46 protein-coding genes, 1 tRNA gene and 5 pseudogenes (1 of these 52 running past the window's edge) are annotated in these 57,671 nt (G+C 57.6%); 29 read left to right on the top strand and 23 right to left on the bottom strand.

Features of this window, described 5'->3' with window-relative positions; translation table 11 throughout:
• The 5 genes in view from IQK56_RS03840 to IQK56_RS03820 are tightly spaced (at most 14 nt apart) and all read left to right on the top strand, a layout consistent with a single transcriptional unit that may run on beyond the window.
• On the top strand, nt 1-137 hold the 3' portion of the coding sequence (locus tag IQK56_RS03840; protein WP_193862134.1) for a hypothetical protein. The gene continues 70 nt to the left of window position 1, outside the view; 137 of the gene's 207 nt are visible here — the last part of the coding sequence; its start codon lies off the left edge, out of view; it ends in the stop codon at nt 135-137.
• A gap of 1 nt (nt 138) precedes the next feature.
• A complete protein-coding gene (locus IQK56_RS03835) occupies nt 139-531 on the top strand; it encodes a type III secretion protein (RefSeq protein ID WP_122309099.1) in 393 nt (130 codons plus the stop codon).
• Between the two features lie 14 nt (nt 532-545).
• Nucleotides 546-2,681: a type III secretion system outer membrane ring subunit SctC gene (sctC, locus tag IQK56_RS03830; protein ID WP_193862135.1), complete on the top strand. Its 2,136-nt coding sequence runs from the start codon at nt 546-548 to the stop codon at nt 2,679-2,681.
• Nucleotides 2,678-2,881 carry an HrpT family type III secretion system protein gene (gene hrpT, locus IQK56_RS03825; protein WP_122309095.1) on the top strand — a complete coding sequence of 68 codons (204 nt, stop codon included), beginning with the start codon at nt 2,678-2,680 and terminating at the stop codon, nt 2,879-2,881. Before sctC ends, hrpT begins: the two co-directional genes overlap by 4 nt.
• On the top strand, nt 2,878-3,246 hold the full coding sequence (locus IQK56_RS03820) for a transcriptional regulator (protein WP_150760835.1): 369 nt from the start codon (nt 2,878-2,880) through the stop codon (nt 3,244-3,246). Before hrpT ends, IQK56_RS03820 begins: the two co-directional genes overlap by 4 nt.
• Here the strand turns inward: IQK56_RS03820 and sctU are convergent.
• The 11 genes and pseudogenes from sctU to sctW form a co-directional block, all read right to left on the bottom strand.
• Nucleotides 3,247-4,343 (bottom strand): annotated as a pseudogene (sctU, locus tag IQK56_RS03815) (type III secretion system export apparatus subunit SctU).
• Nucleotides 4,340-5,128, bottom strand: coding sequence for a type III secretion system export apparatus subunit SctT (gene sctT / locus IQK56_RS03810; RefSeq protein ID WP_150676029.1), 789 nt, complete (start codon nt 5,126-5,128; stop codon nt 4,340-4,342). Before sctT ends, sctU begins: the two are co-directional and overlap by 4 nt.
• A 10-nt stretch (nt 5,129-5,138) precedes the next feature.
• The gene (gene sctS / locus IQK56_RS03805) at nt 5,139-5,402 is read right to left on the bottom strand and encodes a type III secretion system export apparatus subunit SctS (RefSeq protein ID WP_065938437.1); all 264 of its coding nucleotides are present in this window, start codon (nt 5,400-5,402) and stop codon (nt 5,139-5,141) included.
• 7 nt (nt 5,403-5,409) lie between these two features.
• Nucleotides 5,410-6,063 (bottom strand): type III secretion system export apparatus subunit SctR, encoded by a 654-nt coding sequence (gene sctR / locus IQK56_RS03800; RefSeq protein WP_150676030.1) that lies wholly within the window; start codon nt 6,061-6,063, stop codon nt 5,410-5,412.
• Entirely contained in the window at nt 6,060-7,073 is a 1,014-nt protein-coding gene (locus IQK56_RS03795; protein ID WP_122309085.1) for a FliM/FliN family flagellar motor switch protein, read from the bottom strand. Before IQK56_RS03795 ends, sctR begins: the two co-directional genes overlap by 4 nt.
• Complete coding sequence (locus IQK56_RS03790; RefSeq protein ID WP_122309083.1) at nt 7,070-7,528, bottom strand: type III secretion system HrpP C-terminal domain-containing protein; 459 nt, start codon at nt 7,526-7,528, stop codon at nt 7,070-7,072. The genes IQK56_RS03795 and IQK56_RS03790 overlap by 4 nt, the downstream gene beginning before the upstream one ends.
• Nucleotides 7,525-7,968 (bottom strand): type III secretion system stalk subunit SctO, encoded by a 444-nt coding sequence (sctO, locus tag IQK56_RS03785; RefSeq protein ID WP_193862136.1) that lies wholly within the window; start codon nt 7,966-7,968, stop codon nt 7,525-7,527. The genes IQK56_RS03790 and sctO overlap by 4 nt, the downstream gene beginning before the upstream one ends.
• Nucleotides 7,955-9,313: a FliI/YscN family ATPase gene (locus IQK56_RS03780; RefSeq protein ID WP_150676033.1), complete on the bottom strand. Its 1,359-nt coding sequence runs from the start codon at nt 9,311-9,313 to the stop codon at nt 7,955-7,957. The genes sctO and IQK56_RS03780 overlap by 14 nt, the downstream gene beginning before the upstream one ends.
• Nucleotides 9,310-10,215: an FHA domain-containing protein gene (locus IQK56_RS03775; RefSeq protein ID WP_150760862.1), complete on the bottom strand. Its 906-nt coding sequence runs from the start codon at nt 10,213-10,215 to the stop codon at nt 9,310-9,312. Before IQK56_RS03775 ends, IQK56_RS03780 begins: the two co-directional genes overlap by 4 nt.
• 37 nt (nt 10,216-10,252) lie before the next feature.
• Nucleotides 10,253-12,347: pseudogene (sctV, locus tag IQK56_RS03770) on the bottom strand (type III secretion system export apparatus subunit SctV).
• Nucleotides 12,344-13,417 (bottom strand): type III secretion system gatekeeper subunit SctW, encoded by a 1,074-nt coding sequence (gene sctW / locus IQK56_RS03765; protein WP_150760839.1) that lies wholly within the window; start codon nt 13,415-13,417, stop codon nt 12,344-12,346. Before sctW ends, sctV begins: the two are co-directional and overlap by 4 nt.
• A 261-nt stretch (nt 13,418-13,678) precedes the next feature.
• Here sctW and IQK56_RS03760 point away from each other — a divergent pair, with 261 nt between their 5' ends.
• From IQK56_RS03760 to IQK56_RS03695, 13 genes are all read left to right on the top strand, one after another.
• Nucleotides 13,679-14,230 carry an RNA polymerase sigma factor gene (locus tag IQK56_RS03760; protein ID WP_122309073.1) on the top strand — a complete coding sequence of 184 codons (552 nt, stop codon included), beginning with the start codon at nt 13,679-13,681 and terminating at the stop codon, nt 14,228-14,230.
• A 330-nt stretch (nt 14,231-14,560) separates the two neighbouring features.
• A tRNA-Met gene (locus IQK56_RS03755) sits at nt 14,561-14,637 on the top strand.
• A 166-nt stretch (nt 14,638-14,803) separates the two neighbouring features.
• The gene (locus IQK56_RS03750; RefSeq protein ID WP_193862138.1) at nt 14,804-16,045 is read left to right on the top strand and encodes a tyrosine-type recombinase/integrase; all 1,242 of its coding nucleotides are present in this window, start codon (nt 14,804-14,806) and stop codon (nt 16,043-16,045) included.
• A 555-nt stretch (nt 16,046-16,600) separates the two neighbouring features.
• Nucleotides 16,601-16,918, top strand: a complete 318-nt coding sequence (locus IQK56_RS03745) for a helix-turn-helix transcriptional regulator (RefSeq protein WP_081609191.1) — start codon at nt 16,601-16,603, stop codon at nt 16,916-16,918.
• The gene (locus IQK56_RS03740) at nt 16,915-17,220 is read left to right on the top strand and encodes a hypothetical protein (protein WP_193862139.1); all 306 of its coding nucleotides are present in this window, start codon (nt 16,915-16,917) and stop codon (nt 17,218-17,220) included. Before IQK56_RS03745 ends, IQK56_RS03740 begins: the two co-directional genes overlap by 4 nt.
• A 529-nt stretch (nt 17,221-17,749) precedes the next feature.
• On the top strand, nt 17,750-18,034 hold the full coding sequence (locus IQK56_RS03730) for a hypothetical protein (RefSeq protein ID WP_017846196.1): 285 nt from the start codon (nt 17,750-17,752) through the stop codon (nt 18,032-18,034).
• Entirely contained in the window at nt 18,031-18,303 is a 273-nt protein-coding gene (locus IQK56_RS03725) for a DUF3077 domain-containing protein (protein ID WP_193862141.1), read from the top strand. Before IQK56_RS03730 ends, IQK56_RS03725 begins: the two co-directional genes overlap by 4 nt.
• Nucleotides 18,300-21,188, top strand: a complete 2,889-nt coding sequence (locus IQK56_RS03720) for a DUF927 domain-containing protein (RefSeq protein WP_193862142.1) — start codon at nt 18,300-18,302, stop codon at nt 21,186-21,188. Before IQK56_RS03725 ends, IQK56_RS03720 begins: the two co-directional genes overlap by 4 nt.
• Before the next feature lie 91 nt (nt 21,189-21,279).
• On the top strand, nt 21,280-22,137 hold the full coding sequence (locus IQK56_RS03715) for a hypothetical protein (RefSeq protein WP_193862143.1): 858 nt from the start codon (nt 21,280-21,282) through the stop codon (nt 22,135-22,137).
• Between the two features lie 630 nt (nt 22,138-22,767).
• On the top strand, nt 22,768-26,088 hold the full coding sequence (locus IQK56_RS03710) for a hypothetical protein (protein WP_193862144.1): 3,321 nt from the start codon (nt 22,768-22,770) through the stop codon (nt 26,086-26,088).
• The gene (locus IQK56_RS03705; protein WP_193901544.1) at nt 26,063-26,512 is read left to right on the top strand and encodes a response regulator; all 450 of its coding nucleotides are present in this window, start codon (nt 26,063-26,065) and stop codon (nt 26,510-26,512) included. Before IQK56_RS03710 ends, IQK56_RS03705 begins: the two co-directional genes overlap by 26 nt.
• Nucleotides 26,505-27,686 (top strand): hypothetical protein, encoded by a 1,182-nt coding sequence (locus IQK56_RS03700; RefSeq protein ID WP_193901542.1) that lies wholly within the window; start codon nt 26,505-26,507, stop codon nt 27,684-27,686. The genes IQK56_RS03705 and IQK56_RS03700 overlap by 8 nt, the downstream gene beginning before the upstream one ends.
• A 1,423-nt stretch (nt 27,687-29,109) precedes the next feature.
• On the top strand, nt 29,110-29,331 hold the full coding sequence (locus IQK56_RS03695) for a hypothetical protein (protein ID WP_029295764.1): 222 nt from the start codon (nt 29,110-29,112) through the stop codon (nt 29,329-29,331).
• Nucleotides 29,332-29,712: 381 nt separating this feature from the next.
• Here IQK56_RS03695 and IQK56_RS03690 read toward each other — a convergent pair whose 3' ends face one another.
• The 5 genes from IQK56_RS03690 to IQK56_RS03670 are packed head-to-tail and all read right to left on the bottom strand — an operon-like array spanning nt 29,713 to nt 35,912.
• The gene (locus IQK56_RS03690) at nt 29,713-31,452 is read right to left on the bottom strand and encodes an acetyl/propionyl/methylcrotonyl-CoA carboxylase subunit alpha (RefSeq protein WP_193864170.1); all 1,740 of its coding nucleotides are present in this window, start codon (nt 31,450-31,452) and stop codon (nt 29,713-29,715) included.
• Nucleotides 31,449-33,068, bottom strand: a complete 1,620-nt coding sequence (locus IQK56_RS03685) for a 5-oxoprolinase/urea amidolyase family protein (RefSeq protein ID WP_193864169.1) — start codon at nt 33,066-33,068, stop codon at nt 31,449-31,451. Before IQK56_RS03685 ends, IQK56_RS03690 begins: the two co-directional genes overlap by 4 nt.
• A gap of 9 nt (nt 33,069-33,077) precedes the next feature.
• A complete protein-coding gene (locus IQK56_RS03680) occupies nt 33,078-33,884 on the bottom strand; it encodes a putative hydro-lyase (RefSeq protein WP_193864168.1) in 807 nt (268 codons plus the stop codon).
• Nucleotides 33,881-34,651 carry a LamB/YcsF family protein gene (locus tag IQK56_RS03675; protein ID WP_122309065.1) on the bottom strand — a complete coding sequence of 257 codons (771 nt, stop codon included), beginning with the start codon at nt 34,649-34,651 and terminating at the stop codon, nt 33,881-33,883. The genes IQK56_RS03680 and IQK56_RS03675 overlap by 4 nt, the downstream gene beginning before the upstream one ends.
• Nucleotides 34,652-34,679: 28 nt before the next feature.
• Nucleotides 34,680-35,912 (bottom strand): NRAMP family divalent metal transporter, encoded by a 1,233-nt coding sequence (locus IQK56_RS03670; RefSeq protein ID WP_122309063.1) that lies wholly within the window; start codon nt 35,910-35,912, stop codon nt 34,680-34,682.
• Nucleotides 35,913-36,165: 253 nt separating this feature from the next.
• Here IQK56_RS03670 and IQK56_RS03665 point away from each other — a divergent pair, with 253 nt between their 5' ends.
• The 6 genes from IQK56_RS03665 to IQK56_RS03640 all read left to right on the top strand — a co-directional run bounded on the left by IQK56_RS03665 (nt 36,166) and on the right by IQK56_RS03640 (nt 42,690).
• A complete protein-coding gene (locus IQK56_RS03665) occupies nt 36,166-36,831 on the top strand; it encodes a GntR family transcriptional regulator (protein ID WP_122309061.1) in 666 nt (221 codons plus the stop codon).
• Between the two features lie 28 nt (nt 36,832-36,859).
• Entirely contained in the window at nt 36,860-37,693 is an 834-nt protein-coding gene (locus IQK56_RS03660; protein WP_150760843.1) for an EamA family transporter, read from the top strand.
• 97 nt (nt 37,694-37,790) lie between these two features.
• The gene (locus tag IQK56_RS03655; RefSeq protein ID WP_122309057.1) at nt 37,791-38,318 is read left to right on the top strand and encodes an RNA polymerase sigma factor; all 528 of its coding nucleotides are present in this window, start codon (nt 37,791-37,793) and stop codon (nt 38,316-38,318) included.
• Complete coding sequence (locus IQK56_RS03650) at nt 38,311-39,267, top strand: FecR family protein (protein ID WP_193864167.1); 957 nt, start codon at nt 38,311-38,313, stop codon at nt 39,265-39,267. The genes IQK56_RS03655 and IQK56_RS03650 overlap by 8 nt, the downstream gene beginning before the upstream one ends.
• Before the next feature lie 103 nt (nt 39,268-39,370).
• A complete protein-coding gene (locus IQK56_RS03645; protein ID WP_122309053.1) occupies nt 39,371-41,812 on the top strand; it encodes a TonB-dependent siderophore receptor in 2,442 nt (813 codons plus the stop codon).
• Between the two features lie 98 nt (nt 41,813-41,910).
• Nucleotides 41,911-42,690: a PhzF family phenazine biosynthesis protein gene (locus tag IQK56_RS03640; RefSeq protein ID WP_122309051.1), complete on the top strand. Its 780-nt coding sequence runs from the start codon at nt 41,911-41,913 to the stop codon at nt 42,688-42,690.
• Between the two features lie 119 nt (nt 42,691-42,809).
• Here IQK56_RS03640 and IQK56_RS31015 read toward each other — a convergent pair whose 3' ends face one another.
• Together IQK56_RS31015 and IQK56_RS31010 are read right to left on the bottom strand one after the other, a co-directional pair.
• Nucleotides 42,810-44,417, bottom strand: a complete 1,608-nt coding sequence (locus IQK56_RS31015; RefSeq protein ID WP_341869481.1) for an AvrE-family type 3 secretion system effector — start codon at nt 44,415-44,417, stop codon at nt 42,810-42,812.
• Nucleotides 44,418-44,425: 8 nt separating this feature from the next.
• Complete coding sequence (locus IQK56_RS31010) at nt 44,426-46,990, bottom strand: AvrE-family type 3 secretion system effector (RefSeq protein ID WP_246500134.1); 2,565 nt, start codon at nt 46,988-46,990, stop codon at nt 44,426-44,428.
• A gap of 262 nt (nt 46,991-47,252) precedes the next feature.
• On the opposite strand from IQK56_RS31010, the pseudogene ggt reads away from it, so the two are divergent.
• Nucleotides 47,253-49,083, top strand: a pseudogene (gene ggt, locus IQK56_RS03630) (gamma-glutamyltransferase).
• Between the two features lie 37 nt (nt 49,084-49,120).
• On the opposite strand, the gene ddlA reads toward ggt, so the two are convergent.
• A complete protein-coding gene (ddlA, locus tag IQK56_RS03625; RefSeq protein WP_150760849.1) occupies nt 49,121-50,215 on the bottom strand; it encodes a D-alanine--D-alanine ligase in 1,095 nt (364 codons plus the stop codon).
• A gap of 44 nt (nt 50,216-50,259) precedes the next feature.
• Nucleotides 50,260-50,898 (bottom strand): LysE family transporter, encoded by a 639-nt coding sequence (locus IQK56_RS03620; protein ID WP_193864110.1) that lies wholly within the window; start codon nt 50,896-50,898, stop codon nt 50,260-50,262.
• A 136-nt stretch (nt 50,899-51,034) separates the two neighbouring features.
• Between IQK56_RS03620 and IQK56_RS03615 the strand changes: the two genes are divergently transcribed.
• A complete protein-coding gene (locus IQK56_RS03615) occupies nt 51,035-51,844 on the top strand; it encodes an AraC family transcriptional regulator (protein ID WP_122309044.1) in 810 nt (269 codons plus the stop codon).
• A gap of 105 nt (nt 51,845-51,949) precedes the next feature.
• On the opposite strand, the pseudogene IQK56_RS31655 reads toward IQK56_RS03615, so the two are convergent.
• The 3 genes and pseudogenes from IQK56_RS31655 to IQK56_RS03605 all read right to left on the bottom strand — a co-directional run.
• A pseudogene (locus IQK56_RS31655) lies at nt 51,950-52,384 on the bottom strand (methyl-accepting chemotaxis protein); the annotation flags it as partial.
• A gap of 111 nt (nt 52,385-52,495) precedes the next feature.
• Nucleotides 52,496-53,179: pseudogene (locus IQK56_RS31650) on the bottom strand (PAS domain-containing protein); the annotation flags it as partial.
• Nucleotides 53,180-53,375: 196 nt separating this feature from the next.
• On the bottom strand, nt 53,376-53,708 hold the full coding sequence (locus IQK56_RS03605; RefSeq protein WP_122309041.1) for a DUF2790 domain-containing protein: 333 nt from the start codon (nt 53,706-53,708) through the stop codon (nt 53,376-53,378).
• A 225-nt stretch (nt 53,709-53,933) separates the two neighbouring features.
• Between IQK56_RS03605 and IQK56_RS03600 the strand changes: the two genes are divergently transcribed.
• From IQK56_RS03600 to IQK56_RS03590, 3 genes are all read left to right on the top strand, one after another.
• Nucleotides 53,934-55,253 carry an OprD family porin gene (locus IQK56_RS03600; RefSeq protein ID WP_193864112.1) on the top strand — a complete coding sequence of 440 codons (1,320 nt, stop codon included), beginning with the start codon at nt 53,934-53,936 and terminating at the stop codon, nt 55,251-55,253.
• A 340-nt stretch (nt 55,254-55,593) separates the two neighbouring features.
• A complete protein-coding gene (locus tag IQK56_RS03595) occupies nt 55,594-56,268 on the top strand; it encodes a heavy metal response regulator transcription factor (protein WP_150676046.1) in 675 nt (224 codons plus the stop codon).
• Entirely contained in the window at nt 56,265-57,650 is a 1,386-nt protein-coding gene (locus tag IQK56_RS03590; RefSeq protein WP_122309040.1) for a heavy metal sensor histidine kinase, read from the top strand. The genes IQK56_RS03595 and IQK56_RS03590 overlap by 4 nt, the downstream gene beginning before the upstream one ends.
• Nucleotides 57,651-57,671: the final 21 nt, after the last annotated feature.

Genomic DNA, 57,671 nt, shown 5'->3' with positions numbered 1-57,671 from the left:
CCAGCGTGAGCGAAGAATTGGACGGTGAACTATTCCATAGGTTATCAATGCAGTCTTTAGCGACCCACGGGATGTTCACTGAAAATCATCGAGTTGAGCTGCTTTCTCTAAAAACGACCATTGAAAGTTTTCAATAACATGAACGACCTGATTCTTGAATGGTTACGTAGCCAAGAGGAGCAACTCAACTTATCTGAAAATAACGACGAAATTATTTTAAAACGACAGGGCCCCTTCATTTTATTGGAAGCTCAACTGACATCCGCGTCTTCAGATAACGCGAGCTTGCAAAGTTGGATGCGCTTGGGCGCGGTCAGCCTAAGCCGCTTTCAAGGCGTATTGGTCCGAAAAGCTGACAGTGAAGAGCTTTGGCTGATTCAAACCCTGCGCGAGGAGCGGGAAGAAGCACAAGTGCTCTGTTGCTTTGAAACCCTGCTCAACCAGCGCGACATATGGCGAGCCACGTTCGCACGCCTCGCTCGCCCAGCCCAAAACCTCAAACCCACTTCACTCCGTTCACTCTCGTACTAACCAGAGAATTGTCTATGTATAACAAGATCCACAAGCGCAGTTGCTTGCGCTTTGATTCGCCTGGCAAGTCGCCCAAAAGAGCCCATTGGCGCACCATACTCCTGTTGCCCTGGCTACTGATTCCAGTGGAACACACATTGGCGGCCATCCCCCCCGAATGGAAAAACACCGCCTACGCCTATGAAGCCGAGCACAAACCCCTACGGGAAGTACTCGAAGACTTCGCCCAGACCTTCGGCACACAGCTTCAAGTCGAGGGCCTGCTGGAAGGCAACGTCAATGGCAAGATCCGCGCCAATACCCCGCAGTCGCTGCTCGACCGTCTCGGTGTAGAGCACCGTTTCCAGTGGTACCTGTACAACAACACCCTCTATATCAGCACCCTCGACCAGCAGGAATCCGCACGCCTGGAAGTCTCTTCCGAAACCATCGCCGACCTCAAACAGGCCCTCACCGATATCGGCCTGCTCGACAGTCGTTTCGGCTGGGGTGAGTTACCCGAAGATGGCGTAGTGCTGGTCTCCGGTCCTCGACGCTACATCGAGCAGATCAAGCAGTTCAGCAGTCAACGCCGCTCACCGGATGAAAAACAGAGTGTGCTGAGTTATCCGCTGAAGTTCGCAAATGCAGCGGACCGCCTGGTGGATTATCGCGGCGAAAAGCTCACCATCCCAGGGGTGGCCAGCATTTTGCGCGGCTTGTTGGAGCCGCGCTCCTCCTCAACGCTTGCGGGGCTTAGTCAACGTCCCACCTCTCAACCCGCGCCGCTCACACCCACCATTCCCCGGTTGGGCAACCCGTTGCTGGGCCAGATGCTCGGTGCTAACGCCAACCCGGCATCACTGGACATCGGCCCCGCGCTCACCCCACGCGCCCCGGTCTCCAATAGTCGGATTCGCGTCGAAGCCGATGTGCGCAACAACGCGGTGCTGATTTATGACTTGCCGGAACGCCAGGCCATGTACCGCGAGCTGATCACCCAACTCGATGTGGCGCGCAAGCTGGTGGAAATCGACGCGATCATTCTCGATATCGAACGCACGCAGTTGCGTGAGTTCGGGGTGAACTGGGGTTTCCAGAACAGTCGTTTCCGCGGCGGTGCCAACGTGTCACCGGGCACCTCGTCGCAGCTGTCGATCGAAAATCGCGATCGCTTCTATGCCGATATACGCGCATTGGAAGCCAAGGGACTGGCAACCATGGTCTCCAACCCTTCGGTGCTCACGCTGGAAAACCAACCGGCGGTCATCGACTTCAACCGCACGCAATACCTGACGCCCGGTAGAGAGAACGCCACCATTTTGCCGGTTACCGTGGGCACCAGCTTCCAGGTAGTGCCTCGCGTCATCACCAGCCGTGGCGGCCATCAGATCCACTTGGTGGTGGATATTGAAGACGGTAATTTCGACGAGACCAACCCCAATCCGAACAACCTTGATGTGCGCCGAGGCAAGGTCAGCACCCAGGCCGTGATGGCGGAAAAGCGTTCGCTGGTGGTCGGCGGTTTCCATGTGACCGAGCGCAGCGACAAGCAAAACAAAGTGCCTTTGCTGGGTGATATTCCGCTGCTGGGCAAGGCGCTGTTTTCCTCGACCGAACGGCAGAACAATCGGCGTGAACGCCTGTTTATCCTGACCCCGAGGGTCATCGGCGACCAGGCCGACCCGTCGCGCTACTTGCCGCAGGCCGACCAGGCCGAACTGCAGGCCGCCCTCACACCGCTGGCCAGGCGCTACAACCCGCACCAACCGGTGATCAAGCGCAGTGACATCACCAGCACACTGGCACATCTGGTCAGCGGGCAAGTTCCCAAGGCCTTCAAGGCAGCGCCGATGCCTCTGGGGCTCAATACCCTGTGCAACACCCGCGATCTGCTGGCATTGAACACCGAACGCAGCCAGTGGTATGCCGGACCGGAGTACAACGTTGCGGTGGTGGTGCTGCGTAACCAGTTCAAGCGCAATGTGCGCATCGATGAAAAAGAATGCAGCAACTCGCAGACGTTGGCCGTGAGTGTCTGGCCGCGTGCCTGGCTCAAGCCAGGTGAAGAGGCCGAGGTCTTTATCGCGATGCGACCGGTGGTAAAGGATGAACACCTCAGCGTGCCACGTCCCTCCTTGCTCTCTCCAATCCAGAAGGCCACGCCATGAAACACCGCTTGTTGTACGTCACCCTGATCAGCGCAGCATTGCTTGCCACCGGTTGTACACCGACCTGCAAGGGCGACTCCTGTTCACGCCCGCAATCCACCAAGGATAAGCTGGTGATCTGGTGGCCACCTCAGATGCGCGTCGAACCCGGCCCCGCCGGCGAGCGAGCGGACTATCAGACGGTGTCGCTGGAACGATGAGCACTCAAGGAATACTGGACGACAATCAGCGTCAGGTCTTCCTCGAAAGCCTGGTGGGCGGCACCGCCGCTCACCTGACGCTCGGCCCTGGTATAACGGTGCGCGCGCAGAACGCAGCCGCCCAACCGGGGCTGGCGTTGCTGGTCTCTCGCGAAGCGCTGCAGGCTGGGCAATTGCAGCAGGCTCTGGAACGGCGTTTTGAGCAAGCGGTGGCGTTCGATGGCTGTTTTATCTACCTCGACGGCCAGGACGCCCTGGTGATCTGGCATGCACTGCCTGCAACAACCGGCGCTTTGGACAGGGTCCTCAGCCGAATGCTGACGCTGGCCAGCCTGCAAGCCCTGGACACGGGTTCAACCCGCTGATCAACGTTGCCTAAGCTCCGGCAACTCCAGGGTCTCACGCTTGGCCTCATCGTCGAGCTCGCGCAAGGTCCGGTAGATCAACGCAACGGCTTGCAAGGTTTCGCGAGGAATGTTCTCACCCAGTTTCTTCGTATAAAGCGTGCGAGCGAGCCAAACACACTGGATCACTGGCACGTCGGCCGCCTTGGCGCGCTGGATCAGTTTGCGAGCGCTGGCATCAGTGCCCTTGTCCACCAGCAAGGGCAGCGGTGTCTTGCCGAGGCGGTAGTAAAGCGCTACGGCAAAGTGCGTCGGGTTGACCACCAGCATATCGGCCTCCTCCAACTTGGGCAGCTTGACCTTCGGCTCCTCCTGGGCCATTGGTACGCCAACGAGCGGCGCTGCCCTTTCACATGGGGGTCGCCCTCCATATCCTTATACTCTTTGACGACCTCGACCTGGGTCATGCGCATGCGCTTGGCAAAAAAGTGCTTCTGCAATATCAGGTCGATCAGAGCCAGCACGAGCAGCAACCCCAGGCACGCGTGCAGCAGGTGACGGAACAGTGCAATCAGCGCCAGAAGGTAACTTTGCAGGTCGCTATTGGCCAGGTTGATCAACGTGCCCAACGAAGGCCAGACCACCACGTACACAATCAATCCCAGGAGAAAAGCTTTGGCGATGCTCATCAATAGGTTCATCAGCGACTGGGCTGAGAACATCTGCTTGAGTTGGCTGAGGGGGTTCAGGCGTTTGAAATCGAGCTTCAGGGTCTCCGGGGCAAACAGTATCCCGAACTGCATCCAACTGCTGATCAGTTTCACCATGATCGCGACACCGGCCATCAGCAGGGCGAACGAGAAAAACACCACCAGGCCTTCGATCAACACTTCCTCCAGCGCTCTCACGAAAGGCTGATTCAGGCGGGACATCGGTAACATCATCAGTTGCTGGAACCGTTGCAAACTGGTCTCGGCGGTGAACAACGCGATTTCGCTGATGGCGGTGAGCACCAGCAACTTGCCCACATCCTGGCTTTGAGCAACCTGGCCTTTCTTGCGCTGGTCACGCAGCTTCTTGGCGGACGCCGGGTGTTTTTTCTCCCCGGAATCACTCATGGTATCGCGGCCTTGAACAGCAGGCCCAGCGAGTGCTTGAGGTCGCCCAGCTGGCTCATGCGCCCGACGATCAAGTCCTGTAGCAACGCAAAGTACAACAGCAGGATTCCGATACCCGCCAGGCTCTTGACCGGGGGCGCCAGCGAGCTGACCTGCAACTGCTGACTGTAGACCCCCAGCAGCGCGATGCCGAATTCCAACAACAGCAGCACTGCAATAAACGGTGCGGCGTAGAGCATCATGTGCGTGAAGGTATCCGCGAGCAGGTCGACAAATACGCTCATGCCATTCGCCGCCGGCAGCGGAAACCACACCGTGGGGGGCCAGATCAGGTAACTGTCCCAGATCACCTGAGTCAGGGAGCCCAGCCCCAGGCTGACGATCAACAGAAAAATCGCCAACTGCTTGAACAAGTGCCCGATGGGCGTGGCATCCGGCCCCAGCGAAGGGTTGAGCTGGCCGCCGGCCAAGGCGCCGCGCTGGTTATCAAGCAGTGCACCTACCGACTCGAACATCCAGAACGGCATGGAGAGCAACACCCCCAACAAAAATCCCAGGGTCACTTCCTTGAGCACCAGGCCACTGAGGATAAACCCCGAGTAGTCCTGGCCCTCCAACGCCGCGTGAATACCGGGGGCAGGCATCAGCGCCATGACCATCACGATGGTGTGCCGTGGCATGCCACGGATATGCTGAAAACAGAACGCGGCCACCAGAAAGGCACACGGGTAGATACGCGCCATGCCGATGATCAGGCTGGGCAGGAACTCCAGATACAGCAGCACAGGCAAAACCTCAATTCAGGGCCGAGCGACCGATCATCTCGAACGTCAGGTTGATCAGTTGAATCAACTCCACACCAATCCAGCGGCCGGTCATGATCAACGTGATACCCACGGCCACCAGCTTGATACCAAAGGGCAGCGTCTGGTCCTGTATCTGCATCAGCGCCTGCACCAGCGACGTCAGCACACCCACCACCACCGCCACAATCAGCGGCGGTGCCGACAGCACCACCACCAGCAACATGCCTTGCTTGAACAGTACGATCGGTTCCATAAGCCCCTCAGAGATAGGAAAGGAACAGGCTGTCGAGCAACCGCGACCAGCCAGACACCAGCACGAACAAAAGCAACTTGAGCGGCAGGGAGATGGTCATGGGCGAGACCATCTGCATGCCCAGCGCCAGCAGCAGGTTAGAGACGATCAGGTCGATCACAATGAAGGGGATATAGATGAGAAAGCCGATCTCGAACCCCGCCTGCAGTTGCGACAGCACGAAGGCCGGTATCAGCAGGATCAGGTCCTCGCGCTGCACCTCTTGCGCCATCTGCGCAGGCCACAGGCGCGCGGTGTTTTCCAGCAAATGGGTCAGTACGTCCGGGTCGACGTTGCGCAGCATGAATGCACGCAACGGTTTGATTGCCTCATTCCCGGTCTGCAGAAACGTCTGTACGTTAGTCATGTCCAGGGGCGAAGCCTTGACGCTCTCGGCGATCTCATACCCCACCGGGGCCATGATAAACAGCGTGGCCGCCAACGCGATGCCGTTGATGGCCATGCTTGGCGGTACCTGCTGCACACCGATGGCGTTACGGGTAATCATCAGCACAATGACAATCTTCAAGAACGATGTGCAGATAATTAACAGCATGGGCATCAACGACAATGCCCCAAGGAACATCGCCAGAATGAGGGGATCTGTCCCCTGCAGTATCATCGACCGACCATCACGCGAGACAACTGCAAGCCCAGGCGCCCGTCGACTTCCACCAACTGGCCCTGGCCAATAGGGCGATCCCCATAGTAAAGGCCGGCCATTCCTGGGGCGTATCCGGCAATCCCCAGCACCGCGCCGGGGGCGAGGTTACGCAACTCACCGAGGGTGAGGTTCAATGTTCCACAACGTACGTTCAGCCCGATGCTCAGCTCATCGAACGGCTCGTTGCCGAACACATCCACTATGGGTTCATCCTCCTCATGCCCTGAGAAGGGGGATACTGAAAATTCCTCGTCCACAGACGTGTCCTCGATAGAAGTAAGGGTCAGACACAACTGCCCGGTGTCGTCATCAATGCAGCCATGCAGCCGCTGTTTGCCAACCTGTAAATGGCCATTGCCGTGGGCTTGAAACAAGCACTGCTCAAAGATCAGTACGTCGCCAGACCGCAGGCTGCGTGCCTGCGCAATGGGTAACCGCAAGCGTCCCAGGATCACGGCAATTGCCAGTTGAAATGCCCCATGCATCGGCGCGGCCATGGCGCGCCAAGGCCCGGCATCACACAAGGCCAGGAAACTTTCAGCCGACAACCACATGTAACCGGTGACACGCGACGCCCCCAGGGTCACGCTGAGTCGGCAACCAAACCCGCTGGGGCGCTCTGTCTCCAGCAAGCGCACATAGCCCAGCAGGGCCAGCACCTGCGGGCTGAGATGATGTTGGAACAGCGCCCAGAACCAGGAGTCTGCATCGTTGCCAGCCTCGGCCAGCGTCACCGGGCACTCACCCAGCAAGCTCAACAACGGCCCGGCCTCAGCGAGCGCCAGCACCCCGCATACGGTTTCCAGGCACACGGCTTTGACCCCGGCAGGCGCGCGCCCTGGCTCGAGACGCAACTCACCGCCTTGCCCCGCCACGTGGAACGGCAGACGCAAGCCGTGCCCCAATCGACGGCGCGCGGCAACCGTATCGCCCTTGACCAAGGGCAATATCAACTGCGGCATCATCATGCCGACCCGGCGTTGGGTATAAACAGGCTGACCGGCTGCCCCAGCGCGGCTGCAAATCGACCCTCGCACTGTTGTCGGGTGCCCTTGAGCCAACGCGCTGTCGCCTCATCTTCCGCTTCCAGGTCAATGCTCCAGGCGTTCTGCTCACGGCGTACGCTGGCATTGATCCGTCCCAGTCGCGGCAAATACAACACCGCCTGAAGCGGCCACTGCGCGCTGCCCAGCACACGAGGCGCCAGTTGCTCCGCAAGCGCCTCAATCATGGAGGTCGTCATCGACTCTTTCATGCCTGACAAGCCACCACGCCCCCCGGTACCTTCATCGTTATCGCTGAACAACTGGGCAAACAACCGCCCTTGCTCCCACGGCACCACGACGCCAGCACCTGGCTCGTGCCCCTCTCGGGGCTCGCGCTGTCGTGGGCGTTCCGTGGGTTTGGTTGAAACCTGGGTCATGTCGACTCCTGAGTCAGTAAACGAGATAACTCTTGTAGTTTTTCCACCTGACGCAGGCACTCGGTGACGTGTTTCTGGGTACTGTCAACGCTGGCTTCCTTTTCTGCCCGCTGCCCTCGAAGGGTTTCCAGTTGGCCCTGGTCGCGCCGAGTGGTGGCAGACAATGAGCGCTCCTGGGCGCCCCAGGATTTGAGCGCCTGCAGGGTCAATACCTGGCCTTGATGCTGGCTGAGCAGTTGGGCGCTTTGCCGGGCCTCCTCCTGCCGGGTTTGCTCAAGGGCGTCCTGGGCCTGCTGGATATGTGCCAGCAAGGCTTTCTGGGCCCGCTTCGCCTCACGCAGTGCGCGCTCGGCCCGGTCCGCCCGATGCCGACGCAGGCGTCGCAAGGTCTCGACTTCACCCAGCAGCACATTCGAATAGGTTGATTCAGAAAGGGACATAGGCAGTCAGTTCCTTGAGCTGGTCCAGCGTGGTTGCGAGTGGCACGGGCTCACGCAAGTCTTGGCGCAGGAAACCGTCCACGGCCTGACGACTGTCCACGGCCAGGTCGGTCAGGGCATCGCTGCCGGGCTGGTACTCGCCCAGCTTGAGCATCAACTCGATCTGCTGGTACGCCGACAACAGCCGCCGCAACGCCGTCCCGGCACGGATGTCGTCAGGCTCGGCGACGTTGCTCAGAATCCGCGACAGGCTCGCCAGGACGTCGACCGCCGGGTAGTGCCCGCGCTCGGCCAACTTGCGCGACAGCACGATATGGCCATCGAGCAGCGAGCGAACCTCATCGGCCACTGGGTCGTTCATGGAGTCCTGTTCGATCAGCACCGTGTAGATAGCGGTGATCACGCCCTGACGGGTCAGACCGGCGCGCTCGACCAGCCGTGGCAACAGGCTGTACACCGACGGAGGTAAACCACCGCGCCCCAGGGGTTCGCCGGCGGCCAGGCCGATTTCGCGCTGGGCCCGGGCGAAACGCGTCAGGGAGTCGATCAGCAGCAGCACCCGCTTCCCCTTGCGTCGAAAACCTTCCGCCAGTGCCGTTGCCGTAAAGGCCGCACGGGCGCGCTCCATGCTGGAGCGATCGGATGTGGCGCACACCAGTACCGCTTTGGAACGCAGCTGTTCATCCAGTTCGTGGTCGAGAAACTCACGCAGCTCCCGGCCCCGCTCACCGATCAGGCCGAATACAATCACATCGCATTCGACGTTACGGGCGATCTCGGCCAACAGGGTGGTCTTGCCGCAACCGGCCCCCGCGAACAACCCCACACGCTGGCCTTCGCCGAGCGTCAGCAGGCCATCGATCGAGCGCACACCCGTGGCCAGCGCACGGTTGATCCTCGGCCGGTCGGTGGGCAACGGCGCTTCACACAACACCGGGCTTGCATCAGGCGCATCAGCCTCGGCAAATGCACTGGGGCCATCCCCCGTAATCGGCCGTCCAAAACCATCCAGCACCTGGCCCAGCAGCGCGTCACTGACCTGCACGCAATGCGGCACACCGAGGCGCTCCACGCCGGCGCCCACGCGCACACCTTCCAGGTTGCCCAGGGCACTGAGCACTGCATCCTGCTGATCAAAACCGATGATCTCGGCCAGCATGTAGTCGCCTGGCTTTTTTTCTACCTGGCACAGGTCACCGATACGCGCCTGAGGCAACCGGCATTGCAGCAGCATGCCGTTTACGCGCTGGATACGACCGCGCATCGTCACCGGCGCAAACCTCGCCAACGATTGTGTCTGGCGCTGCTGCCATGCATCGAGGCGCGCTTGCAGGTCCGCACTCACCAGCGCACCTCATAGCGGCGTGCGCCATCGAAAATCACTTTGCTGTTATCGATCAAGACCAAACGCAAGCCATCCAATTCGTCCCCCACAAACAACCGACCGCCGTCTTCAAGCACCACATGACCGTTCGGCCCGCCAACGATCTGCACAATCCTGAACGGCAGTGCGCTGTCGCGTACCCGGACACGGCTGATCACCGGAACGGCACTGTCAAACTGCTCGCCAAAGCGGCTGAGCATGCGCGCCACCAAGTCCACCTCCTCTTGGGAAACATCCCCATTGAGGGCAACCTGGCCATTGATCACCTGCAAGCTGACGCGATGATCCAGCTCGCGCTCGTTGAGCATCTTCAGCAACTGCTGTCGCACTTCGAACGGCGAACCCAGCTCGTTTTTCTTGACCTCAGGAGGCATCAGCGACGCCTGGGCCTCGCGCTCCCCGGTAGAGGCCATGCCCACCGCCATGATGATGATCGTCACCACCAACACCAGGCTGAGCAGGCGCTTTTGCTGTGAGTGCGAGATAGACGACAACGTGAGTGTTCGCGCAGGGTCGGCGTTCGGCCGCGGTGGTGTCGGCACCGCCGCTGGAGCTGACGCCTGGGGCCAGGGTTGATCAGCCTGGGCGACACACAGTCGAACCGTGCCCACCAGAAACGGTACGCTGACTTCCAGCCTCGCAATCTGTGCCAGTACCTGTCCGTCGGCGCCGCGCAACAGACCCGCTTCGGCTTGTACCGACCAGTTTGAGTCGATAAACCGTAACCGCGCATGCTGCTCGGCGATCCCCGAATCATTCAGTACCAAATCTGCATCTGCATGGGCACCAATACTCCATTCGTCGCCAAACAACGGCAACGCAGCGCCTTGGTGTAAACCGTCAAGCACACGTAACTCAAACATCATCGAGCCTTTCCTGAGACTGACCATGGATGGGCACTCACGCCACGGCCCCCCGCATCAGTTCGTCCTGGCCAAAGTCAAAACGTCCCAGTACTTTCACCTTGGAGGTGCTTCCCAGTTCAGCAAAGGACAGCACCGGAACATGGTTGAACTCCTCCAGCAGCAGGGTACGCAGAGGGCTGCGCAAGTCCTGCGCTACCAACATCACGCTTTTGGTTTTTGGACGTAAGGTAAAGGCCTGGTTCAGCAGGCTGACCAGCGCTGCACTGCTCTCATCGTCAAGCGCAAAAAAAAACCCCGGTCTGAGTCTGGCGCAGCGCATCGCGCAAGGTGGTTTCACTCTGCGGTGACAACAACCACACGTGCAGGCCATCAGCTTCACAGTACTGGTGAAAAATCTGGGACTTGAGGGCAATACGGGCGTAGCCGGCCAACGCCTCCGGCTCGCGTTCATGCTGGCCATATTCGATCAGCGATTCGACGATCAGCCGCACTGCGCGCAGCGGCACGCCTTCACCCGCCAGGCGCTGTAATACCGCCGAAAACCGCGAGAGCGGCATGATGCGTTGCAACTCTTGCACTAATTCCGGCTGGTTGTGCTCCAGCCAGCTGAGGATCGACTTGCTCTCCTGAATCCCCAGGAACTGCGGTCCGCTGAGCATCATCGCTTGCTTCATGCGTTCAATAATCAGGGTCGTTGCACTGAAGCGCTCCAACTGCGGATCATCCAGCACCGGATCATCAGGCCTCACCCAGACCCATTCCTGCTCATCACGCTCGGCCAGCCCTTGCAGGGCGTCTTCCAGCTCAACAGTCAGCGCCTTGCGCTCTACCGCCACGCGGCTGACGACAGAGGCTTTGATCATCGGCACTTCATGCACGCAAAACCGCATTTCATCGTCGGCCAGCGAATCATCCAGCTCGACCTCGAATGGCGGCAACGTGAGCCCGATGTTAGCGACAAGCGCATTGCGTGCCTGGCGGATGCCGTGAATCAAGTCCGTCACTTGCGGCGTCCCTCGCAGTGCAGGGGGAAACTTCAACAAGTAAGGCCGCGACGGGTCAAAGCCACGCAGGTCTTCACTGCCGTTCTCTTCAGGGCGTACCGCTTCGGTCGCCTGGGCTTCGGGCTGCGCTTGTTGCTGCCGCTTGCGCGCAAGGTAATAACCCAGAGCCCCGGTCATCATCGAGATAAAGATAAACACCAGTGTGGGCATGCCCGGCACTATCGCGAACGCAAGCATTCCGACCGAAGCAATCATCCAGCTCTTGGGCTCGCTGGTCATTTGCCGGGCAATTTCGGCGCCCATATTGCTGACGCCCTTGCGGCCGTCGGGTGCGACGCGAGTAATGATCATGCCCGCCGTCAGCGAGATCAGCAGCGCAGGAATCTGCGCAATCAGGCCATCACCGATGGTCAGTACGGAATACAGCGAGATCGACTCGGCAGCGCTCAAGCCGTGCTGGAACATCCCCGTGGAGAAGCCGCCCAGCAGGTTGACCACCACAATGATCAAGCCGGCGATGGCGTCGCCCTTGACGAACTTCATGGCCCCGTCCATGGCCCCGAACAACTGGCTTTCACGGGACAACTGCTCGCGCTTGTCCCGCGCTTGCCCGCCGTCAATCAGCCCGGCGCGCAGGTCGCTGTCGATAGACATTTGCTTGCCGGGCATCGCATCCAGGCTGAACCGCGCCGCGACTTCGGCGACCCGTTCCGAGCCTTTGGTGATGACCAGAAAGTTGACCAGTGTAAGGATCAGAAAGATCACCATACCCACCGCCAGATTGCCACCGACCACAAAGTTGCCGAAGGCCTCGACGATCTCACCGGCGTCCTGTTCCAGCAGGATCAAGCGGGTGGTAGCGATCGACAACGCCAGACGAAACATGGTGGTCATCAGCAAAATCGACGGGAACGACGAGAACGCCAGCGGCCCCGGCAAATAAAGCGCCAGCACGATCAACAGACACGAGATACAAATATTCAGTGCAATGAGGATATCCACCAGCCAGGTGGGTAAAGGCACGATAAAAATAAACACGATGCCCATGACCACCACGGCGCCCAGCACCTCCGCGCGCTGTGCCACCTTGAGCAGCACGTTATTGATGACCTTCAGTGCGGTCACGCCTGGCCCCTCGAAAAGCCTGCCACGTAGGCGGAGCCCCGTTCGATACGCGCGAACTCATCCATCACCAGCAAAAAGTTGTGCAGGGCCTCGTTACGCTCACGCTGGTCACTCCACAACGCGATAGGTAATTGTTGGAACAGCGGATACAACGCATTGAGCAACACTAGAGGTTCCGTTGGCTTGCCACCTGCCAACTCCTCCACCAGGCTCTGGACTTGCGCAGGGGCGATGCCGCTGCCGGCATAACCCAGCAGGCGGTGCAGCAGGCTGACCGAGTCCTGCTCGATACTCAGGCGGTGAATCAGCATCTGGCATGCCCCGAGCACGGCACTCAACTGCCCGCAGCTTTGCAGGCCCAGCAACAACGTACGCAACTGCGCCGTGGGTACCGACGGTGTGTGTGCCGCAATATCGTCCGCCAAGGCCTTGCGCATCACCATGAGCCCTGCTGCGAAACGTTCGCCACCGTACACGCCCAGCAAGGCCTGCATCATGCGAGCCAGGGACTGGCGCTGCACCACACTCGCGTAGTAGAGCGCCCGCACCGCCTGACACTCCTGCGGATCACCACTGGCCGCATGCAGCGTCATGGCGATATTGAGCCCGGCCTGGATCTCCCCCTTGTAGCGAACCTCCAACTTGGCCAGCGCGTCTCGGGCCAGCTCGGCTTCGGTCTCGCGGGACTCGCCTTCCGCCTGAGCCAGGACATGCTTGAGCACCACGTACGTGCAAGCAGGATCGCGGCCAGTCTGCTTCACCAGTGTGTCAACGCTGGGCCGTTGCAGCAGCTGCATCCTGATCCGACGCGCGACAGCGGAAAGGCTTGCTTCAGCGGGGAGGCTAAGCAGGCTATAGAGGCGCTTGAACTGCTCAATGGGCGGCACGCGCATCTCAAACTTACGCTCGCCCAACGGTTGGTTGTTACGCATTGCTTCCTGGCTGAACACGTTCGCCAGCTCATCGATGCCCGTCGTCGCCGACAGCTTCTGGGGAGCGATACCACTGCTGGGAGCCAGCTGATCCGGATACTGGCTCTTTTGCACTTCAGGGGTGATTTCGACGTTCATGGGCGTGCCGAGATAAGAAGAGTGTGTGCTTGTGTGGCAACAAACCCCGAGACGGTTCCACTTTTATTCACACCCTGAAACTTTGAAAAAACCGGCACAAAGCACCCCTGGTTTTTTGCAAAAAACTGCACAACCAGCATCAGATCAAATATTTTTATTCATATATTTCAGCTGGTTACATTATTCCTCCGCTTGGCACAGCCAGTGCTACAGGGCTTTGCGTCGAAAGCATTTCGACCCGTTCACCCTGAGGAAAAAACCATGAATCTTCCCATTGAAGCTTTAGCTCACCTCGTCGGCAGCTCGCCTCAATTCATGCATCACCTGACAGACGAACAGCAGAAAAAACTCCGACGCTTCATTCACAAACGCGTACTCAACCCGGAAGATGCGGATGACCTTCTGCAACTGACTTACCTGGAAGCATGGCGCAACCGCGAGCGCTTCTGCGGTAACGCCTCGCTCAGCACCTGGATGTGCGGCATCGCACAGAACCTCATCCGCAATCATTTCAGGCGCATGTATGCCAAACCCGTGCATTGCGAATTTGATGAGTCGTTGTGGCATGGCCAGGCAGAAAACAACAACCTGGATTGGGAATTTGAGGTCAACCGCCGCCTGGAAAACACCCTGAGCGCCATCAACCATCTGCCAACGGAAATGCGCAAGACGCTGTACGCATCGTTGGAAACCGACGGCAGCTACCAGGACACCGCCGACGTATTGGACATTCCTATCGGCACAGTCCGTTCACGTTTGTCGCGCGCGCGCGAACAGCTCAAGCGCGCCACCCAAAACCCGTTTCAACCGTAAAACTGGCTAAACGTTGGGCGGCAGGGATATCTGCCCAACCGGACTCAACCTGTTTCCTGCGCGGCATCAGGATTGCCAAGCGCCCGTAGAGCGGCAGGAACGGGCACAGCATATGCGCTCACTTTAAGGCGTGAATATCCGCCAAAACCGCCTACCATCCGGGCGATCCCCCAATGCTGCCTGGCCTCCACCACTGTGCGGACATCGCGAAAGCAGAGCCTGGCAGTCACGCAACACCGTCAGTTTCGTTAAACAATTGAAAGCGTAGAAAAAATTCTTCACAAAAATGCTTGACGCATTTGCGTTCTACGCGAATAATGCGCGCCACTTGGCTACGTAGCTCAGTTGGTTAGAGCATAGCATTCATAATGCTGGGGTCCGGGGTTCAAGTCCCTGCGTAGCCACCAAGTACCGATCCATAGACGTCTACAGCAGTCTATGAATCACCTCAAGAAGCCCGCCTCGTGCGGGCTTTCTTGTTTCTGACTGTCCACCTCTATCTACCCCTATCCTTCCCCTCCGTGTATGCCCACGTGTATGCTTCATAAATAATTGAACTGAAGGCATACAAGGATGAAACGCACCGATATCAAGCGGCGCCCTCTCGCTGACACTACACTTTCCAGCCTGGAGCCTGAGGCCGGGGCATACCGCGAACTAGACAGCCCAGGGCTGTATTTCAGGGTCAAGCCAAACGGCCAAAAGTCCTGGGAATTACGCTACAAGAAGCCGGACGGCAAATGGTCGTGGCTTGGTCTCGGCGGCTACCCGGAAGTGGGCGGCGCTTTCGCTCGGCAGAAAGCGGCTGATCTACGCGCAGATGCGTCGGAAGGTAAGAATCCGATCACCTCCAAGAAAGCTCGCCAAGCTGCCGAGATCGATGCGGCCAATGACACCTTTGAGGTATTGGCAAGGGAATGGCACACGTCTCGCCTGAGCGGCTGGGATGCCGGTACGGCCAAAAGAATACTCGGCGCACTCGAACGCCATGTATTCCCCTCACTCGGTAAACGTCCCTACACCTCTATCATGTCGATGGAGTGGATGGAGCTATTGAGAGGGCTTGAACGTCAGGGGATTCTCGAACAGATGAGCCGTGTGAGGGCTTACTGCAAAGATATCTATGACCTGGCTCGCGTAACAGGCAGAGCCGTCAACAACCCGTTGGAGGGAGTGCATAAATTTCTGTCCTCGGGAAAGGCAGAGAACTACGCCCACGTTTCCCCCGATGAGCTTCCGGGGTTACTTCGAGCGATACGTTCCTACCCCCACGCCAAAGATGTTCAGCTCGGCCTGAGGCTGTTGACCCTGATGGCTGTACGCCCCAGCGAACTCCGAGAGGCACAATGGGTAGAGTTCGATTTCGACAAGAAGCTATGGACCGTACCAGTCGAGCGCAAGGGTCGTAAGAAAGGTCGTGAGCACCTGGTACCACTTTGCACTCAAGCAATCGAAGCACTATTGGAACTTCGGCAATTCACCGGCGCTTACCCACTCCTATTTCCCGGTAGAAGCGATCGCACTAAACCTCGTAGCGATACCGTATTCCTAATGGCACTCAGACGCCTTGGTTACGAGGGCCGCCAGACCGGCCATGGCTTCCGCCATATCGCCAGCACGATCCTTAACGAGCACGGATATCCAGCTGACCATATCGAGGCCCAACTCAGTCATAAGGCACAAGGTGTTCGAGGGATTTACAACAAGGCTCAGTACCTTGAGCAACGCACACAGATGATGCAGTGGTACGCCGATCATCTCGATTCCCTAGAGCCCGGGAATGTAGTGCAAGGTCAATTTGGGAAAGCAGTGTGAGGGCACTTACCCTGCCCCCTCTGAATCCGGTGTAACGCGTGTTACTCGTGTAACGCCACTCGTCAAGTGCCCGGATTCATTGGCTTTCACGCCCGTTACACAGTTGAGCGACATAGCGTACATCCGATGTAACGCTACCCCAACGTGTAACGCAAAAGTCAGCGCTCAGGTGCTGCGGGCAGGCGTTTTTCGCCCGAGCCTACCAAGCGACCTTCGCTGGCTCCGCCCTTCAAGCGCAGGGCGTGGGACTTTCTGTTAAACAGCGCCTGAGGCACTTGGCAATGACTGATCGCCAAAACGTATTGCATTCGGCGCCAAGCAGCGGCCTGCTCAAATCTCTCTCAGCGCAACCGCTCTATGATCTCTGCCGTGGACAGGTCGCTGACGCCTGCCACCTGATCGACCAGTGCTAGCTGCGCAATTACTAAACCGCCGCGTTCACCCTGCGTTGCCCCCATATTGACTACACATTGATCGGTCTAGGGGAAAAGTGGTTTTCTTCGTCTAGATAAATGTATAGATAGATACCCCTGTATCCATAACCAGGGGTTATCCATGAAAGACCATACCCGAAAGTACGCAAATCCCACCGAAATCCGCTCTTACGAAACGAGCGATCTGAGCGCCAAGCGAACCAGTCATCCTGCTGCAGATCCTTCAGCGATTCTGATCCGTATGCCGGAAGTAATGGGCATAGTCGGGTTAGCACGTCCAACGATTTACAAACTTATGCAGCAAGCGGATAGCGGCTTCCCACTTCCAGTAAAACTAAGCGGTAGTAGCGCCCGTAGCGCTCCCGTCGCATGGGTACTGGCTGAAGTTTTAGATTGGACGCGTGCACGAATCGCAGCTCGAGACAGGGTGGCGGCATGACGAACCGCATCCCTAACAAGGCAATCTTGCAGCCCTTTTCTGTACTCAGAAAAGTGGGTTTCTCATCGCACTGGATGCAACGATTTGAGCGTCACAGAACGCAACAAAAACGCCTGAATCGAGTAATTGTCGTCATGCGATGGGCAGACGGCACTTGGTGCGCGCTCTCCATTCCTAGCGAAGCCCCGCGTGCCGTGATCGCGGACGAAGGCCAACAAATCGACGCTTACGAAGATGCACGATCTTGCCTCGAAGCCAACTTCCTGCCCCTTCTGTCCTTGCGCTGGGAAGCCCATGCCTGAAATGAAAACGCCCCCGGGGGCAACCGGAGGCGTTGAGGTAAATCTGTATGCCTAAGCAATTTATGTTGCATCGAAAAAATCCGCAAGCATTCAGCACAGTTGCACTTTCAAAAAACGGACGCTACTCTCTCCGCGTCGCTGCAAATTCAGCGACCGGGCGTAGGAACCCGAGAATTAGTAGGCGCATCAGCGCCCAGATCACAACTGCCGGCGTTTTTTTTCGTCCGCAGTTACGTGTTATGGCGGCTGTGTGCGGGCAGGCTTCGGCCTGGCCGGGTGCCTACTATCCCGGTATTCCTACCCCGTGCACAGCTGCCACCCAATCCCGTAGGAAGGACGGTGGCGGCTCCAGTCTGAAAGTAGGAGCTCACCACATGCACGCCCTTAATCCGTCCAAAATTCGCGCCGCTGCTCATCGAGCAATGGCTCTCGCCGCTTTACACGCCAACTCCAGCCTCGCTACACGCCTCTCCCGTTACAACGCCCATATGTCCAAAGCGAGAGCCTTGGAAGCCGCAGGGGGTGCCCAATGAGCATGCTCCCAGGCTTTGCACTACCCGAGGACTTACTCTGCGTCAGCCAAGACGCCGAAGCCGGTCTGCCTATCGACGCCATAACCTGTGCGCTCGACCGTGCTGACTCAGTGCTCATGCTGTTGGAGGATCACTTAGACGGCGATAAACCCCTGCTTTCCAACCGCGTGCTGTCGTCTGTTATTTGGGACGTGCGCGGCACCTTGGGTTTGATCAAAACACTCACAATGTACGGTGATGCCTCCTCTGTGCCGATGGGCCAGAAAGGCGGTGCGCTGTGACCCATTCCAGCACGCGTGGACGCTCCGAGTTCTCCCCTGCCAACGGTAACGGCCAAAACCTGTTTCGGGTGAATGCCGGTATCCCGCTGGAAGACGCACTTGAAGCCGTCTCCCAAATTCTGCACCACGCCAATCAACTGATCCTCGACGCCGCCATCAGCGATGCGGGCGAGTGTTTTAGTTGGCCTGCGTTCTACCTCGGCGAGATGGCCAAAGCGCTGATCGATGACGTGAACGAGGCGTTGCTTGAGTCGAGGACCGCCCCATGACTCAACGCACCGGCAACACCTCAAAACGTCCGAGCTTTGCCGACGTAAAAAGCGCAGCCTTGAAGAATATAGACCGCGTGCTTTCTCACTGGCTCCCAAATGGCAAACGCGTCGACGGCGGCAAGGAATACACCGCACCGAACCCGACGCGCACGGACAAACGTGCGGGCTCACTCAAGGTCAATTTGAGCAAAGGCACCTGGGCGGATTTTGCCACCGGCGATAAGGGCGGCGACCTGATCGACCTGGTGCGTTACATCGACGGCGGCACGGACGTTGAGGCCTGTAAAAAACTGGCAGATCTGCTCAGCGTTTCCGCAGGATCTGCAACCACCAAAAGCACACCAGCCAGGAGCGCAACGCCGGAGTGGATCGCGATTCAACCGATCCCGGCCGAGGCCATGAACAAGTGCCCTGCCAAACACCGGCAACACGGAGTTCCGTCCAAGGCGTGGATCTATCGTGATGCCCAGGGCCAGCCGGTCATGGCGCTGTATCGCTTCGACTTGGGCCCCGATGCAGACGGCAAACCGCGAAAGGTCTTTGCGCCGCTGACCTGGTGCAAGCGCTCCGATGGGCAAACCACACAATGGCGCTGGCAAGGGTTGCCGGAACCTCGGCCTTTGCTGCGCCTGGATGAGCTGGCACAGCGCGCCGATGCGCCCGTGGTGTTGTGTGAGGGAGAGAAAGCAGCTGATGCCGCTGCTGAGCTGATGCCGGACTACGTCGCCACCTGCTGGCCGAACGGCTCCAACTCTTGGCACAAGGCCGACCTGACGCCACTCAAAGGGCGCACTGTGATGCTATGGCCGGACAACGATGCCAGCGGCAAGACCTGCATGGACGCCATCGAGCTCAAGCTGATTGAGCTGGGCGCCGCTTCAGTGCAAGGAATCTCGCTCGACGTGTTCAAGTTCAAGCCAAGCAGCAAAGGTGGCAAGCCGATGCTCGTCAACGGTGGAAAATGGGCGAACGGCGATGATGCAGCGGACGCGTTAGCCAAAGGCTGGACCGCTGGCCACGTCGCAGAGCTGGTGCGCAACGGCAAGTTTTTCGGCAGCGCCGCTGAGCCCACTCAACCTCAACAACCGAAGACCAAGGCGCCCGCCAAACGTCCTGCAAAATCGAAAAATGACCTGTTGCCGGGCGGCTTTCGCCTGACGCCTGAAGGGGTGTTTTATTCCGGCGATGATGGCGAGGCGCGTCCCGTGTGTTCGCCTCTCGAAATCATCGCTCGCACTCGCGACGACAAGGGCCACAACTGGGGCTTGTTGGTCGAATTCGACGACCCAGACGGCGCCAAAAAACGCTGGAACATTCCGGCCCGAACCATGACCGGCGACTTCGGCAAAGATGTACTCGGACCGCTGGTGGACATGGGCCTGCGCCTTGCCGGAAGCCGATCAGGGCGCAACGCACGCAATGACCTACAAAGCTATCTCGGCGGCTTCGACAGTGCCCTGCGCGCCCGCTTGGTGACGCGTTTGGGCTGGCACGACAACGCCTTCCTTTTACCCGAACAACAGATCGGCTCGCACGCCGAGCACCTGCATTTTTATGAGGCCGGTGCGCAGCTGCCTCCGATCAGCGAGGCGGGCTCTCTTGAGCAATGGCAACAGCAAATCGGTGCGCTGTGCGTTGGTAATCACCGCTTGGCGTTTGTCGTCTCTGTGGCCTTTGCGGGGCCTCTGCTGAACATGCTTGGGCATGAATCGGGCGGCTTCCACCTCTACGGCGACAGTTCCGGAGGTAAGACCACCCACCTGCAAGTTGCTGCATCGGTTTATGGCGGGCCGCGTTTGGTGCGTTCGTGGCGCTCTACAGATAACGCCCTGGAGTCCATCGCCGCCGCACACTCAGACGGCCTACTGGTCCTAGATGAAATCGGCATGTGCGACCCACGCATTATTGGCGAGACGGTGTACATGCTCGGCAACGGTACCGGCAAGGCTCGGGCGAATGATCGAGGACAAGCAGGCCGACAGGTGCAGGAGTGGCGCTTGCTGTTTCTCTCGACGGGCGAGAAGACGTTGGCACAGCACATGGCAGACGCCAATAAGGAGCTGAAAGCGGGCATGGAGGTTCGCATGCTTGCGGTGCCAGCGGATGCTAGCAAGGGCCTCGGCATGTTCGATGTGCTGAATGGTTTTGAGGATGCTGCCGCCCTCTCTGATGCGCTCAAGGCCCGTGTCGCCAAATACTACGGCACACCCCTCACCGCCTTCCTGCACGCGCTGTGTGCGCCTGGAGAAATGCTCAGGTGGTCGGTGATCGTTCGCCGCACGGTGGAGCAGTTCATCACCCAAAACCTGCCCGCCTCAGCCAGTGGTCAGGCCCAGCGTGCAGCCCTTCGTTTCGGCCTCGCAGCAGCGGCCGGGGAGTTGGCCACCGCTTTCGGCGTGACCGGCTGGCCGGACGGCACAGCCACGACCGCCGCACGGGTGTGTTTGCATGCGTGGCTGGCCGAACGCGGCGGCGCCGGTAATTTCGAGGGCGATGCGATTTTGGCGCGACTGAGACAGGTCATCGAGCGCTTTGGAGAAAGCCGCTTTACCCGCTGGGAATCTGCCGCCGCCAAGATCGATGAGCACGGCCCACGCACAATTGATCGGTTGGGCTTTCGCAAGACTATGGAACACGGCATGGGCGATGCCCTGCACACCACCAACACCTACTACGTGCTGCCGGAAGCATGGCGCTCCGAAATCTTCCGAGGCATGAACCTGAGTGCGGTTAACAAAGAGCTCCTGCGACAAGGCGTTTTAGAGCCGGGAAAGGATGGCAAAGCCTCGACCGCTGTGCGACTACCGGGACTGGGCTTGCAGCGCTGCTATGTGGTTGTGGCAGTGCCAGAACAAGGTGATCAAAGCGCTCAGGCGGCCTAACAACGGCCCCGCCATGAGGAATGCAGGCTCACCTTGGCCTGGCCCGCCAACGAAAAAGAACCAATCAACCTTTCGTCTTTAGGAACGCAACATGAACCAGCTAAAACAGCAACAAGCCGCCTTGATTCAAGAACTGGAAACACTGGAAGAAAGCCTGCCACAAATGGAGGCCGAATGGCGCAATGCACCCAGCGGATTCAGTGCGAATGGCAACGTAATTGGAAGCCGTGAAAGCCGCGAAGCTATGGAAAAATTATCAAGCGTCAAGGCCCGGATAGATGCGATTCCCGGTGAGCTGGCATTAATTGATCACAGGCTTCAACACCTAGAGAGGCTGGAAAAAATTGATCAGATCAAAGCTGACGCTATTCAAGCGATGAACGATGCAACCGCTGAAGTCGAAGTGCTTGAACGGAAAAAATCGCACCTGAACGAGCGATTTCAGACAATTCAATCAGATGCCGATCAAGCCCTGGAAAAGGCGCAACAAGCTGAGCGTGACGCGGCGACGTCCTACGCAAAATGCCTAGCAAGGGGCGACAGCGAGGGGGAAAAATCAGCAAGCAGTGACATGCAAAAAGCCGCTAAACAGCTGGCAACAACGGACGAGCAGGTCAGAAGGCAAGACCTGATAGTCAGCGCTTTGCAAGTCGAGCTTGATACCCTTGAGGCCCAAATCAGTAATGCCCGCCAATGTAGAGATGAAGCCAAGGCAGCAGCATTAAACGCGGTTGGGTTTGAATTGGATGAGGAGTGGAATGCGGCGACAGAGCAACTACTCGCTGTAGGCGCAAGGATTCTGGCCGTCAGCTACCAAAAAGGCGGAATGGGAGATGTTTTGTCCAGACTCGAAGTGCCTCGCTTTGGCCCTTTCCATTCGAGACTCGAACACTCCGATTTGACAGCGGTCGCTCGTGACATCTCCCTGAAAGACCTACTCACCACTTGAAACCAAATCAGCGTAATTTCGAAATAATTTCCTCCTTCTTTTCAAAAGCCAGCATTCCTAAAATAGGAAAAATATACATAGGTGAAGATCGCAAAATGCATCACAACCCTATCCTCTACGCTGCATAGCACATAGTTCAAATGCTACATCTCGACGCCCCAGAAGCCGCCTACCAAAGGGGATGTTTCTGGGGCATCGAGTCAAAATGATCGGAGCGCCGTAAGCTCCTTCCCCAGTGACGTTAGGAATGACCATCAACGGGATGTGAACGCAAAAAGATTCTTCCATCGCCTGCAAACACTCCAGCAACCAGCTAAACATGGATAATGGATAGTAGTACCTTGCCGGTCGCATTCGCCTGGCAGCCGTGTCGCCATGCATAATTGATAGATAGGTACCGTTCTCCAGATGGCTGGGCAGCACGTTCCTTGGAGGCCCCAGCAAAATTGCATCAGGAGGTCGACAGATACCCATGAGCAGAAATAGAATCGCAGAAACCGGCCAATGTGAATTCTGGATCATTTTTAGCGGTTTGCTCCGCTCAAATATTTCACAATTACTCTTCCTCACCGATTGTGAAAAAATGGAAGCGAAAGCTTAATATCGAGCCTATTAAATGGAGCATAATTAGTGGCTAATAAACCTTCCAAGAAAGGACTCAAAAAAAATAAGAAAAGGTCTATAGACCCTAAAATCTACATAGCAGGTCATAACTCCGACCCAGTAGACAAAATACTGAGTTTGCTGGGAGAACTCGACGCCGAAAATAATGCAGAGCTAATACACCAGCTAGCATCAAATAAATTTTTGCCTCGGGCATTAGTGCCCATATATCACAAAAAAAACTATTACAACACTTACAGCACAAGCAAACATTTAAGCAAAAGAAACGGGATCTATTGGATCACAGGATTATTGATACATTCCGCCAACATATTAAAGTCATTTATAGCATTACGCGACACATATAACACTTCACTACTTTCAAGCGACTACACACATGCCGAACAGAGTTTAAATGAATTAGATTCGCTATGTCTAAGCTGGTGGGGAATGGAAAATCGAATCCACTTAAAAAAAGAAATAAAAAAAGGGGACACCAAAGAGCTAATTAAATCATACGAAGCGTACTTCCCAAATACCGATGTAAAAAACAAGCTCGGGGACTTATTACTTCTTTCCGAAAGCAACTCCATTGATTTTTTTGCCCTTAGCATTCAGGAAAGATTATCAGAGTATCGAAACTCTGGGTCTGATCAAGCTATTGGACATGCCAACTGCGTATCTCTTTTGACTCTTCCTATTTGTTATGATCACGAGAGAAACCCTGACCTCGCAAATATATACCACTATCGAAATGAATCAATAATTGATCAATATGTCCTTTTTAAAAGTGCCATATTAGAAATTTATGCGGCAGGGAATAGCATACCCCCTAGATTACTACCAATGGTGTTAAAGCTAGCAAACACCATAAACGATGAAGAAATACTATGTGTACTTGGTGAAAGTACCACCCCCAGCACTTTCGTAAATTCAGTAGTCGATTGCTATACTAAAGGAAATTACGAATCTGTTGTACAATCTATCAAAAATGCGCTCAACAATAAGCAAACAGAGATTTTCGGACTAATCGAATTATATGCACGAGCATGCAAATATTCAAATTCTGAATTTAGTAACTCTTTATTTGACAGCGCAGCAAGCGCCCTTTCAGATATAGTATCATTAGATGTATCGAGCCGTGAAAAAATAGAATACCTCAACAAGCTTCGGCTGAAATTCAGAAATGAAAACTGGGGCAAGTCATTAAGCTTTCATTTGCTTTCAATATTACAGGAAGTCAACGAGCCAAAAATAATTGAGCTTACTCGTTGTGCGACCAAGGGCATGCTTAAAATCAACACACCCAAAGCGACGTTTCGTGACTTCACTTTAAAAATAGAAGACATCCTTGACGTAAATGAAATCCCGCTACACAGAGCAATAAGATATAACTTAAAACCTCAACAGATTGACTCGGTTGAACGGGAGTCCTTCCCAATACTTTCCGACTACATAAAACAAAAATCAAAAGATTATATAAATAACGAAAATTGGTCAACTCTAACAACCTTTATAATTAAAGAATATTTAAACAACAAAATCTCCTTTCTTTTTTTGCCTGTTGGAAAAGCATGCAGTGAAATCCTGGAATTGGATAATAAAGATAGCGAATCTTACATTTCTTCTATTGTCGTCTTGGACATTTACAGCCAGGAATCAAGTAGTGTTTATGACGAGCAAAAAACAGAGCTATTTGAAGAGTGGTTGGACCTCCACAACACCCACTTACCCTCTGAGATCTTTGATGGCAAGGAACTAAGCCCCACAGACATATATATGCTGAGCAATATCTGTACACCTAACCAGCTAGATAATATCGCTACTTACGAGGGTAACATCGATGTTATTTATGAGAGAGTAACGATATTAAACATCCTTATTTCCGCCACAAAGGATCCGAACGGAGAACTGGCACGAGAGAAGATACGAATTATCGAAGATTTATTTGCTGACAAATTGAGAGCAAAAATTGAGGCAGGCAAATTATTCGTTGATGTGCAAGCATTCACCACCCATAGGAAAAGCTTTTATCAGACACTCTACGAGCATGTAAAGGGAATTAGGGGAGGAGTAGCCTTAGAGGAATATGAAAATATTCAAATGACGGCAACCTCTAAAGACCTGCTCGATCTTGACAAAAAGACCGAAGGCGGCGTTTCGTTAGTCGCACCTACTAGTGAAAAAACTGACGGGCTTTCGAAGATATTATTTAATATATCTCGAGACTTCGCACTAAATGAAAACTATGGCCTGGACAAATACCTAAGCGCAGAAATCAGACATGTGGTTTTTGAGGAACAACTCAGATCTTGCTTTGATAAAACCAATCTTATTACTGTAAAAGAAAACGGCGACTATCTTCCTAACGAGTTCTGGAGAAGAAAGTACAAATTTGTTCAAAATTCAATGCTAGATAAATTGGATGATGCATTTAAAGACTTTTCTATTGCTACAGACAAAATCCTAAAAGAAGTAAACAATAGATTCCGAGTAGGGACCGACTTCAAGAAAAGTGGAGCTTATATATTTGACTTTTCCCCATATTACGCACACATCGTAAAACTATCCAAAGTCGTAGAAAAGTCGAATAATTTCGATGAATTTTTCAGAGGCCTCATTGACTTCATGTGGTCGCTGACCGACAAGTTCGCCAAGGAAGCCCAGGCACTCATAAATGATCAACTTAAGGAAAACATCCTTTTAGAGCTCAACACATTAGAGCAGAGAATAACGACTATTAAAAGCACTGTACCCATGACAGAGCTAATGCAGGAAATACGAAACGCACGCTCATATTTTTATAACTCAGTCGAAATCGTTCTAAGCTGGTTTCGCTTTGTAAACGCCGATGATGCCGACAGCTACGAAAGACTGGGAGTAGTTGTAGAAGCTGCTGTAGGTTCAGTTGACTCATTCTTTCGTCATAAAAAAGTTCAAATCATCTTTACACAAGAGCGAACAGACCTACTATTGAGCTTCAGAGAGGCGAGAGCTCTTTTCGTAGCATTGTTTACTGCGCTAGAAAACTCATTCCGTTATAACTTCGAATCAAAACCAATCACAATAACACATACGAAGAATAACGGATTTGACCTGCTGAACATCTTAAACCAAGCCGACGACGCTAAATTCCCAGAGCCAGATAATTTTGTTTCCGAACAACGAAGAAAATGGGCAGACCCAAATTCTAATCTAAGCAGAGAAGAGGGCGGAACTGGTCTATATAAAATCCATAACCTGTTACTTAATTCATCGCCAGGTTTTAATTTTGATATCTCTTACTCCAATAAAATTTTCTCAGCAAAGGTGAAGCTTAATCATGAAAATTTTGCTAGTGGAAGATAATCACTTCAAACGAGAAAAAGTTTTGGAGTTCTTAAGCCAAATATCCGAAATATCAGTTAGCGAGGCGGCCTCTTACAACAGGGGCCTTTCCAGTGCGGGAGCTGAAAAATTTGATTTGATCGTCCTAGATATGAGTATGCCAACATTTGACCGTACGGAAACAGAGAGAGGCGGTAGATTCAGAGTATTTGGAGGAAAGGAAATAGTGAGCCGGCTCGTCAAGCAGCAAAAACTATCTCCATTTGTGATTCTGACGGGCTACTCTCAATTTAGTGATGAGAAAGATAATTTGAGTTTGGCGCAAATAAATGATCTTCTCACTTTATACGGCGAATACTACAAAGGTACAATTTACTTTGACTCGGCTACTTCCGTGTGGAAACAGGATCTATCTACTGTGATTGAGAAATTAAAAAATGCTTAAAATGATCATTGTAGACGACAATAAAAAAAGAACAAAAATGATTGTCGATGAGTTAAGAAATCGCTGCCTTGAAGGGCGTATCTCGCTAACGTTATGCGAATCAGCAGACCAAGCCAGACTTGAACTGAAGTCAGAGTTTGACCTAATGATTTTAGATGTAGTACTTCCTAAAAAACTAGGTGGGACCCCACAGGCACTTAACAGTTTTAATCTTCTTAGAGACATGTATCACCCGAGCAACAAGTACTTAAAACCAAGCTTTATAATAGGTCTTACAGCAGATATAAAAGACATCGGAGATTACCGACTTGAATTTGGAGAGCGCTTTATAACAGTAACAGAGGGCTCAATGAGCTCAATTGACTGGCTTAATAAAATATTTGATGCCGTTATAGCTCTGCTAGGAGCTGAACAAAAAAAAATATCTAACAAAACAGACAAGATATTAATTACAGTCCATGGAATCAGAACGTATGGACAATGGCAAAAAGATCTAAAAGACTCAGTGCGATCTTTTTCTAGAGACTTCGATTATTTCGACATGAAATATGGATTCTTTGATCTAATTTCTTTCGCCATCCCTAAACTAAGAGATAGACGAGCAGAAAAAACCTCCAAAAGAATACTCGCTATACTTGAAAAAAATCAAGAGAAAAACATTTATATCGTAGCACATAGCTACGGAACTTACATTACATCTAAAGCACTTGAATCATATACCGGCGAGCAACAGATTAAGAAAATAATCTTTTGTGGGAGCCCTCTCCCTCACGACCATAACATTGACCATGTAGTTGAAAAATCCGAAGCGACCGTTAATGAATGCGGAACTTCAGATATAGTGTTGATCATAGCTCGAATGTTGTTACCTGGGATGGGGGACGCCGGTCGGGTTGGCTTTTCCAGAGAGGGTAGTAATAACTTTATGAATAGGTACCACATAGGAGGCCACTCACTTTATTTTGACTCAAATAAAAAGCCTACGTTCTACGATACTTATTGGACGCCGATTCTTACAACTGATGCAGATGCCGAATACTCTGATAAACGGAAAAATTATATTGGCGAAGACATAGTCGATCTTGCAATTAAATTGATATCCAAATCAAAAGCCATTATTTACTTAACCTTAATAACCTCTACAGGGTACTATCTGGTACAAAAAATCATATGATTAGACACTGTATCTTTTTTAAGTCATACCCTGTGCTCAGGCATGACACAAGGACAGTAGGTGTCACTCGGAATATGACCATATTAACATTAACTAATACGAGCACCTTGAAAAACAGCGACCCGTCTCAGCGAAGATGGGCCTGATCTACCCTAGGCTCTACACCCGCAAGGATTTACTATGCGATCAAAAACTCAACCTGTGCTGAATTTCCACCACATCAGCGCGGCACTAGGCGATACATATGCTCTATAAACTATTTTCCGCACGTAGATCCGTATTCAAGTTGAATAACCTCTCTAATTTACACTGATGCTTATTCAGGGCCATGACGCATCCATGTTGTGGCCGCGTATTTTGGGGCAGCTAATAGGAGGGTATTACCCTCATCGATTAGATGTCACGGGCTTCAAACCGCCGCTGAAAGTAACAGCTCTATCGCTTGTAACACCAACTTTTGATCACAACACACAGACGTTTAACGCAACCAAAACCAATATAAATCAACCAGACAAATAGAAAAGCCATACTTGTATCACCCGCTTTCAAGCCCCCAGCCCCATAAGTGGTACACCTCCAGCCACACGGGGATATTCATGTATCTCCGTTTCAAGTCAGAGCATGCCCCAAGCCCCACCGATTAGCTTAATAGGTAACGAAACTTCTCGTGATTTTGGCTGCAGAAGGCGTCCAACTTAATGCTAGATACCCCGGTAGACTACTGTTCGCCAATGGATTGCATTATCAGTCGATAATGCCGATGAGGATCTGGGCATTTGCTCGAACAACTCGCCGACTCTAAATAGTTGCAGGCTTTCAAAGTTAGTTGAATGGGTCAGCTGTTCACTATAAACAGCAAAATCGGGCATCGCATCGGTATTGTCAACGATGCCTCCTTTTTTCAAAATTCTTTCAATTTCAACATTGAAATTTCAGTAAGTTGGTGTGGCTGCCGCTACTGCGATCCCGCGGGTTTCATGCCCCGTGTGGAGCGAAAACTCTCAGGGTCCCCAGCGTGATTTCCTCTCATCGAAAGGCGGAGCCGGCGAAATTCGCTTGGTAGACCGGAGCGCCAAGCGCCTGCCCACAACCCAGGATGCTGACTTTAGCGTTACACGCATGGGTAGCGTTACATCGGATGTACGCTATGTTACTCAACTGTGTAACGGGCGTGAAAGCCAATGAAACCGGGCGTTTGGTGACCGGCGTTACACTCGTAACACCGGTTACACCAGTTTTGGAGGGGGGGCAGGATATGTGCTCTCATGCTGCCTTTCCAAATTGGCCCTACACCACATTGTTGCCCTCTCTTGAATCAAGATGATCAGCATGATTTCCGATCACCAGGTGGTGAGGGCATCTGATATGCAATGCCACTGGCTCGAGGTAGATTGATTACCTGACAACACGGCGGGAGAACATCATGGAAGACACCCCTTTGCTTGCGTCATTACTCAAGCGCATGAATGAAAACCAACTGGCGTTGGGGGCAGCTATCGAGGAACTGTCAAACTGGGTTGAGCAAAGAGGATCTACAGAAGTGGCACAGAACATCCGAGGGGCACTAGAAACCCTGGATGGGAATGCAGGATTCATCACCCTTGCCCTCGCCTCACTGTCGGCAGAAGGTCGGACAAAGAAGTGACTACCTGGCCGAATGGCTACACATCACCTACTACCTGGTGGTGCTTTACCTAGCGGAATACCACTACATCCGTAGGCAGAACGAAGCAGCGTGTATGCCCACATGTATGCCTAACTGACAGATACAATACAAAACCCTTTAAATACAGCGAATTACAAGACCAGTTCAAATGACTGCGTACCACCAAGTACCGATTCATAGATGTCTACAGAGTCTGTGAATCACCTCAAGAAGCCCGCCTAGTGCGGGCTTTCTTGTTTCTGGAATTCCATCCTGATCTGCCCCTTCACATTGCGCATACTCTCTGAAAGCCTCGATCAAGCACGCGGCAACCGGGTGATTACCCCGTTGCCCGTACGGCCTGCGAAAGAAGCGGTTGAATCAACTGACGGCGTTGATACGGCCGATCAGGGAACCGGCTTCAAAGTAGTCACCCGCCTGTTTGGCAATCTGAACTTCGCCCGCGCAGGGGGCCAGAATCGACGTTTCCATCTTCATCGCTTCGACCACAGCAATCACTTGCCCGGCACTGACCGATTCGCCATCGTCGACCACCCAGGTGTGCAGGTTGCCTGCTACCGGCGTCAGTACCGCGTGCGGATCAACCGCCTCGCGTGTGCTCGTGCCTTCGCTGGCGGGGCCGGCGGCGTTGAGGCTGACACCGCGCAACAGGGCCGCAGGCAGGCCCAGTTCATGGCGCTTGCCGTCGATCTCGACAAAGGTGCGCAGCACCTCAGGGTCGGCCGAGATGGCGTTACGCGGCGCGATGGTGATCTGTTCGGCGAAGTCGGTTTCGATCCAGCGGGTGTGCACGGCGAAGCGCTCAGCACCGGTGAAGTCGGCATGATCCATCACGGCCCGGTGGAAAGGCAGTACCGACGCAATGCCCTCGATGTTGAATTCAGCCAGGGCCCGGCGTGCACGCGCAATAGCCTGTTCGCGGGTGGCGCCGCTGACGATCAGTTTGGCCATCATCGAATCGAAGGTGCTGGGCACGCGTGAACCGCTGGTCACGCCGCTGTCCAGGCGCACGCCTGGGCCCGAGGGCGGCAGGAACTCGGTGATTTGCCCCGGTGTCGGCAAGAAGCCCTTGCCCGCATCTTCGGCGTTGATACGAAATTCAAAGCTATGGCCGCGTGGGGTTGGCGTCTCGCTGAATGACAACGGGAAACCGTCGGCTATGCGCAGTTGCTCGATCACCAGATCGACGCCAGTGGTTTCTTCGGTCACCGGGTGCTCGACCTGCAAGCGCGTGTTGACCTCAAGAAACGACAAGGTGCCATCCTGACTGAGCAGGAACTCCACCGTGCCGGCGCCGACGTAGCCGGCCTTGGCGCAGATATCGTGGGCCGACTGATGAATGCGCTGGCGCTGCGTGTCGCTGATAAAGGGCGCGGGCGCCTCTTCCACCAGCTTCTGGTTGCGTCGTTGCAGCGAGCAGTCACGCGTGCCGACCACCACCACCTTGCCGTGTTTGTCGCCCAGAATCTGCGCTTCAATGTGACGAGGGCGGTCGAGGAACTGCTCGACGAAACACTCACCGCGACCAAAGGCGGCTTCGGCTTCACGCACAGCCGAGGCAAACAACTCGGCAACCTCATCCAGGCGCCAGGCGACTTTCATGCCGCGCCCCCCGCCGCCGAAGGCCGCCTTGATGGCAATCGGCAGGCCATGCTGCTCGGCAAAGGCCAGCACTTGCGCGGCGCTTTCGACAGGTCCAGGTGTACCCGCAACCAGAGGTGCGCCGACCTGCTGGGCCAGTTTCCGCGCTTCGACCTTGTCCCCCAGCACGTCGATGGTCTCTGGGTTGGGGCCCACCCAGATCAAGCCCGCGGCGATCACTGCGCGAGCAAAGTCGGCCCGCTCCGACAAAAAACCATAACCTGGGTGCACGGCATCGGCGCCGCTGCGCTTGGCGATGGCCAGGAGTTTTTCGATATCCAGGTAGGTCTCTGCCGGGCGTTGGCCATTCAGCGAAAAGGCTTCGTCGGCCTGGCGCACATGCAGGGCGTCGATGTCGGCGTCGGCATACACCGCGACAGACTGCACACCGTAGTCGCGACAGGCGCGGGCGATGCGGACGGCGATTTCACCACGGTTGGCGATCAATAATTTTTTCATGGAGTTGTCTTCGCATCGGCAGTTGAAGAAGAGGCATCTGTGCTGGGTTGGATTTCGTGGAATCCGCCCAGGGGGTTGAAGCGAATCTGCGCGTTGATCGGTATCTGCCCCGCCAGGTCCAAGTGGTGTGTAGCCACTGCGGCGATCACCGGGTAACCACCGGTCAACGGATGGTCGGCCAAAAACAGCACGGGCTGGCCGCTGGCTGGAACTTGGATAGCGCCGACGGAGGTGCCTTCGCTGGGCAGTTCCTGAGGGTTGCTGCGCGTCAGCGGCGTATCACCGGCCAGGCGAATGCCCACCCGGTTGGACTGTGAGGTTACGCGCCACAGCTGGCGGGTCAGGCGCTGGATCGCGTCTTCGGTAAACCAATCAGTGCGCGGCCCCATGACCACATCAAGGGTGACGATATCGGCCGCCGTCGGCAGCTCAAAGGCCGGGGCTTCGTTCAGCGATACGCTGGTGCCCGTGGTCAGGGTGGTGAAGCCCAGACGATCACCAGCGGCAAGTGCCGCAGGGCCGACCTGGGCCAACGTGTCGGTGGACAAACTGCCGAGCACCGGCGCCACCTCGAAACCGCCACGAATGGCCAGGTAGCTGCGCAGGCCCGCCAGCGGTGCGCCCAGGCTGACACGGTCACCCACGTCCAGTTCGATGGGTTGATAGTTGCTGGCCGCCCATTGCAAGCCACTGGCACTGGTGATGGTGACCGGGGTGTGCGCCCCTGTGATCGCTATCACCGCACGGCCATGGCAAACCAAGCTCAAGCCGCCGAGTACCGACTCCACGCATGCCATGTCCGAGCGATTGCCCACTGCGCGGTTGGCGGCGCGCAGGGCGCCGAGGTCGAGCGCACCAGAACGGGATACGCCTTGACCGGTTTGGCCGGGCCGTCCCATATCCTGCAAGACGCTGTGTAACCCAGGATGGGTGATTTCCAGATAAGCACCGCCGGGGTCGGTGGGACGCGCCGCCGCAGCGGGGGTTGGTAGGCCGTTGGCCGGGAGCGGGCCTGCGTCGGTAAAGCGCACTTTATAACCAGGGCGCAGCAGGGCCGGCTCGGTGCGGTTCAGGTCCCACATCTGCAAGGGCGTGACACCAATGATCTGCCAGCCGCCGGGACTGGCTTGCGGATAGACGCCACTGAAATCCCCGGCCAGCGCCACGGCACCCGCTGGTATGCGGGTGCGAGGGGTTTGTCGGCGCGGCACCTGGAAACCGGCGCCGCCCGTAAGGTAGGCAAACCCCGGCGCGAACCCACAAAAGGCCACGCTGTAGTCATGGGCGGTGTGGCGCTGTATCACTTCATTACGGCTGATGCCGAGCAGTGTGGCGACCTCATCGAGGTCTTCGCCGTTGTAATGCACAGGGATTTCCACGCGGCGCTGTTCGCCCTCGCGGCGCTGGCTCAGGTCCCGGCCGGCGATACGATCGACCAGCGCCTGACGCTCGATGGCGCTGGGGCGAAACTGGATCAGCAGCGTCCGCGCGGCAGGCACAATTTCTTCCACGCCCGCAATAGGCTCCGCCATCAGGGCGTCGAACAAAGCCAAGGTCTCATCGAGATCGTTCAATTCGACGAGCAGGGTGTCCAGGTTGACCGGTAGAAAACGCACGGGAGACTCCTAGACGTGATAGGTGCTGTCAGGCACATCGGTAATGAACATGTGGCCAGGGGCGTGGGTGATCGCGAAGGGGACGCCCGACGCCGCCACCGCCGCCTGGGGCGTCACACCGCAGGCCCAGAACACCGGAATCTCGCCGGGCTCGATGCGCACGGCGTCGCCGAAATCGGGTCGACTCAGGTCCTGGATGCCCAGCAGCGCCGGCTCCCCGATATGCACCGGAGCGCCGTGGACCGACGGATAACGCCCGGAGATGCCACTGGCCTCGGCCACACGACCGGCCGGGATCGGGCGCATGGACACAACCATTTCACCCTGCAAACGTCCCGCCGGACGGCAAGCGCGGTTGGTCCGGTACATCGGTACGTTGCAGCCATCGGCGATATGCCGCACTTCGATGCCGGCTTCTTGCAAGGCGGTTTCAAAGGTAAAGCTGCAGCCAATCAAAAACGCCACCATATCGTCGTGCTCGGCCCAAGCCTGGGTGGCATCGCTGACTTCCTCGACCAGCTTGCCGTCCCGCCAGATGCGATACAGGGGGATGTCGGTACGCAGGTCGGCGCCTTCAGCCAGCAGTGTCCGCGGGCTGCCCGCGTCGCTGACGTCGAGAATCGGGCAGGCTTTCGGGTTGCGCTGGGCGTACAGCAGAAAGTCGTAGGCCCATTCGCGCGGCAAGGCGATCAGGTTGGCCTGGGTCATGCCCGGCGCGATACCGGCCGTGGGGGTGACCCGCCCGTCACGGTAGGTTTGACGTGCGTCCTGGGCCGCGGCGATGGCCGCCTGGCGGGCGCGGGCGAGCGCATTCATGGACGACCTCCTGCAAACGGCTGCAACGCCAAGTTGGCCTGCTCCAGCACTCGGCGCAATTCGCGAGCCATCGCTACGGCAGCAGGGCTGTCGCCGTGGACACAGATCGAGTCGGCCTGGATTCGGGTGAGCGTGCCGTCAATGGCTTCGAGGGTGCCGTCTTGCACCAGGCGCAGCATGCGTTGGGCCACGCGTTGGGGATCGTGTAGCACGGCGCCCGGCTCGCGTCGCGAAACCAGGGTGCCTTGCGGTGTATAGGCGCGGTCGGCGAAGGCCTCGGCGACACACTGCAAGCCCTCGTTACGCGCCCACTCAATCAGCTCGGAGCCGGCCAACGCCACCAGGATCAGCGTGGGATCGATGGCCCGGATGGCCGCGATCACCGCCAGCGCCTGGCGGCGGTCGTGGGCAATGGTGTTGTACAACGCGCCGTGGGGTTTCACGTAACGCACCGAGGTGCCGGCAGCCTTGGCCAGGCCTTGCAGCGCACCGATCTGGTAAATCACGTCGGCGGTCAGCTCATCGCTGGCCAGGTCCATGTTCCGGCGACCGAAACCGACCTTGTCCGGGTAGGCAACGTGGGCGCCAATGGTGACATTTTTTGCGGCGGCGGATTTCAGTGTCCGCAGGATGCCGGCGGGGTCGCCGGCGTGAAAACCACAGGCGACGTTAGCGCTGGTTACCACATCGAGCATGGCGTCGTCGTCGCCCATGCTCCAGGCGCCGAAGCTTTCGCCCAGGTCGCTGTTGATATCTATCGTTGGCATTCACGTAACTCCTTTTTCGTTATCCGGCTCAGGCAACGCTGAGGAAGGCAAAGATCGGCACAACGGACTTGATCGCCATGTACCAGGTCAGCAGGCAGGTCAGAGCGCCCAGGACCAAGAGCCAGCGCGGGTAATGGTAACCGCCCATGAGGTCGGATCGGCGCCAGCCGACGTAGATAAAGATGCTCAGGCCGATGGGCAGTATCAGACCGTTGAAGCCGCCGGCAAAGAGCAGCAGTGCGGCAGGCGCGGTGCCCAACAGGACATAGATCAGCAGCGATACTGCGATGAACACGGTGGTCGCACGGTTGCGACTCTGCTCGGTGATGTTCGGCTTGAACACGGTGATAAAGGAAATGGACGTGTAGGCGGCACCGATCACACTGGTGATGCTGGCAGCCCAGAGGATGAGGCCGAAGATGCGCAGGCCGATCTGTCCCGCTGCTGCCTGGAAGGCTTGTGCAGCCGGATTGGCGCCCTGCCCCGAGGTGTCGATGACGACGCCGCTGGCCACAACGCCAAGGATGGCGAGAAACAGGATATAGCGCATAAGGCCGGTGACCAGGATGCCGCTCAGGGCCGCTTTGGTCACAGCCTGGAGGTTTTCAACCCCGGTAGTACCGCGATCCAGCAGTTTGTGAGCACCCGCATAGGTGATGTAACCGCCGACTGTGCCTCCGACAATGGTGGTAATGGTGGCAAAGTTGATCTGGTCCGGAAGGACGGTCTGGTAGAGGGCTTCCCCCAGAGGCGGGTTGGAGGCGAAGGCCACGAACAGCGTCAAGCCAATCATCACCACGCCCAGCACGACAATCAGCCGGTCGACGGCCAGCCCGGCGCGGTGGGAGAGGAAGATGCCGATGGCCAGCAGGGCGCTCAGGCCACCGCCCCATTTCGCATCAAGCCCCATCAGCGCATTCAGACCCAGCCCGGCACCGGCAATGTTGCCGACGTTGAATACCAGCCCACCGAAGATCACCAGCACCGCCAGCAGGTAACCGCTGCCTGGAATCGCTTTGTTGGCCACGTCTGCGGCCCGCATTCGGGTCAGGGAAACGATACGCCAGACGTTAAGTTGAACCACAAAGTCGATCAGGATCGACGCCAGGATACCGAACGCAAATGCCGCCCCCATCTTGGCCGTGAACGTGGCGGTCTGGGTGATGAATCCAGGGCCGATGGCAGACGTCGCCATCATGAAAATCGCGGCGATCAACGAAGCGCGCCGCGCTTTTGTGAACGCTTGAGGGGTCTGTGTCACGGCATCATTCCTACAGTGAGAGATAGTTTGACTGAGCAATGAGCATGCCAAAAGCCAGGCAAACACCCTGACATGTAGACTCATCAAGGCGTTCTTGTTGAACAATCCATCACTGATAGTTGAGTGATAAGCACCAAATTGTTACCTCATACCGCGCAAGTGCTACTTAATGACGCATACGACTCGCTTCATCCTTGTGCCACTCACCCGCTCTGATGGAATAATGGAGCGGTTTTCTCACCTAGGATTTTTTATGAACGACGCCTCTTCCGCCCTGCCAAGATCACTGGGAGAAACCATCACCCAGGAAATTCGCAGGATGCTGGTCGAAGGCGAGCTCGTGCCCGGCCAACGCCTTTCAGAAGCCGCACTGGCCGAGAACCTGGATATTTCGCGCAACACGTTGAGAGAGGCCTTCCGGGTCCTGACGCGTGAAGGGTTGCTCAAACACGAACCCAACCGCGGCGTCACGGTGGCGGAGCCGGACATGGCGTCGATCATCGACATCTACCGGGTGCGCCGCTTCATCGAATGCAAGGCAATCGCCCAGGGCTACCCTCAGCATCCAGGCACGCTGCACATGCATGAGGCCGTCGAATTAGGCATCCGCGCGCGCGAAGCGAAAGACTGGGTCGCGGTCGGCACGGCCAACATGATGTTCCACACCTCAATCGTCGAACTGGCCGACAGCCCACGCCTGCTGGTGTTCTACGGGCAGATCTCGGCTGAATTGCGGCTGGCCTTTGGCGTGCTCAATGATCCCCAATTCTTGCACCTGCCGTTTCTCAATATGAATGCCTCGATACTTCGCTGCGTTGAGGAAGGCCGCCCAGACGAGGCGACGGTGATGCTGGATGCGTACCTGGTGCAATCGGAGCGAACTGTCCTGGCCGCGTACGAGCGCAGCATGAAGCGATAGTCGCCCACCACCAGACAGGACATCCCTGATGAGCCTTGATGTGTTCGCCATCATCCTGCTCGGCGCTGCGCTGCACGCCACGTGGAATGCCGTGGTCAAGGGCGGTGACGACAAGCTGCTGACCACCTGCATGATCGCGTCCTTCGCGTCCCTGATCGCGTTGGCGGTGATTCCGTTCCTGGCAGTGCCGGCGAAGGCAAGTTGGCCCTTCATCGGCGCCTCGGTGATGTTCCAGGTGGTGTATTTCGTGCTGGTCGCCGCGACCTACCGCCTCGCCGACATGAGTCAGACCTACCCGATCATGCGAGGCACCGCGCCATTGCTGGTGGCGACCGCGAGCGCGGGACTGCTGTCCGAATCCTTGTCATCCTTTGCCTGGCTCGGCATTGGCGTGATCTGCATCGGCATTTTGAGCATGGCGGCAGCCCCATCGACCGGGCAGCGCAAAGGGATGCTCCTGGCACTGCTCAATGCGGCTGTCATCGCGGGCTACACCCTTATCGACGGCATCGGCGTGCGCAAGTCCGGCGCCCCGGCGGCCTATACGGTGTGGATATTCCTGCTGACCGGCCTCCCACTCGCTGCATGGGCATTTACCGTTCGGCGGCGAGCGTTCTGCCGCTATCTGGCGCGTCACTGGCGCCCCGGCGTGATTGGCGGCTTTGGCACCGTCGCGTCCTATGGCCTGGCGCTGTGGGCAATGACCGCGGCCCCCATCGCCACAGTCGCGGCGCTCAGGGAGACCTCGATTCTGTTCGGCGTGGTGATCTCGGCGCTGGTGCTCAAAGAGCAGCTGACCCGCACGCGTATCCTGGCCGCGTGCATCATTGCCGCCGGGGCGATGGTGTTGCGGCTGGGCTGACGCGCACTAAACAAATCCCCCACCGCCCTATCAAATGAGACAGCTTCTCATTAGTATGCCTGCTATTCGCGCAACGCAGCATCAAGGTATCGGGGCCATGGAGACAGGGACGCCAGGGGATCAGGAAAAACTCAGCGCCGTTTTTATCGGGCAGCGCAGTGCGTTAATCCGTATGCTGTCGCGCGTCGTCGGCTGTTCGAGCCAGGCGGAGGACCTGGCCCAGGAAACCTACCTGAAGGTAGCCAAGGCGCTGTACGCCCGCCCCATCGAACACTTGAAGCCGTTTCTTTATCAAACCGCGCAGTACCTGGCCTTTGACCATTTGCGCAGTGTGCGCAGTAAAAGGCGCTATGAGTGCCATTTGGCCGAAAGCCTGGTGGTCGAAGTGCCCACGACGGCGCCCGGGCCGGAGAGTCAGGCCCAGGGCCAGCAGCAACTGCGGCAGTTTCAACAGGTGCTCGCTACCTTGCCCAAACGCCAGCAACAAATCCTGGTTTTACATCGACTGCACGACCTGTCCCAAGGCGAGATCGCCCAGCGCCTGCAGGTATCGTTGAGCACGGTGGAAAAAGACCTGCGCCAAGCCCTCACTGCCTGCGTCAGGCAAACGACCTACCATGATTGATCATCCCGACACTCCCGACACCGTGCGTGAGCAGGCCGCCGACTGGTTCGCCCAGCGCGATGAGATGGCGCACAGCCTCATCACCCGCCAGCGCTTTGAGCAGTGGCGCGCCACCGATCCCCGGCACGCCAGCGCGTATGCCGAACTGGAAACGATGTGGGAAAACCGCGCCTTCGAACAGGCCTTGAAAGACCTTGCCGTCGACCTTGAGTTACCCCCGCCCCCGCTGACCGCCAAGCCTCCCAGGATGCGTTTGATGGCCGCCGCAGCTGCCGTGTTGCTCGCACTGGGCGTCGGCTGGATGGCCGATGTACCGATGCGCCTGCAAGCCGATCACATGACCGACGTCGCGCAGCTGGAACGCTTTGACCTGGAAGACGGCTCGCACATCGTGCTGGGCAGCCACAGCGCAATCAGCACCGCCTTCGACGGCGCACATCGACGCATCAAGTTGCTGCGCGGCGAGCTTTACGTCGAAGCCGCCCATGATGCCAGCCGCCCCCTGAGCATCGAGACCGCCGAGGCCAGCGTGACCGTGGTCGGCACGCAATTCAGCGTCAGCCAGCGCGGCTCGGGGGTCACCGTCGCCGTGCGCCAGGGCCAGGTGCGCTTCACCAACCGCAAAGGCGAACAGAGCCTGCTGCAAGCGGGCAACTGGCAACAGTTGCGCGATGGACAGTTGCAACCGCTGTCACTGGAAGGCAGCGAACGGCAGATGGCCTGGATCAACGGGCGGCTGTCGTTCCAGAACGCGCCACTGGCGCAGGTACTGGAAGAGATCCGGCGCTATTACCCGGCGCCGATCCTGTTATTCAACGATGCCGCCGCCGGTGAGCGCGTCAGCGGGAATTACCGGTTGGATGACCCCCTGGCGATCGTAACGGCATTGAGTAAAGTCACCTCCACCCAGGTCCAGCGCCTGCCCGGTGGCATTCTGGTTATCCGCTGACACAGAGCCCCGACACCGTCGAAAAAAGTTTTACGGCTTTCGAAGGTTCAACCCGTCAAGAACTTTGCCTTTGCAAATCATTCCTATTTCTAACGGGGCTCACATGCACTTTCCAGCACTCAATCCGACCCATGCCCGCAGCGTCCTGGCGCTCGCCATCTGCCTGGCGTGCAGCCACGCGGTTGCCGTGGAACCGGCGGGCCAGCCGGCCACTCGCGAAGCGGCGGACACCCGCAGCTTTGCCATCGCGCGCCAGTCGCTGGTCAATGCCCTGGATCAATTGAGTGTGCAGAGCGGGCTGCAGATTGCCTACGCGGCCGACCTGGCCCAGGGCGTCGAATCGCCCGGTGTCAACGGCCGCATGACCGCCCTGGAGGCGCTGGCCCAACTGCTCGAAGGCACGCCCCTGAGCTTTGAGCGCAACGGTCCCAATGCGGTGATGCTGACCCGCGCCGAACAGCCTGGCGCAGCCTTGCAACTGGGCACCACCACGGTGATCAGCAACCAACTGGGCACCGTCACCGAAGGGACCGGCTCCTACACTCCGGGGACCATCGCCACGGCCACGCGCCTGGTGCTGACACCCCGTGAAACGCCGCAGTCCATCAGTGTCGTCACGCGCCAGCACATGGACGACTTCGCCCTCGACAACGTCGACGACGTGATGCGCCACACGCCCGGCATTACCGTCTCGGCCTACGACACCGACCGCAGCAACTACTACTCGCGCGGTTTCTCGATCAACAATTTCCAATACGACGGCATCCCCTCGGCCGTGCGCAACGTGGCCTATTCGGCGGGCAACACCCTGAGCGACATGGCGATCTATGACCGCGTCGAAGTGCTCAAAGGCGCCTCCGGCCTGCTCAGCGGCGCCGGCTCCCTGGGCGGCACCATCAATCTGGTGCGCAAGAAGCCCACGGCGGAATTTCTCGGCCACATCACCACGGCAGCCGGCACATGGGACAACTACCGCACGGAAGTGGACGTCAGCGGCCCGCTGACCGAAACCGGCAATGTGCGCGGGCGTGCCGTGGCGGCGTATCAGGACAACAAGTCCTGGATCGACCGTTACTCGAACAAAAGCTCGGTGTTCTACGGCATCCTCGAATTCGACCTGTCGCCCGACACCCTGCTCACCGTCGGCGCCGACTATCAGGACAGCAAACCCAAAGGCTCGACCTGGTCCGGCAGTTTCCCGCTGTTCAACTATTCGGGTGCGCTCAACGATGCCAAGCGGTCTTTCAGCAATGCCACCGACTGGAGCAGCTGGCAGCAATACACCCGCACGGTGTTCGCGAACCTGGAGCACGACCTCGGCGACGGCTGGGTGACCAAGCTGCAACTGGATCACAAGCTCAACGGCTACGATGCCCAGATGGGCGCGATCCAGTTCTACCAGCCGGCAGCGGACGGTACTGCGGACATCAACGCCCAGCGCTACAAAGGCGAGACCACCAGCGATTCGGCCGACCTGTACCTCAGCGGCCCGTTCAACTTCCTCGGTCGCGAACATGACCTGGTGGTGGGCGGCTCGATCAGCACCGCCCATTGGAAGGGCAAGGGCTACTGGGACGAAACCTTCCCCACGGCCAACCTCGTCGACTACTTCAACTGGCACGGCAACCTGGCCAAGCCCGACTGGGGCGTGGCCTCGCAAGTCATCGACGACACCATCCGCCAGACCGGCATGTACGTCACCACCCGTTGGAACCTCACCGATGACCTGAAACTGCTGCTGGGCGGTCGTGTGGTCGACTACACCCTGACCGGCAGCACCGACACCTATCGTGAAACCGGTCGTTTCATTCCCTATGCCGGGGCCATTTATGACCTCACGGAAAACCTGTCGGCCTATGTCAGCTACACCGATGTGTTCATGCCCCAGGAAAGCTACAACCTCGACCGTGACCGCAAGCTGATCGACCCGGACGAAGGCGAGAACTACGAAGTGGGCCTCAAGGGCGAGTTCCTGGACGGTCGCCTGAACGCCAGCCTGGCGTACTTCGAAGTCAAGGAAAGCAACCGCTCCCTCCCCGACGACGCGTACAACAACCAGACGCCAACCCCGTCCAACTTTGCCTTCAAGGGCACCGACGCGACGACCAAGGGCTATGAGTTGGAACTGTCCGGCGAAATCGCCCCCGGCTGGCAGTTGCAAGGTGGCTACACCCACAAAGTGGTGCGCGACGAGGCGGGTAAAAAAGTCTCGACCTTCGAACCCGAAGACCAGGTGAGCATGTACACGATCTACAAGCTCAAGGGCGAGTTGGACAAAGTCAGCGTCGGCGGTGGCCTGCGCTGGCAGAACACGGTGTGGCAGGAGATCTACAATGGCCCCAAAGGCACTACCGATAAATTCTCCCAGGAGTCCTATTGGGTGGTGGACTTGATGACGCGCTACCAATTCACCAAAAACCTGTCGACCACGCTGAACCTGAACAACGTGTTCGATAAGCACTACTACACCAACGTGGGCTTCTATAACTCCGCCATTTACGGCGCGCCGCGTCACTTCATGCTGACCACACGCTGGGATTTCTGATGACCTGACCCACACGGCCTATCCCAAGGTAGGCCGCTTTTGACGCCCTGCTTTGCCACTGTTAGTGTCCCGCCTCCCCCCACACGGAGTGCTTCACGGTGAAACTGGACATCTACCAAGTCGACGCCTTCAGCCAACATCCTTTCGGCGGCAACCCAGCCGCCGTGTGCCCGCTCACCGAGTGGCTGCCTGACGAGCAACTGCAAGACATCGCCGCCGAAAACAACCTCTCCGAAACCGCCTACTTCGTGCCCCGTGATGGGCGCTATGAATTGCGCTGGTTTACCCCCGAAGTCGAGGTGGACCTGTGTGGTCATGCCACGCTGGCGGCGGCATGGGTGCTGATCAATCAGTTGCCCGATGCCCCCGAAGTGCTGCGCTTTTCCACCCGCAGCGGCGAGCTGCGGGTGACACGCGATGGCGATGAGTTGGCGATGGATTTCCCGGCCAAGACGCCGCAGCCCTGTGAGCCGCCAGCCGGCATGTTGAGTGCCCTGGGGATCGAGCACGCCGAGGTATTCAGCACCGATGACTACATTGTGCTGGTGGACAACGAAGCCCAGGTCGCTGCGCTGACGCCGGATTTTGCGCGGCTCAAGGGCCTGCCTAAACGCGGAATCGCAGTGACCACCAAAGGCACGCACTTCGATTTCATTTCACGCTGGTTCGGCCCGAACGTGGGCGTCAATGAAGATCCCGTCACGGGCTCCGCGCACACCTCGCTGGCGCCGTTCTGGGCTGCACGCCTGGGCAAGTCGTACCTGACCGCAGAGCAAGGTGGCCAGCGCAAGGGTCAGTTGCGCTGCGAGCTACAAGGCGACCGGGTGATTATTTCCGGCAAGGCCGTGTTGTATATGCAAGGCGTGATTTACCTGTAAAACGCCCTTTCACGGTGAGCGCTCATGTTCCATGGGTGCAATGCGAGAAAGCGTCTTGCCGAAAGGCATGACGCTTTCTTCTACCGGATTCCACTCAAACCGTTTACCCGCGTTTCAGTCTAGAGGATTGGGTTTCTGATGCGCTGGTCTGCCAAGTCAATCGTCAGATCAGGGTGGGGTGGGCTGCTCCGCGTATCATTCAACCGCATTCGCAACGGCTTATCCGCATCAAGTCCATACTCCAGGTCGACGTTGACGTATTTTTGAGTGTGGCTGAGGGTCGCGTTGCTGGAAAAGCTAAGATTCGTCATGGCAGGTAACGACATCGCATGGGATTGGGTAGCGGTGTAGCTCATGCTCATGTTTTTAACTCGCAGATTGGTAGGATCGCTGAGTGCTTTTTTGATCAACTTCTCGGTACTTTCACCCGACAAGTAGCGATGCTCTATCGTGCGCAGTATCGCTGGCTTGAGCTCCATACCGACTCTCACCGACGTGCCTTCCCCACGTTGCAATTGATCTATGACCTGGGCAAATTGCGGGTCGTCCTTGAGCCACTGCTCAATGGATGCTTTGTTGGCAGGCGCGACATCGTCCAGCCAGTCATGCCGCCCGTTGTCACGCAAGCCAACGCGCGTGACAGAAGACTCGACCGAGGCCAGTTGGCGAAGCCCATTTTTCACATGAAGCTGCTGAGTGATCAACTTATCCAGCGACTGGCTGATAGCGTGATAGGTATCTGGCTTTGTGGCCAAAGGCGGATGTGTCGCCAGAAAATGCTGCAACACGGCCAACTGCTCATCCAGTGTGCCCCGTGGGTGCTCAATGGAGGCCAAGTCTCGTTTGAATTGCGGCGAATACTGAGACAAGCTGCGTTGAAGATCATCAACCTGAGACTGAGTCACCGGTTGCGGCGGCGTGAAAGAAAAACTGAAGGCCCGTGATTGCCCACGATCAAACTTCACCATGACCGATACTTCCGGCAAAGCAAACATTGCAGTCGCTGGCCCATCGGCCACCGCACGACCCAACGCCAGCGCATTCAAAGGGGCGAAGTTGGCGCCCACACCGCCCTGTCTCAGCCATTGTGCGCTGCTTCCTCCTCCCTGGCTGGTGCCCGTCGCTGAGCGTGTGGTGGATTGGCTCTTGTCCGCGTGCGCAAGGTTGAGGTTGCCCAACATCCCGATACCTGTGCGTATCACTGAGTCCAATTCGGCGATGTTCTCCTGCGGATTGTAGAGCAACCGCATTTGCGCAAGCACATCCAGATTAACGTCAGCGCTGACCTTCTCACTTTCGCCTGCCGAATGCTTTTCTCCAAGCGCAAGCAAGTCTTGGATGCCTCCGGACTGCCCTGTAAGAATCGACATCAGTTTGCCAAAATCCGCTTCCTTTACGTCAAACCCAATACTTGAACCACTACTTTTTGCAACCGCCGCCGTCAACTCCCCGGCAACCCTTAACCCAGGCCCGAACGCGTGCGCCCCCCTCCCAAGCGTCAGGCCAGAAGCCACTGAACCGGCCAACCGCCGCGTGTCGTCCATCGAGATCTCAACCCTGGCTCCCGTACCCGTGCGGCTGATGCTGACGCCATTGGTATGAGACTTGGAGGCGCCCAAAAAAAACTCTACGGGTGCCACAGGTTTTACCCCCGTGAGCATCAACCCCAGGCTTTTACCCTGAGTGCGGCTAGGGCTGAGAGTGTGGCCACTCTCCAGTTGCTGCACTTGTTGCGTCAATGCGTCACTGATGGAGGCATCAGCAGGTAATCCCAGCAGATTCGAAAGGTGCCAATGCAAGGCGATCCCGGCGTGCCGAGATCCTTGGCCAATAACTTGAAGTTGTCGTAAAGGGTTTCCGCCTGGTCGTAACTGACGATTTTCTGACTGGACAACTTATGCAACGGGCTCTCGTCAAAATCTTTGATGACCTCACTCAATGATGCTTCCAGGCGCTTCAGGGCACTGGGGCTATCGCCAGAGACTCTGTCGAGTTCCTCTGCCAGACCCACCAGTTTGCCAAGCGTGCTTGCATGATGAATCAGATCGCCCTCGATGAGGGCCGAACGGTGGCCGAGATCTCGCGTACGTTCTGGTTTCCATTGGGGCAATGTCAAATTCTGCCCTTCGAAGTTGGCCAACATCGACGCGGTGGTTTTTTCCGAAAAAGGTGAAACCCGTTTGAACGCCTCATACAGTCGATGCAGCGTTGACTCAGGGTTGACCACTGTCCGGCTCAGTGTAGGCCGCAGGTTAAGCGTCAGCCCATGCACATCCCCCAGAAGACGTGCGCTTGACTGACTGCTTTGCTCCACCCTGGTCAGCGCCTGGCTGATCTGTTTGGCCAACGCTTGCCGGGGCCCTCGCTCACTCAGAGCCGTAAGGCGTGCACACAGATCAGCAGCAACAGGCTTGGTCTTCGAGAGAGGCTCGAGCTGCTGGTGCAGTCGTTTGTCGTCCGCGTAGACGAGCGACATCCCCTTCCGGCCGTTCACCTTATGCTGAATATCCTTGCCTTTTTGAACGAGGGCTTCCAAGGGATGAAAGTGCGCTTTGATCCCTTGGAAAAAATTGCGTTTGAGGGGGATCCCTTCACGGGTTTGCCCCATCACATGACTGCTGACCGTCAGCGCACCGCCTGAAAGTCGTGCGCGTACTTGAGAGTCCGCCAAGGTATCGGCCAACAACGATACGGGTTGCACCGATTGCAACGGTCCCCATTGGAATGACGTGGGGGCCGCGTTGTCCAGTCGATGGAACTGTTTGTTCCAACCGCCAATCAAGTGTTTGTCAGCCCCCATCCGCAAAGACTCCAGGGGGTGACGCTGCGGCAACTCAACCTTGGTCCAGCTTTGCGCGCCCCCGGCACGGACTTGCCAGGCCTCGCGATCCAGCCTGAACAGCTCGTCACCCTGACTGTGTGCGTAGAGATTTGCTTCGTGATCCAGCGCCAGTGTTTTTACCGCAAGCAGCGGTGACAACTGTAACGGGGTAACCAGACCGTCCTGGTGAACCTTGAGTTCGTTGTCTTTATTGATAGTTACAAAATTGCGGCCGTCGGCTACCGCGAAACAGGTGATGGGGTTTTGATCGGTCCCCGCGAGTACTTCGTCCAGTGCCACTTGAGGCCGTGGTTTAGGAAGAGCCGCCAAGTCGTTGCTGGCACCTTCGAAAACCAGGTCACGCACTTTTTGGATGTCCACGGATTTCAGTTGCCCCTCTTGCAACACATATGCGCGGCCATCCAGACCACGTTCCAGGTGCTTGACGCCCCCTTGCGCAGCGTTGCGCCAGCGCTGCGCCCCCACGTCCCAGGCTAACAGTGCGCCTGAATCAAGCGCGACCTTGCCTCGCGCCCCAAGATCAACCGCTGCTGTCAACGCCTGTTGACTGGGCAAAGGCAGGCCTTTTTCGATGCCTTTGACCGAGACGTCACTGAGGTTCCACTGTGGATACAACACGGTGGCGTCCCCTAAGGGAACGCTATGCAATTGCTGACGAGCGTCGCGAACCTGAGCATTGAGCTGGCCTGCGTCATCATGAAAAAACCCTTCGACTCTGACGGCCCCCCTCAGTGCCTGTTCCAGTGATTCGACCGGATGCGCGGCCATCGGTAGCAGACCGCCCCGAGCCTGACGAACATCGGCGTGGACCAGTTCTCCGTCGGCGGTCGCACCATACAGAGTGCTGCCGGCCAGCCCGATCCGCAGGAGCGACACAGGTTCTCCAGCGGCACCAACGGGACGTAAAGTCGATTCACCGGCACCACGGATGTGCAAAGTCGACGCCCCCTGAACCTCGCTCAACACAACCGCGGCGCGCCCCGCTGTACTGCTGTCCAGAGCCCCCAGGGCCGTCTTCAACAACTGCCCCTCGCTGCTCAGCCCGATACGACTGTATGCACGGGTGTCGGCGTCAGGCAACCATGACAAAGTGGTCGGTTCAAACCGATGCAGGCGCCCACGGTCCAACCGGAATTGGTCTCCTTCGGCAGTCGTTTGCACACCACTGACGCTCCCCAAATGTGCGCGGCCGGGGCTCGCCACTGGCGATAGAGAACCTGCGCCGTCGGAAGGAACGGGCCGGCTGCTCTTGAGGACCGCCGCGACAGCCGGCGTAGACTGGATATGAAACAGATACTGCCGCTCATCCTTGAAACGCAGGGTGTTGCTGCCTGCTGTAGAGGGACCATCGGCGGTATAGTGCTTGTTTAACGCGTTAAGCTGCTGGGCGATATCACGGCCTATAGAGGTCATGTCAGGCCGCAGTTGCCCCTCATTGAGGCTGAGGTTGAACAACATTGAAGCGGGGTTCAGCGTTTGATAATGAGACGGTTGCATGACCGGCAATGTCGGCAGTCTGAGAGGGGTACTTTCGCGAGGGCTACGTCCTGACGAATGTTCGCCAAGGTGAAGCTGCGTATGGGTCAAAGTCTCTAGTTCTCTTCGCATAGCACCAACCTGGAATAGGCTAAAACATAGAGGCCTAGTGATCATTTACAACTATTGGTTCCAATCGCGCAGAACCGAAGTGGGCCAACAGGAAAACCAGATCATTTACACAATGAACGGAGTTCAGCACGTGTTTTCGATTTCCCGCCGTCGGTTGTCGGTTATCGCCGCAGCCCTGGCCCTTGTGGCCTGCCACACCCCAGTCAACGAACAACCACCGGCACCGGAGTTGGGCTCGGGCTATCGCACCGACCTGACCACGCAACACGCGCAACGGCATATGGCCGCCGCCGCCAACCCGCTGGCCGCCGAAGCCGGGCGAGAGATGTTGCTCCAAGGCGGTTCGGCGATTGATGCGGCGATCGCCATGCAGGCGGTGTTGACCTTGGTGGAGCCGCAATCCTCCGGCATCGGCGGCGGTGCGTTCATCATGCTGTGGGATGGGCAAAAGGTGCACGCCTATGACGGCCGCGAAACGGCACCGGCCGGGGCGACGCAGCGATTGTTCCTCAATGCCGACGGCACGCCGATGGCCTTCACCGACGCGCAGATCGGCGGGCGCTCGGTGGGCACGCCCGGTGTGTTGCGGGCCCTGGAAATGGCCCATAAGAAGACCGGCCACCTGCAATGGGCCAAGCTGTTTGAACCGGCGATTCGCTTGTCGGAGCAAGGCTTCACGATCTCACCGCGCTTGCACAGCCTGATCGCAGCAGACCGCTTTATGGCGCATTCGCCAGAGATGGCCGCCTACTTTCTGAATGCCGATGGCACGCCCAAAGCCGCCGGTACGCTGCTGAAAAACCCGGCGCTGGCCGCCGTGTTCAGGCGCATCGCCACAGAGGGGCCGGACGCGTTGTACCACGGGCCGATTGCCTATGAGATCGCCCGCAAAGTACAGAGCAATCGCAATCCTGGCAGCCTGTCCCAGACCGACCTCAAGACTTACGCGGTCAAGGAGCGTGAACCGCTGTGTACCGACTACAAACGCTGGAAAATCTGCGGCATGCCGCCGCCGTCGTCAGGTGGGATTGCAGTCGCGCAGATCCTCGGAACATTGCAGGCCCTGGAAGCCCGCGATCCGCGTCTGGCTATTGCACCGATGACGCCGATCAAGAGCGCCTCGCCTGCCGGGCTTGAGCCAATGCCCGAGGCCGTGCACCTGATCGCCGAAGCCGGTCGCCTGGCCTTCGCCGACCGCGCGCTGTATGTGGCTGATGCGGACTTTACGCCGGTGCCGGTCGCTGGCCTGGTCGCGCCGAACTACCTGGCCCAACGCGCCGCGTTGATCGGTGAACGCAGCATGGGGCATCGCCAAACCGGGCCAGCCTGCGGGCATTCAAGTGGCCTACGCGCCGGACCGCTCGCCGCTGCGCATCTCCACCTCGCAAGTGGTGGCCGTGGATGACTGGGGCGGCGCCGTGTCGATGACCACCACCGTGGAAGCCGCGTTTGGCGCACATGTGATGGTCCAGGGCTTTTTGCTCAACAACCAGATGACCGACTTTTCGTTCATCCCCGAAGAAAACGGCCAGCCCGTCGCCAACCGCGTGCAACCCGGCAAACGCCCGCGTTCGGCCATGGCGCCGACGCTGGTGTTCGACCGCCAAAGCGGTGAGCTGCTGGCCACGGTAGGTTCACCGGGCGGCTCGCAAATCATCGAATACGTGAGCAAATCCCTGGTGGCCATGCTCGATTGGCAGCTCGACCCACAGGCCGCCATCAACCTGCCCAACTTCGGCAGCCGCAATGGCGCTACCGAGTTGGAGGCCGGTTTGTTCAGCCCTGGCGTGAAGCAGGCGTTGAAGGACAAAGGCCATGCGCTGAGCGAGATTGATATGACCAGCGGCGTGCAGGCGATTGTTCGCACGCGGGATGCTCAGGGCAAGGTGTCGCTGAGCGGCGGCGCGGATCCTCGGCGTGAGGGTGAAGCCCTGGGGGATTGATGAACACACAGCCTCCCCTGTGGCGAGGCGTGGTAAGTCAGCGGCTGATCTTCAGCCCCTTGCGCCCCGCATGCCGCTCCAGCGCCAGCTCAATCAAGCGGCTTACCAGCTCGCTGTAGCTCATGCCCGCCGCCTGCCACAGCTTGGGGTACATGCTGATGCGGGTGAAGCCTGGCAGTGAGTTGATTTCATTGACCAGCACTTCCCCGCCTGCCGTAAGAAACACGTCGACGCGCGCCAGGCCCGAGCAGCCCAATACCTCAAACGCTTCGATGGCCAATTGGCGGATCCGCTCGCTGGCCTCGGGACTGATCACCGCCGGCACCACCACCTGGGCCGCCTGGTCGTCGATGTATTTGCTGTCGTAGGAATAGAAACCGCTGCTCACGACAATCTCGCCGCAACCGCTGGCGATGGGGTGCTCATTGCCGAGGACGGCACATTCGATTTCACGGCCTTGCACGGCCGATTCGACCAGCACTTTTTCATCAAAACCCAAGGCCAGCTCAACCGCCGCGTGGTATTCGGCTTCATTAGCCACTTTGCTCACGCCCACCGACGAACCCTGGTTGGCCGGTTTGACGAACATCGGCAGGCCGAGTTTATTCAGCGCCGTTTCGAAGGAAGTGCGCGCAGCGTTGCTGCGGGTCAGGGTAATGAACGGCGTCACCGCAATGCCGGCGTCGCGCAGCAGGCGCTTGCTGATGTCCTTGTCCATGCACACCGCCGAACCGAGCACGTCGGAGCCGACGAAAGGCAGGTCAGCCATGCGCAGCAGGCCTTGCAGGCAGCCATCTTCGCCGAGGGAGCCGTGGACGATGGGGAAGATCACATCAATGTGTGCCAGCAGGCCGTTGCCCGAGGTTTCCACCACTTGCTGGCTGGCTTTGCCGGGCACCACCGCCAGTTCGCGGTTGGATTGGTTGAGGGCGATGAGCGCCGGGTTTTCCTGGTTGATCAGGAAGTTCGAGGTGTCGTTGAGGTGCCAATGACCAGCCTTGTCGATGCCGATCAGGACGGGCTCGAAGCGCGAACGGTCCAGCGCATCGACGATATTGCGCGCCGACTGCAACGACACTTCGTGTTCAGCCGAACGGCCCCCAAAAATAATACCGACCCGCAGCTTGCTCATGACCCGACCTCACAAATAAACGTCAGGCTTCTTACCACGGGCCGTCAGCGATTTGCTACCAGATGTGCGCCGAACAACACGTAGCAACCGCCGGCAAAACGATCGAGCCATTTGCGTGAGCGACTGTAGAGACTGGCCATATGTGCACTGGAAAACACCAGCGCCACGCAGGAATACCAACTGAACGACAGGGTAGCCATGGTGATGACCGCCAGGGTCAGCAGCATCGGTGACGGTGACGGCGGCATGGTGGAGGCGAAGATGGTGGCGACGAACAATGCGGCCTTGGGATTGGACAGATTGCCCAATAACCCCAGGCGCCAGGCGGAAAACAGCGAACGTTGCGCATCTTCCGGCAACAGGTGACGGCCCATGGCCGGTGCCGAGCGCTTGAACAGTTTCAAACCCAGGTAAATCAGGTAGCAGCCGCCAATGATCTTGAACGCCAGGTACAACATGGGCGCAGCGGTAAACAGCGACTTGATGCCCAGGCCACCCGCCAGCCCCCACATGATGGTGCCGGTGGACACACCCGCGGAAGCCACCACGCCATGGCGGCGCGAACAGCTGGCAGCCAACTGTGCCGTGTTGAAAAAATTGGGCCCGGGTGTCACCACCGCCACCGTCCACAGCATGGCCAGCGAGGCCAGGGGCGCCACGTAGGCGGGGTTGAGAACTTCCATGCGGGCGCTCCATCAGGGCAATCACGAGCCAGCAGCATAGGCCGCCCCCGTCGCCTGCACAATCGTACAAGACCCCGGCAGACAGGCGATGCAGACTGAGTTAACGTAATTCCCTCTCTTTTTGTGACAAGCCACCATGGGCAAACCGACCCCCAACTTCGACTGGCTGCACCGCGCCCCGCACGCCAGCGGCCTGGACCGTATCGAGGCGTACTTTGCGGGCTTTGCGTTCGACCCCCATCGCCATGACACCTACGCCATCGGGCGAACCTTGTCGGGTGTGCAGAGCTTTCACTATCGCGGCGACATGATCCACAGCCTGCCCGGCACAACCATGGTGCTCCATCCCGATGAGACCCACGACGGCCACGCCGGCAGCGACGAGGGTTTCAAGTACCGGATGATTTACGTGGAGCCGTCGCTGATCCAGCAGATTCTCGGCGGCAAGCCGCTGCCGTTTATCCCCAGTGGTTTATCCACTGACCCAAGGCTGTTCCGCGCCAGCGAAGTGCTGCTGCAGAACCTTGATCACCCGATTGACCCGTTGCAGGAACAGGATGCGATGTTCGACCTGGCCCATGCACTGAGCAATGCCGCTGGGGCCATCGTCAGCCGCAAGGCCTTCGATTACGTGGCCGCCGAACGCGCCCGGGAGTTTATCCACAGCGCCCTGGGCCGCAGCATCACCCTGGATGAAATGGCCGACCACGCCGGCCGTGACCGCTGGGCGTTGTCGCGGGATTTTCGTGTGCTGTTCGGCACCAGCCCCTATCGCTACCTGACCATGCGCCGCCTGGACCTGGTGCGCAGCCTGCTGGCCCAAGGGCGTTCATTGGTCGATGCGGCCTTGACCGCCGGATTCACCGACCAGAGTCACATGACCCGGCAGTTTCGCAGTACCTACGGCATGCCGCCGTCGCGCTGGGTGAAGATGCTGGGGCGCTGAGTCAGCGACTTGAAATGCACGCCCACCCGCACATTTGCCTGATGTTGTTTCAGAGATCGGGTGCGCCCTTGGGTTTTAGGCTGACCGCTTGCAGTTGATCTCCGATCACCCGGAAGATAGCTTGTTTGCGAATTGCCCTACGGCGCTGACCACCTTCTGGGCGCCGTCCTGGATTTCCACGATCACAGTACCCGCCTCCGCCGCCAGGGCCAGGCCCTGCTCGGCTTGCAGGCGGCCGTCGGTCATCAGCGCCACGGCGTCGCGGGCCATGTCCTGGTTCTGACGCACCACGCCGACAATTTCCTCGGTGGCTTTGCTGGTACGTGACGCCAGTTGGCGCACCTCATCGGCCACTACCGCAAAACCGCGACCCTGCTCGCCGGCACGCGCCGCCTCGATGGCCGCGTTAAGCGCCAGCAAGTTGGTCTGCTCGGCGATGCCGCTGATGGTTTTGACGATGGTGCCGATGACTTGGGATTGCGCATTCAGCGCCTCGATGCCTTCACCGGCCTGTTGCATATGCGTGGCCAGGTCGCGCATCACCTCGACCGCCTGGGTCACCACCGTGGTGCCGCGCTGGGCGCTGCTGTCGGTTTGCAGCGAGGTGCTGTAAGCGATGTTCGCGGCGTCGGCCACCGTCTGTTCACGGTTGACCTGATCGGTGATCACCGTAGCGAACTTGACCACTTTGTACAGCCGCTCGTTGGCGTCCAGCACTGGGTTGTAGGTGGCTTCCAACCACACCACCTGGCCACGGCTGTCCACACGTTTGAAACGCGATGCGACGAACTCACCGTTGTTCAGTCGCTTCCAGAAGCTCTGGTATTCGTCGCTGTTGTATTCCTGCGGCTCACAGAACATACGGTGATGTTTGCCCTTGATCTGCGCCAGGCTGTACCCCATGCCGGCGAGAAAGCGATCGTTCGCGGTGAGCACATGGCCGCCCAGGTCGAACTCGATCACGGCGGTGGAGCGTACCAGCGCGGCGATCAGGTTTTCATGCTCGCGTGACGCTTCGATGGTGCGGGTAAGGTCGCTGGAGTAAATCGAAAAGTGCCTGACGCGCCCATCGGAACTGCGCACCGGCTGCACGATTGAGCGCAGCCACACTTCCTGGCCATTACCGCACATCAGCCGCACGGTCCCGGCGAAATGCTCGCCGCGCCGCAGGGCATTGTTGAAGCGCTGCTGGAACTGATCCCGGCGCACATGGACGGGCACCAAGTCTTCAATAGGGCGACCCACAATGTTGCTCGACTGATAGGACAGTTCCTGCAGGAAATTGGCATTCGCCCATTCCACCCGGCCATCGGCGTCCAGCGTCAGGCACAACATTTCGCTTTCCAGGCTCTCCTTGACCTGCTGCAAGCTGGACAATTCTTCGCGAAGAGCCGAAAGCTCCTGCTTCAAACGGGTGTTGAACATTAGGCACCGATGGTCAATTGGAGAGAGTGATCTGACCTGCATCGGCCCTGAGGGACTTTTCTGAAGCGTACTTCAGTGCCACACCGGACTCTTTTTTTTGACGCCATTAACCGCCGTTATTTCGACACACGCCCATGACTTGATACTCCAATGTATTAAGGGCTCCGCTGGAGTCTTCATAGGTCATGCGTGACGGCACCGGGTTACAGGCGCGGATCGGCGGCGTGACACTAACCACCTTGGCAATGTCCAGGTCCATGCCATAGCGATACACCTGCACCTGAGGCGCCGGCTTGCCCTGCTTTTCGGCATAGGCGGCCATGGCCTTTTCATTGCGCTCCATCATCAGGGCAAAGGTGCGATCACCGCCGTTTTCGGCCAGCGCTCCCAATGACAACGTTGCAATCAATACACCCAGGCCAATGCGATAAACGTTCATGGTTAATTCCTCGTCTGAAAGTTCAGTGCCGAGACTAACCACCCCACCCTGTCACGAGGTTCACCAGAACATTACTTATTTGTTAGATGCCGGTGAGTTTCCAGAATTGTAATGTTCAAGCCACCTGATCGTTATCCACGGTTTGCAACTATCAGCCCGGGCCAGATCAATAAGAACGCCCACCTCCATAAGAAGCTGATCACTGCCAATACCGAGGAGCGAAACATGCATATCCGTTATTACAGCCTTCCCCTTTCACTGTGCGCCGCGCTGCCCCTGGCCGCTGTGGCCGTGGAAGACAAGGCCGAAGGGTTTATCGAAGGCAGCAGCATCAATGTGCTCGCACGCAATTTTTACTTCAATCGGGACGACCGCAAGGGCCAGTCCAGCCCAACCGGCAATGGCTATTCCGAGGCCTGGGCCCAGGGATTGATCGGTAAATTCGAGTCCGGCTTTACCCAAGGCACCGTGGGGTTTGGCCTGGACGCGTTTGCCATGGTCGGCGTGAAGCTCGACTCGGGCACCGGTCGCAGCGGCGGCAAGGGCTCGTTCGGGGTCATGCCGGTGGACAGCAACAACCATCCCGAAGACAGCTACAGCAAAGTCGGCGGCGCAGCGAAACTGCGCGTATTGGACACGGTGATCAAGGCCGGCGACGTGTTCCCGCTCACACCGGTAGTGGCCTACGGCGATTCACGCGTATTGCCGGAAAGTTTTCGCGGCGTGACCTTACAGAACACCAGCCTGGAAGGGCTGACCTTGCAGGGCGGGCGCCTGGACGGCATGAGCCAACCGACCCAAAGCGGCATGAACAAAGGCTTCGCCACGTTTTACGCAGGCCCCGTCGACTCGCCCTGGATCGCCTATGGCGGCGGCGATTACCAGCTCAACAAACACCTCAGCCTGAGCCTGTACAGCAGCCGCCTCAAGGACGCGTGGAACCAGTATTACGCCGGCAGCGCCGCCAGTTACCCGCTGAGCGACGACGTCTCGTTGTTCGGTGACATCAACGTCTACAAGGCAGTGGACGAAGGTAAAAAACTGCTCGGTGAATTCGACAACACCATCTGGAGCGCCCGGCTCGGCGTGAAGGTCGGCGCCCACAGCCTGGCCGTTTCCCATCAACGCAACAACGGCAATGACGACTTCGACTACCTGCGCAACTCGGACTCGATCTTCCTCAACAACTCGATCCAGTACAGCGACTTCAACTCGCCCAAGGAACGCTCGTGGATGGTCCGCTATGACCTGGACATGCAAGCCTTCGGCATCCCCGGCCTGTCGTTCATGACCCGCTACGCCAAAGGCACCGGCGCCGATTACAGCAACGCCAACGCGGTGTACATGCGCCGCGACGGGGCCGGCGACCCGCTTACCGATCAACGCCGCTGGGAGCGCGATATCGAAGCCAAATATGTGGTGCAAAGTGGCAACTTGAAAGATCTATCCCTCAGGCTGCGCCAGGCCACCGTGCGTTCAAGTGCATTCGAGTCGGACCTGGAAGAAGTTCGCGTGATTGTCGAGTATCCGTTGGCCGTGCTTTAGGCGGTCCACTTACATTCACTTGCCAATGCCGTACATCTCTTAACAAGTTGAAGTCTGTCAGAACTGTAATATCGGCCTCACCTTCTCGTTAAGTTGCACTTTTTATACTGCACATCGAACACACTTCATCTCTGCAGCTTTTGTGTAGCTCCTTTGGAACAGAGATGAATTTTTACGCCCCGGTTGGGGCGTTTTTTTTGTGCGCGTATCCAGCGACGAATCGTCGCAGTAGCCTGACCTGCCTTGACCCTAAAGCTACTTCAGGCTTCAGAGTTTTCCTACAGATTCCTCAGAACTTCTATGAGGCCATCTCCTTTCGTTTCCTTGAAGGTAAATCCCCATGCGTATCCTTGTGGTTGAGGACGAGCAGAAAACCGCTGATTACTTGCAGCAAGGCCTGACCGAAAGCGGTTACGTCGTCGACTGCGCCGCCAGCGGCATCGACGGTCTGCACCTGGCCAGGCAAAACACTTATGAACTGGTGATCCTCGACGTCAACCTGCCCAACACCGATGGCTGGGACGTGTTGGAGCAACTGCGCCGCGAGGGCAACCAGCGCGTGATGATGCTGACCGCGCGCGGACGCCTGGCCGACAAGATCAAGGGCCTGGACATGGGCGCCGACGACTACCTGGTCAAACCCTTCGAATTTCCAGAGTTGCTCGCCCGCGTGCGCACCTTGCTGCGGCGCAGTGAACATATCCCGCTGCCGGAGGTGCTGCGCGTCTCGGACCTGGAGTTGGACCCGCGTCGGCATCGTGCCTATCGCGGCAACCGGCGCATCGACCTGACCACCAAGGAGTTCGCCCTGCTGCATGTGTTGATGCGCCAGACCGGCGAAGTGATGACCCGCACGCAGATCATTTCCCTGGTGTGGGACATGAACTTCGATTGCGACACCAATGTGGTGGAAGTTTCCATCAGCCGCCTGCGCGGCAAGGTCGATGACCAGAGCGAGGTCAAGTTGATCCATACCATTCGCGGCGTGGGTTACGTGCTGGAAGCGCGCCAATGAAGACCAGCAGCCTGTCGATGCGCCTGGGCCTGACGGTCAGCCTGATGGGCGCAGGGCTGGTGGTGCTGCTCGCGACCCTCGCCTACCTGGCCCTGACCCACGAGCTGGAAAACCTCGCACGCAAGGGCCTGGAAAACAAAATGGAGCAGTTGGAACACAGCCTGCGCCAGGACCTCAAACCCCACGACATCGCCGCCCGCCCCCACTCGTTGCTGGACCTGGTAATGGGCCACGACAACATTTACCTGACCATCACCGGTACCCAGCCTGACGCACCGGCGCTGCTCAGCGTGGGCGCCAAACCCCAGCAGCCGCTGTTGCTCGACGCACCCGCCGGCAAAACCCTGACCTACATAAATTGGGTGGATGGTCGCGACAATCGCATCCTCACCGCTACCCATGTGATGCCCTTGCGCGGTGGCGACTATGTGCGCGTATTGCTGTCGCTGGACCGCTCCGACGATGAAGCGTTGCTCAGCGCCTACCTACGCTCCACCGTGATCGCCGTGCCGTTGCTGTTGATCCTGATCGGCATGGGCGCCTGGTGGCTGGTGCAGCGCGGTTTGGCACCGCTGAAGCAGTTCAGCCATGTGGCGGCCCAGGTCACCACTCAGGACCTGACCCATCGCTTGTCCGTGGATAACCTGCCCAAGGAACTGGGCGAGTTGGCCCAGGGTTTCAACGTGATGCTCAATCGCCTGGATGCCGGAGTGCAGCAGCTGTCGCAATTCTCCGACGACCTGGCCCACGAACTGCGTGCGCCGTTGACCAATCTGATGGGCAAGGCCCAGGTGACCCTGTCTCGCGAGCGGCCTTCGGCAGACTACAAGGCCGGGCTGGAGTCCTGCACCGAGGAAATGGAGCGTCTGTCGCGCATCGTTTCCGACATGCTGTTTCTGGCCCAGGTCAGCCACCCGGCGGCACGCGCCGAGTTTGGGGCAGTATCGCTGGGTGACGAAGCGCAGCGGGTGATCGAACTGTTCGCCCTGAGTGCCGAGGACAAGCAAGTCACCCTGAGCCTGCGCGGCGACGCCTGGGTGACAGGGGATCGCCTGATGATCCAGCGCGCCATCTCTAACCTGTTATCCAACGCGATTCGGCATACACCAAGCGGCGCCAGCGTGTTGCTGCTGGTGGAAACCTACGACCAGAGCGTCGCGCTGTCGGTGGGCAACCCCGGTCGCGGCATCGAAGCGCATCACCTGCCACATTTGTTCGAACGTTTCTACCGCGCCGACAGCAGCCGCACCCGCGCCGAAGGCGGCACCGGCCTGGGGCTGGCCATCGTGCAATCGATCATGCATTTGCATCAGGGGCACGCCGACGTCAGCAGCCAGCCCGGAGTTTTTACACGGTTCAGCCTGGTGTTTCCGCTTCCCTGACAGTTGTAGTGAGCGGGCTTG

The sequence above is a fragment of the Pseudomonas cyclaminis genome (assembly GCF_015163715.1).
Taxonomy (GTDB): Bacteria; Pseudomonadota; Gammaproteobacteria; order Pseudomonadales; family Pseudomonadaceae; genus Aquipseudomonas; species Aquipseudomonas cyclaminis.
Note: the sequence above shows the minus strand (reverse complement) of the source record. Positions and strands in the feature narration are given on the sequence as shown.

Coding starts and splice junctions, on each gene's coding strand:
- IQK56_RS03690 (WP_193864170.1), bottom strand. CDS start 31,452: ATGAAAAAATTATTGATCGCCAACCGTGGTGAAATCGCCGTCCGCATC.
- IQK56_RS03600 (WP_193864112.1), top strand. CDS start 53,934: ATGCATATCCGTTATTACAGCCTTCCCCTTTCACTGTGCGCCGCGCTG.
- IQK56_RS03795 (WP_122309085.1), bottom strand. CDS start 7,073: ATGATGATGCCGCAGTTGATATTGCCCTTGGTCAAGGGCGATACGGTT.
- IQK56_RS03740 (WP_193862139.1), top strand. CDS start 16,915: ATGACGAACCGCATCCCTAACAAGGCAATCTTGCAGCCCTTTTCTGTA.
- IQK56_RS03760 (WP_122309073.1), top strand. CDS start 13,679: ATGAATCTTCCCATTGAAGCTTTAGCTCACCTCGTCGGCAGCTCGCCT.
- IQK56_RS03655 (WP_122309057.1), top strand. CDS start 37,791: ATGGAGACAGGGACGCCAGGGGATCAGGAAAAACTCAGCGCCGTTTTT.
- IQK56_RS03675 (WP_122309065.1), bottom strand. CDS start 34,651: ATGCCAACGATAGATATCAACAGCGACCTGGGCGAAAGCTTCGGCGCC.
- IQK56_RS03730 (WP_017846196.1), top strand. CDS start 17,750: ATGAGCATGCTCCCAGGCTTTGCACTACCCGAGGACTTACTCTGCGTC.
- ddlA (WP_150760849.1), bottom strand. CDS start 50,215: ATGAGCAAGCTGCGGGTCGGTATTATTTTTGGGGGCCGTTCGGCTGAA.
- IQK56_RS03720 (WP_193862142.1), top strand. CDS start 18,300: ATGACTCAACGCACCGGCAACACCTCAAAACGTCCGAGCTTTGCCGAC.
- IQK56_RS03590 (WP_122309040.1), top strand. CDS start 56,265: ATGAAGACCAGCAGCCTGTCGATGCGCCTGGGCCTGACGGTCAGCCTG.
- IQK56_RS03790 (WP_122309083.1), bottom strand. CDS start 7,528: ATGACCCAGGTTTCAACCAAACCCACGGAACGCCCACGACAGCGCGAG.
- IQK56_RS03620 (WP_193864110.1), bottom strand. CDS start 50,898: ATGGAAGTTCTCAACCCCGCCTACGTGGCGCCCCTGGCCTCGCTGGCC.
- IQK56_RS03615 (WP_122309044.1), top strand. CDS start 51,035: ATGGGCAAACCGACCCCCAACTTCGACTGGCTGCACCGCGCCCCGCAC.
- IQK56_RS03660 (WP_150760843.1), top strand. CDS start 36,860: ATGAGCCTTGATGTGTTCGCCATCATCCTGCTCGGCGCTGCGCTGCAC.
- sctC (WP_193862135.1), top strand. CDS start 546: ATGTATAACAAGATCCACAAGCGCAGTTGCTTGCGCTTTGATTCGCCT.
- IQK56_RS03700 (WP_193901542.1), top strand. CDS start 26,505: ATGCTTAAAATGATCATTGTAGACGACAATAAAAAAAGAACAAAAATG.
- IQK56_RS03650 (WP_193864167.1), top strand. CDS start 38,311: ATGATTGATCATCCCGACACTCCCGACACCGTGCGTGAGCAGGCCGCC.
- IQK56_RS03695 (WP_029295764.1), top strand. CDS start 29,110: ATGGAAGACACCCCTTTGCTTGCGTCATTACTCAAGCGCATGAATGAA.
- IQK56_RS03680 (WP_193864168.1), bottom strand. CDS start 33,884: ATGAATGCGCTCGCCCGCGCCCGCCAGGCGGCCATCGCCGCGGCCCAG.
- IQK56_RS03605 (WP_122309041.1), bottom strand. CDS start 53,708: ATGAACGTTTATCGCATTGGCCTGGGTGTATTGATTGCAACGTTGTCA.
- IQK56_RS31010 (WP_246500134.1), bottom strand. CDS start 46,990: ATGTTGTTCAACCTCAGCCTCAATGAGGGGCAACTGCGGCCTGACATG.
- IQK56_RS03835 (WP_122309099.1), top strand. CDS start 139: ATGAACGACCTGATTCTTGAATGGTTACGTAGCCAAGAGGAGCAACTC.
- sctO (WP_193862136.1), bottom strand. CDS start 7,968: ATGTCCCTTTCTGAATCAACCTATTCGAATGTGCTGCTGGGTGAAGTC.
- hrpT (WP_122309095.1), top strand. CDS start 2,678: ATGAAACACCGCTTGTTGTACGTCACCCTGATCAGCGCAGCATTGCTT.
- IQK56_RS03595 (WP_150676046.1), top strand. CDS start 55,594: ATGCGTATCCTTGTGGTTGAGGACGAGCAGAAAACCGCTGATTACTTG.
- IQK56_RS03775 (WP_150760862.1), bottom strand. CDS start 10,215: ATGTTTGAGTTACGTGTGCTTGACGGTTTACACCAAGGCGCTGCGTTG.
- IQK56_RS03645 (WP_122309053.1), top strand. CDS start 39,371: ATGCACTTTCCAGCACTCAATCCGACCCATGCCCGCAGCGTCCTGGCG.
- IQK56_RS03715 (WP_193862143.1), top strand. CDS start 21,280: ATGAACCAGCTAAAACAGCAACAAGCCGCCTTGATTCAAGAACTGGAA.
- IQK56_RS03665 (WP_122309061.1), top strand. CDS start 36,166: ATGAACGACGCCTCTTCCGCCCTGCCAAGATCACTGGGAGAAACCATC.
- sctW (WP_150760839.1), bottom strand. CDS start 13,417: ATGAACGTCGAAATCACCCCTGAAGTGCAAAAGAGCCAGTATCCGGAT.
- IQK56_RS03745 (WP_081609191.1), top strand. CDS start 16,601: ATGAAAGACCATACCCGAAAGTACGCAAATCCCACCGAAATCCGCTCT.
- IQK56_RS03820 (WP_150760835.1), top strand. CDS start 2,878: ATGAGCACTCAAGGAATACTGGACGACAATCAGCGTCAGGTCTTCCTC.
- sctS (WP_065938437.1), bottom strand. CDS start 5,402: ATGGAACCGATCGTACTGTTCAAGCAAGGCATGTTGCTGGTGGTGGTG.
- sctR (WP_150676030.1), bottom strand. CDS start 6,063: ATGATACTGCAGGGGACAGATCCCCTCATTCTGGCGATGTTCCTTGGG.
- IQK56_RS03705 (WP_193901544.1), top strand. CDS start 26,063: ATGAAAATTTTGCTAGTGGAAGATAATCACTTCAAACGAGAAAAAGTT.
- IQK56_RS03750 (WP_193862138.1), top strand. CDS start 14,804: ATGAAACGCACCGATATCAAGCGGCGCCCTCTCGCTGACACTACACTT.